Source organism: Butyrivibrio sp. LB2008 (genome assembly GCF_000621565.1).
GTDB lineage: Bacteria > Bacillota > Clostridia > Lachnospirales > Lachnospiraceae > Butyrivibrio.
Genome location: NZ_JHXZ01000014.1, coordinates 1 through 57,671 on the forward strand (window position 1 = coordinate 1; position 57,671 = coordinate 57,671).

Genomic DNA, 57,671 nt, shown 5'->3' on the forward strand with positions numbered 1-57,671 from the left:
GGCAAAAATATGAAATTGTTAAGGTGCAAAAACGGAATTTAAATCCGCATTTTGAGGCATTTATTAGCAACTGGAATTTACTTTTTCATTTAAGTCATTTGCTTTCTTATTTGCGCTCTTCTTTCCTCTGATATCCTTCTAGGCTTACGATAACTAACATACTTTTTGGGCATGGAGTAGGTCTTATCGATATCTGTTTCACTTATGCACTTATACACCTCTGGGAACTCAGTAACTAACGCATCAAGTTTTCTAATAACGGCTTTATCTCTGGTGAATACCACTGCATCAGATTCAGCAACGTTGAAATTGATTATTGTTTCTTGCTCATACTTGGATAACTTCATAGGCTTATCTCACCTCGCTTTCTATGCTTGTTCGGCTCGTTAATTATCGTGTGTTTTGCTTCTGCAATCTTTTTATTGAGTTGATGTTTGAATGAGAGCCTTCCATCTTTTTCAACACGTTCCTTATCGTTTAAAATAAGCTCATTTCCCTTCACACTGTAAAAATGCCAATCTGTTATTTTCCCTTTCTCGTCTGTAAACGTAGCCATGAACCGTCCCTCGCCTTTGTTGGTAATAGTCAGCCAATGCCAATCATCGCCTTCTCTGGTGTAAACACGCTTATAGTTAAACTCATTACCTGTAAAGCGTTCATTGAGCTTATAAGGCTTCGACTTCTCATTTTGGGATTGTCCGTTATAATGCTCTAAAATCAGCTCGAATGCTTGGTCTATATCCATAAATGCTCCTTTCTGTCCGACTGCTCAGATTTGAGCAGTCGAAACCCTTGATTTTCCTTTGAAGTATGTTTTTCATACTGCTTATCACCACTCCATGAACATATCTCAACAACCTTGAAACCCGCTTATCTTCTGCTCTTTTCACGGTCTGCCCTCTTGGTCTCCGATAGTGATTCTGGCACGGAACAGAACGGAAGGGAAAGGAAGGGATAAGATAAGATGAGATAAGATAGAAAAGTTAATAGGGTATATCTTTATTCTCTTTTTCTTTGCTTCTTTCTTTTTCTCTTCTTTCTAGGGGAAGAAGGAAAGGAAGGAAAGAGAAGGAAGGAGAAGGGGAGGAAGGGGAAACAATCCTCGTTAATTAACGCAACAATGAAAAATAAAAAAGCCTCAATGATAATTTCCTCATTAAGACTTTTTGAAATCTCGTTCTCACGATAATTACTGTATGAACTTTTCTTAAAATAGCTATATTCTACGTCACTTCTCTGCTATCTGGATTATGCTTTTCCTTTCTCAATTATTGTTCCAACAAATCGGGTATAACATGATTTATACCTTGGCTATTGCTAACGATTTGCTACAATATGCTATATAAATAAGTAAGCGCTTCATGTCCCCTCGTAGTTATGAGGAAATATAAAGCGCTTACGTTGCAGTTAATTTGTAGCCTATGCAGTAGTGGTTGAAGCAAGAAGCCACGTCTCTTTAGGTTCGTAGCACTTCACTGCTTCAAAATTTTATTTGATTTTATCACAATATCATCGCCGGATTTTTCAAAGGTAATAACTCTGTCAGGTTGTTTAGTTTCTTCATCCCAGCTTTCATTGTTCGGCTGGAATGTAAGTTCATAAAGATTGCCATTTTTTGTTCCGGAAACAAATTTTCCATCGTACATAGGTGAATCCTGCCCGCATGGATTATCAGAAATTAAGAAAACATCATATTTTTCGTTATACTCCCACCTGGGTACATCTTTGGCGTCAACTTTGATATCAAGCCCTGTTTTCTTTTTGATGAACTTTGTGAGATTTTCATTTTTTACTACCCAAGGCTCCATTGGGTCTTCCTCAGTAGTACCAAATAATTCCTTTCTCTCTTCATCGCTCAGTTTACGTTCTTGCAATTCGTCTACACAGCCTATAACCTCATCCCACTTGATTTCTTCAGGGCTGCTGTATTCTGGGTTAAGAAAGCCAAAATATCCGCTACCTCCGATGATAAACATATTTGTAAACTCTTTAAGTTCAGCATCTGAAACTGCTTCCCCTTCTCCTGTAGCTTCAGTATTTGTTTCTTCAGAAGCAGTATCATCCTGAGTTTCTACATCCTCAGAATCATTTTCGGTAGTTGCTGAAAATGTTGCAACATCATCCTGTGTCTCTGAATTATCAGAACCCAAATTAATAGAAACCGATGAACAGCCTGTAATAGTCATAGCTGTTGCAAGTAATAACAATGTATTTTTTATTTTCATCTCATTTCCTCCATCATCCTTGTGTCATCCAACTTGGAAATCGCCAAGGTTTTCAAATAGTTCGTTTGAATCTCCATCATATATGATATATCCAAGATATTCGCCATCTTCAGACGTAAAACTCATGGAGCTTCCCTGCATTCCATATGGAATAATCGTCTGTCCGGCTTTTCCGACCTTAGGATCGTTACCGGACTCATCATCAAACTCTACGTCTTTTTTCAAAATTAGGCCTTTACTTAAGCCTTCTACCATAGGATGTATCTTATGCTCTTTTTCAAGTTTCTGCTCCAAACCATCAGGCCCGTATTGCAAGTCTGCTGTAGCAATCCAGTTGCAATCATAAATATCAACAAGATATCCTATAACTATCTTATCCGGATAGATCTCGTACTTTTCACTGTTTGTTTTTTCATCAATACTTGAATCTACTATAACGGGCTCATCATATTTGCCCACTTCTTTAAGAGAATCTTTATCCCACATATATGCAGTTATCGGCCCATAGCCATCAGCGCCTTGTTCATTGATCAGAACATAATCCCCGTCTGATCTGTGTACAAAAAACGCATCAGCTTCTCCATACAAAAAACCGTTTTCTACAACCAGCTCTATATCAACAGTCTGGTCATTTACTTTTATGGAACAGGAATTATCGTTCCCTGAGCCATCCGGATGCTTAAAAAATATAGTATCCATCTGTCCGTCAGATCCAAGATCTATTCTAAGCTCTTCATTATTCTTCAGTTTTGAAAAATAAAACTCGGAATCATCAGAAGATTCACCCTCCGCTTCCTCTGCCTCTTCCGATATAGCTTCACCGGCATCCTCCGTTGATACTTCTTCTGCCAAAGTCTCCGCCTGCTTATTATCGATACCAAACTTTTCAAGATCTATACCACTACATGCAACAGTCGTAGCTGCAATAAGTAGGATTCCAACACAAATTAAAACCCTTTTTTTCATAACGCTCTTCCCTTTCGTTAACTTTTTGTTATATATTACACCAAACAATTGAGAATTTCATTAATATTTTTTATTTTTAATGGCTCAATCACATAAAATTTGTGATTGAGCCATTATTTTTATCAATATCAATTATTTCCTCGATGTTAAATTACATTGCTTTTGGGAATTTCACCTTGGTTCCTGCGGGTAAACTCTTATCTCCCGATTCTGTAATAGTTAATGTGGCGCCATCCCATCCATAAGTGATAATACCCACTATCGGTGCATCCCCGTCGTTTGTATTTATTACTTCTCCATCATCAAACTCACATGTGGTTTTAAAAGAAATTGTAGTATCATTTATCATTGGCTCATAGCACAACATATCAACTTTTTCTTTGCCTTTTGGTGCATATGTAATACTGATTGAACCACCTTCCATTCCTTCCTTTATGTCAAGAACGGCATCATCGCTTATATAAGAATTTTCTCTAAAAAATCTCTTTGGAAGTTCGATGTTTTCACCTCTTTCATCAGCAAGTTCTCTTGCAAGTATATAGCTTCGACTCTTCATAAATCTGGAATCCAGTTCACTGTTCATCATAGAAGCCCATGATCCTTCCACGTATTTTACCGCTTCGTAGCACCTGTCAAAATCAGCTTTCCATGCGTCCTGTTCAGCTTTAATGCTATCTTTTCTAGAATCATCTGCTTCTTCAAGAATTCTGTTATAAAGACTCTGTACTTCATAATCCCAAATATATGATTCCGCGCAGCTTACATTGTTCATGTCCTGCTGACTCAAATCGGCATTGTGATAATTCGTATAATAATACGCGATCTCCTCTACATTTTTTAGCTCATCTGCGATAGATTTACTATTTTTTATTGCTTCATCGAGCCTTGATTTAACTACTTTTTCTTCATATTGCTCTGCATCAAATTTCTCTGTTGAATAACACTCCTTAGTATCATTTTCAGCAGACCATTTCTTCTCCCATTCAGCTATTGGAAAAAGAGCTGAATCCACAGATAATGCAGTATCCGTCGTTTCTTCGGTATCCTCAGATGCTTCAGTATTACTTTCAACTGACTCGCTTATATTTGCATCTTCAATCTTCACTTGCTCTTTGGCATTTCTTCCGCAAGAAACAAGTAATACTGAAGAAAGTAAAAATGCCAAGTATTTAATCTTTTTACGCATTATAAATAAATCCTTCCAATTCTATACTACTATTCCTTAAAAAGATGAAGCTGGAACTTTGGCTTATTATATCTATGCAATAGTTCTTCATAAAACTCACTATACTCATCATCACTTATTTCACGCTCCTGCAAAGAACTATCGTAATAATAGCACTGACACCTACCCTCGCTGAAAACAGGCGTCGCATTCACACCTTCAATAAATTCCATACCTCCTGCTGAATACTTATAACAATTAAGGCTATAAAAACTATTTGGAATGCCCCAATCATCGAGTATTATACCATCTTCATATAATTCAAAGCTCCTTCTGTAATCAGATTCAAATACAACATCAACCTTGCCATCTCTAATGGTAAACATACTTAAAACATTCACATTATGTGAATCATCTTCCGAATCATTAATTCCTAAAAGCAATTCATCTATTCCATCCCCATCAATATCCACTTGCAAATACCCAAAACTATCGTTTTGAAAAGCCCAATCTATCGGCGAGGTAAACCATTCATGATACTGTGCATGGTGATAAAATGTATCCGAATTCGATTCTTTCATTTCAATCATCACTTTTATATCTTCAATAAGTTCATCGTATGAATTGAAGGTGGTTACTTCACTTTCTAATACTTTGGCTGGTTCAGAAGACTCTTCCAAAGCAGCATCCTCAATGTTTGTAACTCTATCCAATATATTCTTTAATATAACCATAGAAAAATCATCATCTATAGATTCTCTTATATCATTACCCACATCGCTCCATCCGGAAAATACATCATAATGATAGTCAGGCATAGATTCATATAGCAAGACCTTGGTTTCAGAACCCGAAGCGCCAATAACTGCAATATCTTTTATTCCGTCATCATTAAAATCAAAACAATCAAGATCGGTAACCTTGTCCAGATAACGATATGTATTTATAGTTTCTTTGACTTCATTGTCTCTGATGATATCAATGTAGGTATAATTACTTTTCTTGCCGTAAGCTTCAAAAACATCGTTATAAATGCGAATCTGAGAAGCACCCTGATCTTGAACAAGCTCAGACTCCGTTTCAATCAAATTTTTATTTTTGGCTCCACAACCTGTAAGCAATATAAGTAAAGTTAGCGGTATTATTATGTGTAGTCTCATTATTTTTCCTTAAAAAGATGAAGCTGTGGTCTATACTTGGGATTATATTTATGAGTAAGCTCTTCGCTCAACTCATCATACTCTTTTTCAGTTAGTTCACGTTTCTTTGAAGTACTATCAGAATAGTAGTATTTATGTTGATGTTCCTCGTCAAAAGGAGTAAATCCATCATAAATACCTTCAATAAGTTCCATATTTCCGGCATTGTACTTATAATATTCAACACTAGCATTTGGAGGAAAGCAATATTCTTCAATTATGCCATCTTTAAATAATTGATACACTACTCTCAGATTATCCTCAAATACAGCATCAACCTTGCCCTCTCTAATGGTAAACATACAACAAAGGCTTTATAAAAAACTCTCACCCATTCACAAAATAATCTCCTACGCTAAAGCTCTCATCAGTGCGCTCCTCTTCTTCAGTTATCCCAGGTGCAAATTCTGTTACATAAGTAGCGCCTGTTGCTCTATCAATATAATACCTGACAAGAGCTGCCGTATATGACCTATAAACTACCACAATCTCTTTTTCATCGCTTGATTCAATATACCAATATATAGTGTATTTATCCGAATCAACCATGTCTTTTAAGTCAGGAAAATTTTCATAGCAGTAATTCTTGATAGCTAAAAGAGCTTGATCATCAGTAATTTCTCCATTTGCCTCTGTTTTTTCTTTAGATAATGCTTTCTCAATATTTTCCGGAGTAAGTTCTATTGCATTTTTAATACCATACTTCTTTTTGAGCTCATCATATTCTGCATCCAATTCTTGTCCTTCTTCAAGCGAAATAGGATCGCAATCGTCAAAATCTTGTCCTTTTCTGTATTGTTCTTTTTCATTCCCAAGCACCATATATTCTAAGGTCAGTTTGCCGTTTTCATTCTTATATACTGAGAAATCCTCATCAAGCACACATTCTGCCCCATATAATTCTTGTTTATCAGAATCATAGAAACTTGCAAAAAAGGGGAAGTCTTTAATATTATTATCTTCTCCAACAGTACATAAAGAAAACCATCCATAATATTGCGTATCAGAAGTTAACCCAAAAGGAGTCACCCATAATTCAGGGACATCATCTCCTGTAACATCTTGAAGTATAAAGAAGGCTTTCTTTTCCGGACCCTCACTATAATAAAAAGCGGTATAGCCATCGCTTAGGGACTCCTTATCTGCTAAAATATCATAAAGATACTTTTTATATACATCTTTCCAACCATCCTTATTGACATCATCTTTTTCTTCACTAATCTCGTCACTATTATTTTCAATACTGTCAGCTACAGTGGCTTCATTTTCAGTAATCTCCTTGCCCGCCTCTACAGGCTCGTTTTTATCAATAATAACCACCTGCTTATTACATGCTGTTAAACACAGTAGTAATCCAATTGCTAACAAAATATTTTTATGTCTCTTCATTTCTGTTCTTTAAATGCCTTTCTTTCATTATCATATCCATGTTGCTTGTGCTAATAACCAAGGCAGGGACGATGGTTAATGTAACAACTCTCCCAGTTCCTTTTATATATGGCTTGTTCCCTACACGTCTTCTCTTATAATCCAAAAGCTCTACAATACATCCAGCTTTATCCATTCAATTGAAGTATTCTCATGTGTGTATTGCTCTACAAGATTATCATATTCCTCTTCATCAATTGTATCGAGTGCATCAATATTTTCTAAATAATCCTGCGGCGGATTATTCTTTTTATAAAACCTCTCTGTACCTGTCTCTGTCCAATCATTCCAGAATTTAAGAAAAACAATATCAATATCTGCATTTCCCTGATCATCAATCTCGGATACAGCATAGATGGCACGACCTTCATGAGCCGTATCACCGCTTACATACTGATTCTTGTCATTTATCATTGAAACCCCGAGAGTTCCAAAATATTCCATATTTGCATACTGTATTTTTTCATCCTTAAACTCCATTATATCGTAAATATGGTTGCCATCATCACGAACCAGTAATTCATTTATGCCATCTCCGTTTATATCATAAATAGCGTATTCCAGTTCCGATTTATCAACAAAACCCGCTGTATCTCCCAAAGCCCAAAATTTTTCTCCGTTTGAATCCGTTTCATTTCCTTTTAAATACTCAAGAAAGTGTTTGTCAGCATCTTGTGCTTCACTGTTATTTTGCTCATAATTATTGGCTTCTTTTCCAGCAATCTCTTCGTTTTGGGTTACCGGCTCGTTTTTATCACTAATAACCTTCTGCTTGTCACATGCTGTCAAACATAGTAGCAATACAATTGCCAATAAAAAATTTTTACATTTTTTCATATCTGTTCTTTAAATGCCTCTCTTCTTAATCATATTTATGCTGCTTAATACATAAGAAGTGTTCAAGGAATAGCCTGCTCAAAAGTATAAGCCAATTCTTCCCATATAAGTGTTTTTCCGTTTTTAATTTCCTCTGTAAGTCCCTCTTTTTTTTCTTTTTGGGCTATCATCTGCTCCAAGTCATTTATAGTTACTAATTTGTCCTCCGGCAAACGGTTATTTTGCCTTAAATATTCGTAGATTTCACCTGATTCTTCGTATAAGGAATCATCATGTAAAAGCTGTGTATAGAAATATCCCTTAAAGCCATTTTCAAACTCATCTTCATCATTATCATCATACTCATGCGTTTCATCTATCAGAGCCCATACGGTTACAGATGGAGTATTCTTATCATCATTGAAATAAAAATTTAGCCACCCATATGGACTATTCGGAAATTCCGTTGAGTCATAATAAATATAATGATACTTTCCATCGGCATCTAGAAATGCCTTATCAAACCCATGACTGGATGCACCCCCTGATCCGTCGCCATAAATGTATCCATATTCATTTATGCAGATTCTGCTTCTTGACCATCCCACATCTGAATAGATTGTTTCAAGCTTGCCATCCTTTTCCTTTATAATAATGCTTTCAGTCCAGTCATCATTGCTCGGTGTTTTTATACGTATGGCCAATTCTCTGCTTCCATCGTTGCCACAATCAAGAAAAGAGTACTCTATTTTTTCAAGGGTAATCTGTACTCCAGAGTAATCGGTGTACCATTTAATGATGGTATTTACAAGTTCTTCAAGCGTAAACTCCTGTCCTTGACTCGCTCTGAAGTTAAAATCCTCTTCATAACCAAGATTTTTTTCTGTTCCTATTTTTACCTTGACTTCATTCCTAAGAAATCGCTCATATAAGCCGTCTCCTACAATCTCCGTAGGCTTCTTCGCGCTTGGTGAATCAACCAAAGAAACACTTGCCAAATAATTTTCGAATATGTTTTTTAAATCAGTTATTGAAAAATCATCGTCTAATGACTCATTAATAGCAGTTCCTACGTCACTCCATCCGGAAAAAACATCATACTGGTAATCGGACGTGGCTTCATACAATAAGACCTTGGTTTCAGAACCTGAAGTGCCAATAACTGCGATATCTTTTATTCCGTCATCATTAAAGTCAAAACAATCGATATCCGAAACTTTATCCAGATATCGATATGTATTTATAGTTTCTTTGATTTCATCGTCTTTAATGATATCAATATAGGTATAATCCTTTTTCTTGCCGCGATCTGTAAAAGCGTCATTATAAACGCAAATCTGAGCATTGCCCTGATCTTTAACAAGCTCAGATTCCAGCTCGATTAATTTTTTGTCTTTTGCACCACAACCGGTAGCAAACATAAGTAAAATAAGCGTAAGTATTATGCGTAATCTCAACTATCTATCCTTCAATATTCATCAGTTTTCTATTATTTAACTCTGGTCAGTGTAGAGTGTCCGTTTAGTTCTTCATAGGTGACATCTACTCTATATTCTCTGGATTCCTTTCCATGACATGCTGTTAAGCATAAAGATAATAAGATGAGCGTAATGGGTATATATAGTTTTTTCATGTATATCTCCAATTTTTTTGTATAAATCATTTACTATTCTTCCCTAAAAAGATGAAGCTGATACTTTGGTTTATTATATTTATGTTCAAGCTCATCACGCATCTCATCATACTCCTTTTCAGTTAATTCACGTTTCTGCAAAGCACTGTCATAATAGTAGTACTGTGGCCACCACTCATCATCATGATATCCAACTTAACCGGAAACCCCTTCAATAAGTTCCAAGTTTCCGGCATTGTACTTATAATACTCAATTCCCCAAGGGTCAGGAGGACAATAAAAATTAAATTCAACTACACCATCTTCATATAAGTTATAGAACTCTCTTTCTGAATAATCTAAAAATACAGAATCAACCTTGCCATCTCTAATGGTAAACATACCATCAATATCTACATCATACGAATTTTCTTCCGATCCATTAGTTCCCAAAAGTAACTCATCCACTCCGTCTCCGTCAATATCCACTTGTATATACCCCAATTTGTCGGTTGCATCAAATGACCCGCATATAGAACTCGTAAACCATCCATACTGCTCTGCTTTATCAAAAAAAGTATCAAAATCAACAGCCTCATATATATCCAATATTTTTTTTATATCTCCAATAAGCTCATCGTACGAATTGTAATCTGCAATACATTTTTCTGATGTATCCGATGTCTCTGAAGATTCTTCCGAAGCAGTTTCTTCAGTGGTAGCAGTACTCACTTTTTCTACACTAACATCATCAGCTACCGTTTTGATTTCTTTAGCACACGCACATAGCATGATGGAAGCAATAATTGTTGTAAATAATATCCGTTTTTCCATTATCAGATTGTTCTCCATATCAATATAACTGAATTAGTCATGGTTATAGATTAATAAGGTGCGGAATAGTAAAAACATTTTTCTTTATCATACTGTACACGATATTGGCAATGCGAATAATCATCAGAATCCTCTATAAAAAAACCATCTTTTGTAATCCCTGTTCCGCTGGGATATCCGTAATATGCAAAAATGTCATCTCCCTGCTTACTCATAATTATACAAGCAGGTCTGTAATTATCATTTTCCGAAACATAAAAAACACATTCATACACATTATCCGAATTAAGATCTGCATATGTCATATCATGTATTTCCGATGGAGAATATTCTATGGCTCTTATAAAATCGCTAAAATGAATATCTTTATAAATCGACTCAGTTCCGTCCACAGATACAGCATTTACAATACCATCTTTTTCCATAATTTCTGAATAGAAATCGGGATCATTATCCGGAAAGGTATACTTCTTATTGTCTTGAGATGACACATTAGCTGAAATTTCTTCATACTTTTCTATGGGATATATATAATCAGGCGCAAATGATGTAAGAAAATATGCATCTGGAACTACATCTCTTGAAGGCATAAATTTAGTATCATAGTCTCCTGTTTCCGGATTTTCATAACCCGTACATCCTGAATACAATTCTTTCGATGTGAACTTATTATCATTTAAAGATAATAAGAAATATTCTTCCCCACCACTACATGCCCTATGTTGCATTATTCCATTGCCGCTTGGATATGCAAAGAACTCACTGTAATCCGTATCTATTTCAACAATGTTCTTAACTTTGTTATCAGTATACGTGTATACAAATACATGAGAATTTGCTTCGCAGTCTCGATATAATACTAATAATTCAGGCGTCAAATCTTTGTCGATGTCATATATCCAATATCGCTCTAACGGAACACAATGTTCATCAACTCCGCACTCATCAATAACTTTAAGGAAATCAATATATGCTGATTTATAATCTCTATACGTAGCTTTTTCAGCACTACTTATTGCATTTTTTGCCAACATTCCCGCATAAGAATCAAGTCCCTCTGATGATATAGTCTTTAATTCATTCAGTGAAAATTCATCGCCTAATGACTCTAAAATAAAATCTCCGACATCCCACCATGGGCTATATGCTTGGCACAGATAGTGGGAATTAACTTCATACAGAAAGACTGTAGTGTCAGAAGCTGATTTACCAATAATTGCAATGTCTTTTATCTCATCATCATTAAAGTCAAAGCAATCCATATCCGTAACGCTGTCCAAATAACAGTAGGTGTTTATGGTTTCTATGACTTCATTATCTTTGATGATATCAATAAAGGTAAATGGTGTCTTGATACCATAATCTATATCATAGTCATTATAAACTTGAATCTGTACAGATCCCTGCTGCGGAATAGGCTCAGATTCGATTTCTATCAACTTATTCTTGGAATCAGAATATAATTCGACTACTTTATCATCTGGTTCTGGATTTATTGGAGCTTTTTCTGCGCTTACTCCACATCCTGTAGTAAATATAAGCAAAATCATCGGAAGTATTATGCGTAATCTCATTGTTTTTCCTTAAAAAGATGAAATTGCAGCGTTGGTTTATTATATTTATGTTCAAGCTCATCACGCATCTCATCATACTCCTTTTCAGTTAATTCGCGTGCAATGCAATCTTTATTTTCGTAGTAGTAACAGTGTCTATTCACATCAGGGTAATCGGGTTCATCAAAAATATGCTCTATAAATTTCAATTCTCCGTTATTGTATCTGTAAAATGATTGATCCATTGACGAGCCGCTAGCAGCCTCATTTTCTATAATTCCATTTTCACAAAGATAGTACCTGTATCTGCAGCCGCCCTTAAAAACATGTAAAAGCTTTCTGTTTCGAATAGTAAATAAATCACATATATAATCATCGCTTCGCCATATATCAGGCTTAAGATCAGGATTACCTGTTCCTAAAAGAAGCTCATCCACTCCGTCGCCATCAATATCATATTGCAGATACCACATGTCTTCTTCCTCAAAATAATAAGATAATGATCCTTCTGAAAGTAGTCCTAAATCCCATTTATCTGCAACGCCACAGAGCAATTCCAACGATTTTCTTTTCATACTTATCTTTAAGCTTTCTATAAGTTCATTATACAAGCCATAATCAAGTTCAGTCCCTTCCTGTTTTTCTTCTATTTCTTTATTTTCAAGCATTTCTATGAGCTCATCAAAACTGAGTGAATCGCTATAATCACAGGATAAGTTATTTCTTAACAACACAGACTTTAGCTTATCCATGGAAAAATCATTGCCTCGTTCCTTCTCAATAGTATTCAGAATACTCCAATCATCAAAGATATGGTAATGATAATCAGAAGTAGCGTTACACAATAGAAATTTTGGCGCATCACCGGTGATTACGATATCTGTCTTGCCATCGCAATCAAAATCAAAAAAGCTCATATCCGTAACACTCTTCAAAAAGATACCGGTATTTAAAGTATCTATAACCGTATCGTTTTTAATGATATCAATATAAGTATAAAGTCCTGTATAATGACCATTATCATCTTTTTCAAGTTCATTATGAACTCGAATCTGGCCATCACCTTTAACAAGTTCAGCCTCGAATGTCTGATCATATAATTTATGTTCTTTTTCTGAATCCTCATAAGGCTGTCTTGCTTCGATGTTATCTGCAGTCTTTACGGTTCCACAACTTGTGGTAAATATAAGTAAAATAAGGGAAAGTATTATGCGTAATCTCATTGTTTATCCTTGGAAATCAATATATTTTTGAAGCCTGCATTTTCAGTTTAAGGAAAAAGTTTTTACTATTCTTCCTTAAAAAGATGAAGTTGGAACTTTGGTTTATTATATTTATGTTCAAGCTCCTCACTTAGCTTATCATACTCTTTTTCAGTTATTTCGCGATTATTCTGTGAAACAGTATAGGGAACGTAGGGTGCATTATCAGAATAGCAGTAATGGTCATGAAACTCATCATCAGCGAATTCGAATTCATAATGTATACCTTCCATAAATTCCAGGTTCCCGGCATTGTACTTATAATATTCAACTCCAAAGGGCATAGGAGGAAAATTAAAATAATATGCAACTACACCATCTTCACATAATTGATAGTACTCTCTGTACTCACTTTCAAATACCGGAACAATTTTACCTTCTTTAATGGTATACATATGCGTAATATCCGAATCCTCTGATTTTTCTTCTGCGCCGGTTGTTCCCAAAAGCAACTCATCTCCCCCGTCTCCGTCAATATCCTCTTGTATATATCCAAATTCGTCAGCTGCATATTCAATTGAAGTAATCATTGAATACGTAAACCAGTCCTTTAGCTCTACCCGATCAGAAAACAAATCATAATCAGGACTTTTTTCATATATATCCATTATTCTCTTTATATCTTCAATAAACTCATCGTATGAAGTGTATTCTGATAGATTCTTTGTTGATGTGATTGATGTTTCTAATCCCTCTTCCGAAGCAACGTCTTCAATATTTGCGGTACTTCCTTCCTCTACGCTCACATCTTCGGCTACCGTATTGTTTTCTTTAGCGCATGCACAGAGCATGAATGTAGCAATAATTATAAATAATACTTGTTTTCTCATTATCGGATTGTTCCATATCAATACATAAATCGATAAACTATGGTTATAGGTTAATAAGGTGCGGAATAGTAAAAACATTTTTCTTTATCATATATCACTCGTTCTCTGTCACGGTAACTATACATATTATTAGGCTCATATATAAAAAAGCCATCTTTCGAAATACTATCTTCTTCTGAGCAGGCAAAGTACGCATAAACTTCATCTCCCTGCTTACTCAAGATTACTCTATAATGCTCAACTGCTTCGTAAGCTTCATCCCTTTTAACCAAATAAAGAACGCATTCGTATACACCATCCGAGTTAAAATCAGCATATGTTATATCCGTTACTTCCCTATCGCATATTATGTTCTTCCTAAAATGAATATTACTGTGAACCTCTCCAGTCTCATATCCCCATCCAAGAATAACTGCATTTACAATACCATCCTCATCCATTATTTCTGAATAGAAATTGGGATTATTATCTGGAAATGTATAACTCTTATTATCTTTTGATGGCATATGAGATGAGATTTCTTCATACTTTTCTATTGGATATACATAATCCGGCTCAAATGATGTAAGAAAATATGTAGTCGGCACTACATCTCTTGCAGGTGTAAATTCAGTATAATATTCTCCCGTTTCAGGATCATCATAAATCGTACATCCGGAATACATTACTTTAGATGTGAGATTATTGTTATTTAAAGAAAAAAGACAATATTCTTCTCCTCCACCATGCGACCAATATTTCATTATTCCATTACCACCTGGATATGCATAAAAATCCGAGTTAACTGTATCAAACATATCAATACGTCGAACCTTATTTTCGGCATATGTATATACCCATACATGTTTTTCATTTCCATAAATTCCGTACTCCACTAATAATTCCGGCGTTTTATCCTTGTCAATGTCGTATATATAATAGGAATCTATTTCAGTGCCACAATTATCAAATCCATACTCATCAAGAACCTTAAGAAAATCAATATATGCCGACTTGTAATCACTATATGTAACTTCTTCAGCCGCGAGTATTGCTTTTTTCGCTGTATCCCCAGCTATTCTTCGTAAATAAGCGCCTCCTCCGATCTCCAATATACTCTTTAATGTATCCATAGAAAAATCATCGTTTGACGCTTTTCTTATAGCTTCACCGACATCGCCCCATCCGGAAAATACATTGTAATGATAGTCCGAAGTTGATTCATACAAAAGAACTTTGAGTTCGGCTCCCGAATAGCCGATTAGAGCAATATCTTTTATTCCGTCATCATTAAAGTCAAAGCAATCAATATCCGTAACGCGGTCCAAATAGCGATATGTATTTATAGTTTCTTTGATTTCATTGTCTCTGATGATATCAATGTAGGTATACTTACTTTTCTTGCCATAAGCCTCAAAAACATCGTTATAAACGCAAATCTGAGAAGATCCCTGATCTTTAACAAGCTCAGAATCCAGTTCGATTAATTTTTTATTTTTTGCTCCACAACCTGTGGTAAATATAAGTAAAATAAGCGAAAGTATTATGCGTAATCTCATTGTTTTTCCTTAAAAAGATGAAGCTGGAACTTTGGTTTATTATATCTATGCAATAATTCCTCATAAAACTCGCGCCCCTCTTCTTCACTTATTTCACGCTCCTGCAAAGAACTATCAATGTAATAATACTGACATCTATGCTCTTCAAAAACAGGCTCCCATTCCACACCTTCAATAAATTCCGTACCACCTGCTGAATACTTATAACACTTAAGGCTGTATGTAGAGTTTGGCATGCCAAACTCATCGAGTATTATACCATCTTCATATAATTCAAAGTTTTCTCTGTACCCACATTCAAACACTGATTCAACCTTGCCATCTCTAATGGTAAACATACTGATAATCCCCGCCTCATACGAATTATCTTTCGGAGCATTAACTCCTAAAAGCAATTCATCTATTCCATCTCCATCAATATCCACTTGTTGATATCCAAAATTATCGCTATTATCAGTAATAGCTGGAGCTATCGCCAAGAACCATTCATATTGAAATGCTTTATCATAAAAAAGGGATTTTTCTGTGTTATTATCAGCATTTTCATATATGTCCAATAGGTTTTTTATATCTTCAAGAAGTTCATCGTATGAATCATACTCTGAAATACATTTTTCGTGTTGCAGAGATTCTTCCGTATCATCAGTGTTTGCGACGCTCTCCTCTTCTGATTCGTCAGTTACTTCTATTGAAATTTCAGAATATGCGCTTTTATCAATTGCGGTGTTTTCTATATCAGTTTTTACTGATCCGCAACCGGTGGTAAATATAAGCAAAACTAGCGGTATTATGCGTGGTCTCATCTTTCTATCCTCAATTGTTTGCATCTATAAGTTCTTTTAGAGAAACGCCTGCATTCCTGTAGCGAACTTCGCTCTGCTCATTTTTTAGATGTATTGCATTTTCAGGACATCCATGCAGGCATCCAAGGCAGCCTTCACAGTGGTGCAGGTATTCTACATGATTGGTTACTTTAATGTTATCTGCAGGGCAGATTTTTGCACAGATTCCACATTTGATGCATGCCTCATTAACAATAAAGCTCTTATCTGTGTCATTTGCAATATACGTCGCTCCTACTGCGTGGTAGAGCCAGTCCATGATTTTATCAGAAACGGATATACAAGGGATGTTTTTTCTCCTTGTTTCAATGTCAGTGCAAATCTCCTTTATCTGTCCCTCAACATCTTTCTGTGGCAATGTGTCAATTTGGTTCTGGATTTCAAAACGTGTAACGTCAGTATCCACCATGATTATTTGAGTTACATAATCTGTATGTCCTGCTGCTTGAAGTCCCTTTTTTCTCATAGTAATGAATTCTTTTTCTTATATCTTCTGTTACTAGTTGAACCAATTATTTCTATTTCGTCAGCCATCTTTGATAGAATCGCTCTTGTTCTTGATTGGCTAAGTCCGATAACTTTGGCAATATCAGCTGATGTGGCATCATTAACTGTTTCCAGGAATGCATTTATCTTATCTTGGGTTTCGCTTGTCTGACTGCGAGTTTGCATGTTCGCTTGTTCGACTGTCCGCTCGTTCGACTGTTCGCTTGCTATTGATGTATGCAATCTATAGACAGTGACCTTAATTCCATCACCGAATTCCTCAAAAACGGGCTCTTGCAGACCATACTGTTTACATGATTTGATAATTCTGGGAATGCCGGTTCCCCATGCTTCAACTATGTGCATATATTGGAATATATCTGCAATTGCCTGATTCCTGCATTTGGATCGTCCGGTTTTCATGGTCGCAATATCCATTCCGCCATAGAGCATTCCTGGTGATACAACCTCGATTCTGTCGTCGAAAATGGAAATCTGTATCTTAGATTCGACTAAATAGCTTCGGTGAATAACTGCATTGGCAACCAGTTCTCTTATTGACTTTATAGGAAGCTCATATACGTCTTTACTATATAGCCCATTAACCTCAGCACCAATGTTAATATGCTTTAAGATAAATTGAAATGCGTCAGATAATTGCTCGTAAATAGGACCTTCAAATTCTTTTTTATCAATAAAAACATCTCTGTCATTTCCTTTAAACAGGGCACACTGTATCTTGGCAAAACGAGAATGATTATCTGTCATCAAAGAAAATGCATGTGTGGGTGCTAAATCTCTTCCACTTCTACAAAGAATACCCATATCTTCGAGTTTACCTATGGTCATATCTTTGACAGCTAATTTCTCATCTTCTGTTTCGCAATTTGATAAAGCAATTTCTTTACCACACGGCATAACTCGAGAGCTTTACTCTCATCATAATCAGTGCCAATTTCCTGCAGGGAATCATATGCATGGTTTGAACCTTCGAGCTCAAGTTCTTTTAGTGTAACAGAATCTGCCGGTCTGCTGGTTCCGTTAACTCTTACATATGAAGTATCTTCTTTTGTTTTATTAGCCAGATAGTATGGCCTATGTTTTCCCGGAAAAACCTCAACAACAAGAACTGTCTTGCCTTCCACTGATTGAGGGTATATGTCAGTCTCAATAAGTGGTGTACACGAATCTGAAATCATCGAAGAAATCGAATCAGAGAGCTTAAATGGGCTCTGGTCTCCAATGCCCACAACCTCTTTTGTCTCGTCAATAATTCCAATTATGCTTTTTCCACCACTCGTGTTAGCAAACGCAATAATATCCTTTAAAAACTTTTCGTGTTTAGCTGGGATTTTCTGCTTAAACTCTATTTTTTATCTTCTCCAAAGTAATCTTTAGATACCATAGATAAATCTCCCCTATTCTATGTCGCTATCATTCTGATCTAGTTGATCATATCGTTCTTGTAATTCCGCTATCTTTCTTTTGAGGCGGGCTTTTTCAAGGCTCTTCTCCGTCTTATCAACAATTCCTTGTGGATAAGTCCATTCCCAATTATGGTAGGCATTTATGATTTCCGCCTTTTCTTCTTCGGAATTAGCAACCTCGAGATCGGACTTCATCTGGGCGTATACATCATACCAGTCTTTCATGTACTCATAGAGACTATCCTTAAAATCTACCGTAAGACATAATCCGGGTACATGATTTTCATCTGTGGGCTCGATTTTCATATTAAAGTTATGCTCAAGTTCAAACATAGCATACATGGCGCCAATATAACTGGTTGTAACCGGATCTGCCAATGCAAGCGTACTTACACCAAGTGCTTCCGCAATCTTTTTGAGCATATCTGTTTTTGGCTTTCTTGCCCCGTTTTCATACTTCTGCATTCTATCGGCATTTAACCCAACTTTTTCACCAAGTTCAGCAAGCGACAATCCTCTCGAGTTTCTTATGGTGCGTATTCTTGCCCCAACTCTGTCTGCAGCAGTTTCGTCATTGAACTCTACCGGATCCTGTCCAAATGCTTTGTTTATAGTAATCATGCGGATTCCTCCATTACTGATAATTACGATTCATTACTGATATGGTAACACAGATTATATTAGATATGAAGCACAAAAATGGACATGCAGAGAACAAAAACAAAAAGCACAATACAGTGCTTGCAAAGAACTAAATGATATGGTATAGTACAATTAAAGAACAGAAATGTTCTTAATAAGAACCAAGAAAACAAAATAAAACATAATGGTTCATCAACAAGTAACGTTTCCCGGAAATCCGGATGTCGCGAAAGAACCCGGCGTTTCCTGATACAGATGTCGCCGAAGCCCCAAGAGAACGGGAGAAGTGTGTTTCTTAGAGAGGAGGAAAATGAAAAACAGGGACAGACAAAAAGCAAATCGAAAACTAAAGGAAGAACTTCTTGATTTCAGAGATGTGTGTGGAGTTAAAGACCCCACACCATATGAAGCAGTCAAGGAAATCATAGCAGAAATGAAGAAGAATAAAGAAAGGAGCAGACATGGAATACACGAATATGTTAGTTGGGTATAATGACATACTCACACCTACAGATGTTAAGGAAATCCTCAAGATAGGAAGGAACGCAGTCTATGACTATCTGAAGGATGGCACAATCAGATCTATGATGATTGCAGGAAAGTACAGAATTCCAAAGTTATATCTTTTAGAATTCATGTACCCCGATGTAGATTTTGTTAAGGAGGCAAGCTAAATAATGGCAAGACCAAAGAAGAGCGGTAGGAGAGCTACGGGTATCCAGGGAAGGAGCGGTTATCTTTATATTATCAAGAACAACTATATTATTAAGGATGGCAACAAGATCTTAGAAAAGCAGTGGATATCCACCGGGCTAAAAGATACGTCCGAGAATATTAAAAAGGCTTCAGAGATGAGAAGCAGGCTTTTAAAAAAAAAAGAAGCAAAGAGTACTGACAGAAATATATCTTTAAGTGAATACGCAGATGGTTTTCTTGAAAAGAAGAAGAGAGAGGTTTCAGATACAACCCTTTCTTCTTATTTTTATAGAGCAAACAGAATTAAAAATTACTTTGGTGATACAAAAGTAAAAGATTTAAACGAAACCATGGTCGAGAACTTTCTTGATGACATGTTCAAAACCTATAAGGTTCAGCGCAGAACAGTCAAAGATACAAAAGTGCTTCTGAGCAGTATCCTGGAGCAGGCAGTCAAGGAGGGATTGATAGCTACAAATCCCGCTAAGGAAGTTGTGATCAATAAGAACCTGGCAAATAAGTATGCTAAAGAGAAAGACACAGACGAGGAATTTTTTTCTTATGAAGAAGCTCAGCGTTTCTTGGATGCAATAAAGGACCACGAGCTTTACGAATTGTTCTATGTCACTTTGTTCTTTGGACTTAGGCGAGAGGAGCTGCTTGGTCTAAGATGGTCTGCATTGGACTTTAAGAACAAAACTATGAGCATAAACCATACTGTTACAAGAGGAACAGTCATCAATCGAGTCAATTCAACAAAAACTGACTCCAGTACACGCGAGTACCCTCTGACAGATGAACAGATTGAAATGTTCAAGAGGTTAAAGGATAAGGAAAATGAATACAGAAAGCTATGCGGTAATGGCTATTTTGAAAGCGACTACATCTTCAAACATCGAGATGGGTCGCTTTTTTATCCTGATTATCCATCAAAACTTTTTGCCAAACTTATTAAAAAGCTCCCCGAGTTACCTCAAGAAATTACATTCCATGGTCTTAGGAGTTCGTGCGTATCAATTCTTGTCCATCGCGGTATGGATGTTAAAAGCATTCAGAAATGGGTTGGACACGCTGACATTGATACAACTTTAAAAATATATGCAAAAGTCAAGGATAAAGAGGCCAAAAAAGAGATTTCGGATGCAATGACTGGAATCATATCATTGAAAGATTATCCTGACAAGTAAAAATAACAATACTATAGAGAGCTTTTTGTGTTATCAGATGATTATTCAATAAATAAATTGAATCTGGTAGAAAAATGGTAGAACTGAGATAAAAAAATAAGGGTTTGCAAATCTGCAAACCCTTGAAAATACTGAATCGGAATGACAGGATTCGAACCTGCGGCCTCTGCGTCCCGAACGCAGCGCTCTACCAAACTGAGCCACATTCCGTAGTGCTGACGGAAAACAATCCGACAGCAAATTTGATTATATCAGCCATGTTATTATTTTTCAATACCCTGTTGATCTGCGTCCTGTTTATTCTCTAACTGAGTGAGATCTTTGAGGTCATCAAGGCATATCGTCATCATATCATCATTTGTGGGCGATTCCAACGTCGATACTCGCTTAGCCTGATTTGTGATAATCTCTTCAAAAAGATTTCTTATTTCCCTGGCATTTGCGAAATTCTCGATGCTTCCCATCTTCCTTGATGTAATAAGTGCCCTTATCTGATGTTTTACATCATCTTCAACTTTGTAATCATATTTTTTGCAGTTCATGTAGAAAATTTCTTCAAGTTCATCCACCGAATAATCAGGGAATTCAATATACTTGTTGAACCTGGATTTTAAGCCCGGATTACTCTCTACAAATTTCTTCATGGGCTCTGTATAGCCCGCAACGATAACAACCAGATCCTTTCTGTTGTCCTCCATTGCCTTAAGTATGGTATCTATGGCTTCCTGTCCGAAAGCATCATCCTTCTGTGAAAGAGAATATGCCTCATCAATGAAAAGAACTCCGCCCATGGCTTTTTTTATCTGCTCGGTGGTCTTGATGGCAGTCTGTCCGACATATCCCGCAACAAGTCCCGATCTGTCCACTTCAACGAGCTGTCCTTTTGAAAGAACACCTATCTGCTTGTAGATCTTGGCAATTATTCTGGCAACGGTTGTCTTACCCGTTCCGGGATTTCCTGTAAATACCAGATGGAGAGATACAGGTACCGATTTAAGTCCCTGTTCCTGTCTTGCTTTTTGCACCTTAACAAAGGCAGTGAGTTCTTTGACGTCATCCTTTATCGATCCAAGGCCGATGAGCTTATCAAGCGTCTCCATAGGATCTTCTTCCGGTTCCTCATCCTTTTTTTCTTCAGCAGAATTAAGGTTACTGTCGGCAGCAAAAAGAGCTTTCGCTTCGTCCAAAGCATTCTGCGCATTTTTTACCGCATCACCTTTCGTCTCCGAAGGCGTTTCACTTACGCTCTTTGTTGTACTTTCTTTTTTCTCCTGTAAATCTGCTCCCGAGGAAGGTTTGGAAACAGGTGAAGAAAAGAAATCTCCGTAGAGGCTTCCCAAAAGATCCTTTTGCATACTTGTTATCTTGTTTAATGTTTCAAGTTCTTTTTCCCTGGAATTGCTCATATTTTACCCCATACTTATAGTAAACGACACATCCTTACGGATGTGTCGAATCTATTTAAGCCCAATAATTATTTTAGTCGTTCAAAAACCAACCGTGTCTGCTCATGAATGTTCTGTTTGCAACCATTGCATCAACATCCTGTCCGATTATCTGAGAAGCTTTTGCCTTGTAAGTTCCTGCTTCCTTTGTATCCATATATTTATAAGCATCATAGGACTGTTTCTTGCTTCCGTCAAGGTTCTTAAGTCCCTGTGCAATATGGCTCTCCATCTCATGTGCATCATCTGTCTCTCTGAACAGGATAAAGCTTGTGATATAAGGATTATTCTGGGCCATTGTATATGCATATACGATTGATGCAAGTTGTGCATCTTCTCCGAAGCTTGAAGTATAACCAATCTCTGAAAGAGAAATCTGTCTTACTTTTCCTGCAGGATTGAGTAACTCCTCGCGGTTCATATAATCTGTAAGAAGATAAATATTCTCAATCGTGATATAAGGCGTAGAAAGAGATGTGTTTACATACTCAGCCTGCTGCTTCCATGCATAAGGGTCAAACAAAGGTGCGTTGTAAGGGTGTACCGAAAGTGACCAGTCAACGTTTCCTTCACGTCTGATATAGTAATTAAATCTGTCGAGATATTCCTTTGACATAAAGCATCCGGGATTGGACTTTCTGTTCCACTCCTGATCGATAGAGTTATAAACTCTTGCATTTGCGTTTACACTCTTGATACCGTTGTAGAAGATTCTGAATGCCTTTACATACTCGCTTACATTGAGCTCAAGATTTGTTGAGTTCATGTAGTACCATTCTGTTCTGGCATTTACTTCGTTTCCGATTACCCAGTTATCAACAGTTCCAAACTGTCCGCCTGAATATCTCTGTGCAAGGAATGCTGCGATAGCCTTAAGATGCTGTGTTCCTTCATCCTCTTTGGTGTTCATTGCATATCCCGGACATACATGTGCATCTCTTGAAAGAGGATGTATAAGATCAGCACCGGCTGATGTCTTATTGTTCAAGATAGTAAGTGTAAGCTGGAAATTATTGATAGAGCACCATCTTACAAAACCATCATACTGCTGAAGTGCTGCGGTATTGAACTGATATGTCTTTCCATCATACGAAAACTCTGTTGTAGGATAAGCTCCGTTTGATGAAGGTCCGACAATATCTCCCATGTAAAGGTTATAAACCATCTGAGCAATACCAAGATCTTTAAATGTTGCAGCGTCTGCATCATTTGGAAGAATTCCCTTCATTCCGTGGTCGTTTCTTCCTACCGTTTTGCTTGCTACTGCTTCGGGATTTGTGATGTAGTGTTCATCACTTACCTGAACCATTGATCCGCCGCTCTTAACAGCAACAAGAAATTTCTTTGAAAGATTTGACTCTTTTGTTCCAAGTCCAAGATCAAACTTAAATGTTCCGCTCTTAGCTCTGTCTGTTGTTGCTACAACTTTACCCGTTACACCGTCCTGATAAACTTCATCTGCGTACAGATAATATTTTCCGTCATCCGAACCCGGTAAACTGTTTGCAGAAACATTAACCACTACGCTGCTTCCTGAAATGGTACATGAATCAATGCTAACAACTCTCTCGGCAGCCTCTGCGACACTACCCTTTCCAAAGTTAACAGAATCATACGTTCCAGCTGCACAAAGAACCGCTCCCGCTGTCATTATGATACCGATGATCATCTTAAAAGTATTACTTCTTTTCACAACTTTCCTCCACGTCTTATCACGTTTTTCTATATTAAATTTCTTTTTTGAGTTTATACTTAAAAGCTTGAATTTGCAACAGCATCGGCAAATGCCTCAACTGCTTCTGTATCACCTTTAGAAAGCGCACTCTTGATAGTCAGATTCTGCTCAAGGATCTTGACGTTCTTAAGAGTCTGAAGTTTGTCTGTCATAAGTTTAACCGTAACAGGTGCCCATGTTCCGTTCTGTCCGAGTGCAAAAATCCTGTTCTGAACTCCAAGCGCAAGCATATCATTTATGAATGCCTCCATCGGAGGATAAATTCCGCCGTTATATGTAGGACAGATCAAAGCTATCTTGCTGCATCTCCAAACTTCACCTATAAGGTATGATACATCTGTTCCTGAAACATCATAAACTTTTACATTCTTTCCGGTCTTCTCTCTTAACGAAGTTGCAACTGCTTCGGCAGCACTTGCAGTGTGTCCGTAAAGACTTCCGTATACGATCGCGATATCATCGGTCTCTGCGGTATATGTGCTCCACTTCTGGTATTTATCAAGAATCCAGCCTATATTCTCTCTCCATACGGGACCGTGAAGGGAAAGTATTATCTGAATATCAAGTCCTGCCGCCTTTTTTAGAACGGTCTGAACAGGCATTCCATATTTACCTACAATGTTTGCATAATATCTTCTTGCTGAATCGAGGAAATCTTTCTCAAAATCATAATCGTCTGCAAACAGCCCTCCGTCGAGCGCTCCGAATGTACCGAATGCGTCTGCGGCAAAAAGAGCCTTTGAAGTCACATCATATGCCATAAGTACCTCAGGCCAATGTACCATCGGTGCTGCAATAAATTTAAATGTGTGCTTTCCTGTAGAGAGTTCATCCCCCTCTTTTACTTCCAATTTTTTATAGTTCTCAGACTCGGGAAAAAACTGCTTCATAAACTCAAAAGATTTAGCCCCGCTAACCACTGTAACCTCAGGAAACATCGTGACTACAGTGTTTATAAGTGAGCAGTGATCGGGCTCCATATGAAGTACCACAAGATAGTCCAATTTTTTACCCGAAATAACTGTCTTTAAATTCTCAAGATACTGGTCTGAAATTGTGATGTCTGCAGTATCAAAAACTGCAGTCTTTTCATCATCTATAAAATAGCTATTGTATGAAACGCCTTCAGGAATCGGAAAAATGTTCTCGAATCTTGCGAGTCTTCTGTCGCTTCCTCCGATCCAAAAAATATCATCAATTACTTTTTTTATGCCATTCATATACGTCTCTCCTCTCATAAAGATAATATTTTTGATACAAAAACAGAGAATGCACAATATCCCTGCACTCCCTATTTTCTCATAGTTTTATGCTTTTTTGAACTCCATTATTGTCTTTTCGACGACCTTTATATCTATTGGCTTTGATATATGCGCATTCATTCCCGAATCATAGCTCTTTTGAATGTCATCCGCATAGGCATTTGCAGTCATGGCGATTATCGGTATTTTCTGTGCCCATTCCGTCTTAAGACCGCGTATCAGAATTGTCGCCTCATATCCGTTCATGACAGGCATCTGGATATCCATCAGGATCATGTCAAAATCGCCTTCTTTTGAAGCCTTGAATTTCTCAACCGCTTCCTGTCCGTTTACGCACCTGATAACAGAAGCTCCCTCCATAGCCATAAGCTCTGCCAGAATATCCGCGTTAATATCGTTATCTTCCACCGCAAGGAATTTCATTCCGTTAAGCGGATTCTCTGTCTCATCATCATTTGCTTCCGTTATCCTCTTGGCAATATCATTTATAGACTGCTTAAGACTGGATATAAACAGCGGCTTCTGCAAAAGATCGTTTGCCCCTGCCTCTTTTGCTTCGTCTTCTATAGACTCAAAATCATCCGCCATAACAATAATTAAAGATGTAGCTGATTTCGCCTTATCTTTTGCCCTGATATTCTTCACGATTTCAGGTGCCGTCATGTTCTGTACTTTTTGGTCCACAAGTATTAGGTCTACAGGTGTATCTTCAGCCTGACAGACATCTATCAGATGAAGCGCTCCGAATCCGGTAGGAGATTCCATTACATCGACACCGTCATTATTAAGCTTCTCAGCAAGCTGCTCACACTCGCTGTGTTTGCTGTCGATAAAAAGAATCCTTCTTATGCCGTGACTTTTCCAGAAATCAACGTCCGCTTCATCCACTGCCTGGAGCCTCAAAATAACGGTAAATGTACTGCCTTTTCCTTCCTCACTTTCTACACGTATCGTACCGCCCATAAGCTCTACAAGACTTCTCGTTATTGCCATTCCAAGACCTGTTCCCTGTATCTCTTTATTTACATGGCTTTCTTCCCTGGAAAATGCCTCAAATATTCTCTCTTTATATTCAGGCTTCATGCCTATACCATTATCTTTTATGACAAAGATCAGATCATTAAAGCCTTCAGTTGCAGATTCGTTCTCCTTTATCGTAAACTCGATCTTTCCGCCTTCTCCGGTATATTTTATTGCATTGCTGAGTATATTCATGAGAATCTCATTTATTCTCTGTTTATCACCCATGAATACATCGTGCCTGAGCCCCTCTGCATTAACAATATATTCCTGCCTTTTTACCTTTGCCTGATATGCTATTACAGAGTTGATCTCTTCAAGAAGGATACCTATCGCCATTTCCTTGATATCAAGTGTGGTTCTTCCGCTCTCAATCTTACTCATATCAAGAACCTCATTTAGAAGTGCCAATAAGTTCCTTGAAGCAAGACCTATCTTACGGGTATATTCTCTTACTTTTTCCGGCTCATCATAGTGCTTTTCTATAAGGAGATTGAATCCGGTTATTGCATTCATAGGAGTTCTGAAATCATGCGACATATTTGCAAGGAAATTTGTCTTTGCTCTGTTCGCTGTTTCAGCTGCATTAAATGCCTCCTGCAACTGATGATTTTTCATGATCTCCTGTGTTCTGTCATAAAGAGCTATAGCAAGCCTTCTTCCGCTGTCATCTATTGTGCAGGCCACTGCTCCTCTGTAATACAGGTCTGTATTGGACACATAATTGTGAAGTCTTATCTCGTCCACAACTTCAACTTTACCTGTCTGTGCACACCTTTCAAATATAGTACTCAGCCTGTCTTCTTTACCCGTTTTCTGTGCTATATTTATGTTCCTTATATCTTTAAAAAGTTCTTTCGACGGTATGCCCAAGATATCCGCTGCATTGGCTGTAAGGAATTCAACCTCGAAACTCTTTGCATTTACTATCGCAAGAATATCATTATTTTTTTCAACGACAAAGTCAAAAAGCCAGTCTCTGTAATGAATATCATTTTCTTTAAGAAACAGCTCCCTCTCATTTCTTCTCTTGATCTCATCAACCATTGTATTAAGCTGTGACGCCATATCTATCATGGACTTATACAGCTGTCCGATCTCATCTTTTCCGTCATCGACAATAGCTACCTCAAAGTCTCCTCTTTTTATGTCTTCTGCAATGATGTTAAGTCCCTCTATTCTTGTACATAATTGATTAGCCATCTGCGACGCGATAAGGAATCCCAGTGCAAGGATAGTTATGGCTATGATAAGATCGCCCAAAAGAATGGTTATTTCATCGGCAAGCATTTCCCTGCTGTCAACGTAGTAATACATCTGCCAGCCGTTATTCATTTCTTTGGACTTTATTATCAGATAATCATCCGTCGATTTGAATCCGTCCAGATTGACGTATTTTCCGGCCATGATATCTTCTGTGACTTTTCTGTCGAGTACACTGCTTCTTAAATCTTTTTTGGCAACGATCTTATTGGACGAATCAACAATTGCAATTCCGTTATCCTGATACCTCGTGTTTGTAGTCGTGGAAAAAAAGCTCTTTTTATTTACTTTAAGAGTGATCATTCCGATCATCTTGGATGTAGTCGCGGCATCAAGGAGAGATTTGATGATATATACATCTCCTTTTTCATTTATGACCCATATACTTCCGTTATCACCTCTGCACATCTCATACCAGGCTTTTATTCCCTCGTCATGAGGATAGCTCAAAAACTCACCGATTCTGTCCTCTTTGATTCTCTCAGAATAGATATGTATTTCCTCTATATCGCTGTCACTTCCGATGTAGTACCATATCAAAGGTTCGATGGTCTCTGTCATCTCGGCTGAAAGTGTGTACGGATCTGCATCCGCATGATCGAGCGCTCTTCTGAATGCTTCTTCATAGGAAAAAAATTTGATTACATCAGTCTCTCTTTTTACCCCCATTTCAATGCCGTTTGCTATAACCTCGGCGCTTCCCTTCATAGATGCTCTGGTAAGCTCCGTTACATTACTCTTTGACACCACATAAGCATATACACCGATAATAACAATAGGCAGCACAACAAGCATGGCAAAAATAGCTTTCAGCTGATGCTTTATACTTCGCAATTTTAGTATATTAAGTAAGCTATCCATACTTTCCCCTCTAGATCAATTACCTTCAACTATTGCTTTTGTCTTTTCATCTATCCTCTTAAATGCATCTTCCAAGTCCTCTCTTCCAAGCAGAACTTGTTGCAGTTCATTTTCCAATTCTACAGATATCTCTCTGCTGTAATATCCCCATCCCGTATAAGGCAGATAAAGATTGTTCTCCAATGCATCTTTTAGATTATCGAATTCATGCGGCATTTCAAATTCCACATTTTTAAGATATGTCTTACTTCCCGGAGAATCTTTCCAGATTGCCCTCTGCCCCATAAGCGTAGTAAGGGACCTTACAACCTTGAGCGCGTCGTTTACATTTTGGTTATCTTTTACTACGGCAAAACCGTACTCGCAACCTCCGGTCAGGAGCTCAGTTCCGTCATCGTGTCCGCCAAACGCAATCGTATCCAATTTTATTGTCGGATTCTCTTTGTAGATCTGATTGTAATCCTCAGGTCCTCCTGACAAAATAACCGTCTTTCCCGACGCAAATTCTTCTATCGCAGCCTTTTTATCCATAAGGCACATATCGCGCGTAAAAATTCCTTCTTCGATCATTTTGTACCATATGTCCATATGCGGATAAACTTCTTCGTAAAAAGAAGCTTTCCCTTCTCCGAGTCTTGTTCCAAAACTTTCTCCTTCAGGCGTCCTGAAATATGTTGCCTGCATTATCGCCATCGCACTGCTTGCAAGGCCTTCTTTATCTTTGAGGCCGGACGATAACGGTTTCATGCCATTTTCACGTATCTTTGCACACATGTCATAAAAATCAGTATATACAGACGGAGGCTTAAATCCGAATTTTTCGAAGTATTCTTTGTTTACATAAAAACACTCGTATGAACTTACGCTCGGAACAGCATAATATTCATTCAAATACTTGAATTTATCCAGTGCATCCTCCGAAAAACCTTTTACCATCTTGGAAAGCGGCACAAGATATCCGCCTCTTGCATATCTTTTGGCCATATTCTCGGTGACGCATATTATATCAGCCGCACCGTCATAAGATATCTGCGAATCAATTACAGACTCGTAATTAGTTCGCTGGGTGTAAATATATTCAAAATCATATTCAGGAAATCTATTTGCCAGAAAGGCCTTGATATTTGTGATATAGGACTCCTCGTACCACGCTGCAATGCGTATCAGTTTACGAGGTTCCTTCTCTTCTTTTGGCACAGAAGCCATCTGTTGTGCCTCATCAGATATAGCAGATGCACAACCACATAAAAAAGACATTGTAACAGCAACAGAAATTAAGATACCGAAAAAGAGCCTTAGCATTTTGACGTTCTTCATATATTCCTCGCAAGACAGCCTGACCTGTTATTTCAACAATATCGTCTGTACCTCGCCTACATACATGATATACTGATCCTTATCCAGATGTAGGTCTTGGATTATACTCTTATCAATAAAACAGCTCTCATCAAACAGATGCTTATATAAAACTTTGCATGGTATTACTTCATTCGCCTCATCAATAAACGGGATTCCTTCATAATTGTTGACCGTAAGCCTGGAACCGGCGATCTTATCCTCATCTCTCCCCGATACCATTCCAAGGTACTTAAGAGCTCCGCGATAAGTTTCCTGATTCACAAAACTTATTGAATATTCTCCCGATCTGTCGATGCACTCTCTTGTATATCTGTTCGCGCGAACAAATATGAAAGTGACTCGTTTATTCCACACGTATCCGACTCCGCCCCAGGGCGCAGATGCCGCGTTTACTTTATCTCCATCTTTACAGGTAATTATTATTTTCTGTCCAACAAAACTATATGCTCCCTCTTCAATATCTTCGGGATTCACAGGTTGAAATACGTGCATAATACCTCCATTTCGGAAATACTACTCAGAAATCTCTTATTTTGTCGTTATCAGTTAATCCTGTATTTTCTATTTTGGTTATCGTTACACCGTAACTATATTCATCGCTCACTTTAATATTAACATGGTCTCCCACTTTATGTCCAAGTAATTGTTTTCCAAGTGGAGACTCAATACTGATAAGTCCCTTCAATGAATTCTGTCGCATTGTTGTAACAATCTTGTACGTTTCTTCAGATTTATCTTCGTCCAATACGACCGTAACGGACTTATTCATTCCAACCTGATCTTCACCGCTCTCATCATCGATAACTTTTGCGGTCTTGATCATTCTCTCCAAAAATCTGATCCTGCTCTCATTCTGATTCTTTGCCTTTTTTGCGGCATAGTACTCAAAATTCTCAGAGAGATCTCCCTGAGCACGCGCTTCTTTTACATGTTCAAGAAGCTCTTTTCTCACCACTACTTTGCGATGCTCAATCTCTGCTTCCATGTCTTCTATATCTTTTTTTGTAAGTTCGTTATGCATCTTTTTCCCCTTATATAATGTAAAAGGCGAAGCCATACGGCTCCGCCTCGTTGTTCTTAATAAATTGGAATAAACGATCAAGCCTTTCCAACTGATCCGAAGAGTTCCATCTTCTCCTTAACTGTAGCCTTGATAGCATCAGCACCGGGAGCAAGAAGCTTACGGGGATCGAATCCCTTACCTTCAAGATCCTTACCTGCTTCCACATACTTACGTGTTGCGTCTGCGAATGAAAGCTGGCACTCTGTATTAACATTGATCTTTGATACACCAAGTGAAATAGCTTTCTTGATCATCTCTGCAGGAATTCCTGTACCACCGTGAAGAACGAGAGGCATAGCTCCTGTCTTCTGCTGGATAGCATCGAGAACGTCGAATCTAAGTCCCGGCCATCCTTCAGGATATTTACCGTGGATATTTCCGATACCTGCAGCAAGCATATCTACACCAAGATCTGCAATTCTCTTACACTCGTTGGGATCTGCGCATTCACCCATTCCAACTACGCCGTCTTCTTCTCCACCGATTGAACCAACTTCAGCCTCGATAGAAAGTCCGAGATGATGAGCAACGTTTACAAGCTCAGTTGTCTTAGCAACGTTCTCCTCGATATCGTAGTGAGATCCATCAAACATGATAGATGTGAATCCAGCCTCAACGCATTTATAACATCCGTCATATGTACCATGGTCTAAGTGAAGAGCAACGGGAACAGTGATTCCGAGGCACTTGTCCATTGCCTTAACCATAGCAGAAACAGTCTCAAATCCTGTCATGTACTTACCTGCACCCTCAGATACACCGAGGATAACCGGGGAATTAAGCTCCTGAGCTGTTAACAGAATAGACTTTGTCCATTCAAGGTTATTGATGTTGAACTGTCCTACTGCGTAGTGACCTTCTTTTGCTTTTACAAGCATGTCTTTTGCGGATACTAACATAGTTTTTCTCCCTTACATTATATTTTTTAGGCGCTTTTATCCCCACGCCCATATTGAACGACTAAATCTATTATATACTTACCATTCCAAAAAATAAAGTTAATCTTTTCACAATCATTCAAAGCTAATGAAGTTGTCAGCCCAGAATCCATCTGATGTTGTAGGTGCCATGCTGTCATATCTCAGTATCAGACCTGATTTTCTCGACACCGATACCGTAAGAATCCCGTCTTTTACCCTCATTTCGTTCTTTGCATCTATAAAGCCCATTCCATCTGTAAGCATGAGCCGGGTAAGGATTGCATCTTTGGGGATTCCCACAGGCATCACCTGTATCTCTTTTGTCACCTCATATTCATTGTTGTTTATTATCACGATGGAAGCTGCAGTCCTGTTAAAGCGCCCGTACGCAATGAAATTAAAGTCAGCGTACAGCTCGCGTATCGAGCCTTCGGTAAATTCCTTGTATTTCTTGTGAATTTTTATCAACTTCTTGTGATACTCGAGCATTTCAAGGTCTTCTTTGCCCCAAGGATATGTTCTCCTGTTATCGGGATCCGTAAAACCGCACAGTCCGACCTCATCTCCGTAATAAATTGTAGGCGCACCGGGCCAGGTCATCTGTATCATGACCGCTTCCCTCATCACAGGCTTACTTATTCCGGTATTGGCCGATGATGCCATGAGTGTACTGCTACGTCCGACCTTCTGACTCGTCCTGGTAAGAAATCTCGAATGGTCGTGATTGGACAGCTCATTCATCGCCGTATAAAGGGACGGCATGGTAAAATTCTCACCGCCTATATATAGCATTGTGTCAAAAAACTCTCTGGCATTTCCTATTCTTGTAGGCTTGAACTCGTCGCTGTGCTTATCCATTCCGGTAAGAAACCATGTGACCGGCTCCATAAAAGCGTCGTAGTTCATAACGGTATCCCACTCATCGCCCCTAAGCCAGTCGGCTGCAGGTCCGTACTGTTCGGCAAGGATTATCGCATCGGGATTCGCTTTTTTCACTTCTTCCCTGAATCTCTTCCAGAAATAGTGATTGTACTCCTGCGAATGGCCAAGATCGGCGGCCACGTCAAGTCTCCACCCATCCGCGTTGAAAGGCGGTGAAACCCACTTTCTGCCAATGCTTAATATATATTCCTCAAGCTTTTTTGAGCCCTCGTAATTAAGCTTCGGAAGTGTATCATATCCCCACCACCCGTCATACTGTGTATTATAAGGCCAGCTGTCACCGTGAAACGCAAAGAAATCATGATACGTGCTATCTTTCGAAATAAATGCTCCGGGCTCATAATCCTTGTTATTCTCGTAGATCCGCTCTCTGTCCATCCATTTATTGAAGGAGCCGCAATGATTGAACACTCCGTCCAATATGATCTTTATTCCTCGCTTATGTGCTTCACTGACAAGCTTCGCAAAAAGGTCATCACTGGCTTTAAGGTTTCTTAAATCTGTGACGCGCTTAATATATTTGGTTGCTTTGGTATTGTCGTGCTCGTCTTTATCAAGCGCTCTTCCACCGTCCTCAACAATCTTTCCAAAGTGAGGATCTATATGATCATAATCCTGGGTATCATATTTGTGACAAGATGGCGATACAAACAGCGGGTTAAAATAGATCGCATCTATCCCAAGGTCCTTGAGATAGTCGAGTTTATCCATTACACCCTGAAGATCGCCTCCATAGAATTCTCCGAAATCGTACTGAGGATCGGGATATCTGTCCCACTCATCGACCTTCACTACGTTTCTTCCGTAATAAGAATATTCACCGGTGACAACGTCATTATCCTTGTCACCGTTACAGAATCTCTCCACGAATATCTGATATATCACCGCACCTTTGGCCCACTTGGGAGTTGAAAGGCCGGGATATATCCTGAAATTCATGCTCTCCATTATATTTGTAACGGCGCCTCTCTTATCATAGTAAAAAAAGCTGCCGTCCATACCTTCTATTTCAAAGAAATAGCTCGCAGGCTCCTCACCTACATTTACTGACGCATCGTAGTAATCAAACTCCCCTGACGTCTCCAAGCAAGTCATGGGATGTCTTTCGCCTTTCCACACGAGAATAATTTCAGATGCCTCTGCTCTCCTGCATCTGAATCTTATATCTACCTTTCTGTTTTTGTCAGGTTCCGCCGGCCTTAGATAATCTAAGGTCATGTCATGGAAAAATGCGCTTTCATTCATAAGTCATTCCCATACCATTGGTCATATTCGCGTAAACTAAACATTTTTGCACAAAGCAAAAAAGACAGCATAGCTGTCTTTTCTAAGAGAAGGTATTTCTTTCTTATGGGGTATAGCAAAAAACTATATAATGTATTGGGGGGTTACGCATATTATACTAACACCCACTCAAAACTGCGTAAATACTAATACTCCACAAATTTGTCAAAAACAGCTATTGGTTTTTGTGCAATTTTCACAACAAATCAGATTTCTACTGCAAAGTCGACATCTACATTATGTCCGTCGAATAATGCTTCAAACTCCTCTCTTCCGATCTTCTCCTTTTCTATGAGAAGCGCAGAACTGCTGTGCAGAATATCCTCATACTTAAGAATAATCTCTTTAGCCTTCGCGTAACACTTGTCTATTATTGTTTTTACTTCTTTATCTATTTCGCCCGACATAAGCTCACTGTGCTTCTTGGAATGAGATATATCATAACCGATAAACACATCTTCCTCATTGTCGTCATAGTTTACAACACCGATAATATCTGACATTCCGTACTTGGTAACCATACTTCTGGCTTCCTGAGTGGCTTTTCTGATATCGCTTGAAGCCCCTGTCGTAATGTCTCCAAAGATGATCTCTTCTGCGATTCTTCCACCGAGTGATACCATGATCTCCTGAAGCATTTTGCTCTTTGTAAGGAACATGTCATCATTTTCGGGAAGAGGCATTGTATAACCTGCAGCCCCAAGTCCTGTAGGGATGATCGAGATTGTATGGACAGGTCCGACATCGGGAAGAAGATGGAACAAGATTGCATGGCCGGTCTCATGATAAGCCGTGATCTTCTTCTCTTTCTCGGAAATGATCTTACTGTGCTTCTCAGTTCCGATTCCCACCTGAGTAAATGCCTTATTTACATCTTCGGGAGTAATGTACTTTCTGTTGTCTACCGCTGCATTTATCGCTGCTTCATTGAGAAGGTTCTCAAGATCTGCGCCTGTAAATCCGGCAGTTGTCTGTGCAAGCTGCTTAAGATCGACATCGCTTCCAAGAGGCTTATTATGCGCATGAACATTCAGAATGGCCTCTCTTTCACCGATATCAGGTCTTGTCACGGTGATCTTTCTGTCAAATCTTCCCGGTCTTAAGATGGCGGGATCGAGGATGTCTACTCGGTTTGTAGCAGCCATCACGATTATTCCCTCGTTAACACCAAAGCCGTCCATTTCAACAAGCATCTGGTTAAGAGTCTGCTCTCTCTCGTCATGTCCGCCGCCCATACCTGTTCCACGTCGTCTTGCAACCGCATCGATCTCGTCGATAAATATAATACAAGGCGCATTCTTTTTGGCCTCTGTGAAAAGGTCTCTTACTCTTGATGCACCGACACCGACAAACATCTCTACAAAGTCGGAACCTGAAATACTAAAGAAAGGTACTCCCGCTTCACCTGCTACAGCTCTTGCAAGAAGTGTCTTACCTGTTCCGGGTGCACCCTCAAGAAGAACACCCTTGGGAATTCTGGCTCCTACAGCAGTGAATTTACTGGGATCTTTGAGGAAAGCGATAATCTCTGCAAGCTGTTCTTTTTCTTCCTTAAGTCCGGCAACATCGTCGAGCTTTACCTTGTTTTCATCACTTGTAGAAAGCTTGGCTCTGCTCTTTCCAAAATTCATCATCCGGCTGTTTCCCGAATTGCTTGCCTGCATATTGCTGAACAGTGAAAAAACAAATACCATCACAATAAGTCCGACAATCACGGGAATTATTCCGTTGATAAGCACATTCTCAGACGGAATGTCTTTTACCTCGGTCTTTACGTCCTTCTCTGTAACAAGGCTTTCTACCTTGGTCACGTCTGTCGTAAAGAAAGTTACATCATCATTATTGTTGGTAAATCCGACTCTTACAGATCCCGTCGGAGTTTCGGAATTAGGCATTATAGTTACGTACGCAATGGCTCCTCCTTCAAGATCACGCTCAAATTCATTCATGGAATACGTGCCTGACTGGCTCGAGAAGAATCCCTTTCCGTACTCGAGAAATACTACACAAAAAAGTAATACTACTACAAATAAAAAAATTGAATTAAAACTTTTATTACGGTTCAAGTCTTTATGTTCCCCTTTCGGAAGCTTTTTCTTTGATACCTATTAATTAAATTCTACCACACCTATATACGGAAGATTACGATATCTCTGATCATAATCCAGACCATATCCGACAACAAACTCATCAGGGATCTCAAATCCGGTGTAATCCACCTTTACATCTGTTACTCTGCGCTCAGGTTTATCAAGTAATGTACAAAGCTTAATACTTGCAGGCTCTCTGTCTCCGAGCATCTTGATAAGATATGACAATGTTCTTCCGGAATCCACAATATCTTCTACAATAATAACGTGTCTGTCCTTAAGCGGCTCATCGAGATCTTTTACAATCTTAACTACTCCACTTGATTTTGTAGAACTTCCGTAACTTGATGCAGACATGAAATCCATAGTAACAGGAACTGTGATACGCTTTGCAAGCTCACACATAAAGAACACTCCACCCTTTAAAACGCATACAAGGTGCACTGTTTCTCCCTGATAATCTCTGCTTATCGCATCTCCAAGCTCTTTTATCCTCTTGTCTACTTCCTCTTCTGTTAATAAAACGCGAACTGATTCAGCCACCGTTCTGTCCTCCGTCAAAAAAATTTATAGCCAAAATACGTTTTGTATCTTCACTCACCTTAGTACCGGCGCTTATTCTGTATCCGGGAACCCACAAAACATGGTCTCCGTCAGCCAATACATATATGTTATCTCTTTTATCAATTGGAATCTTTACATCTGTCATGAACTTTGACAACTTTTTCTTGTGAATACCGCTCTCAGTATCGATATAGATATAATCATCCGCTCTTCTGCATCTGAAAACGGCTGCTTGTATTCTATCACAATCAAACCATTTAGTATACGTGCTACTAGGAATGCTTTCTCCGGGCAAAAACTGTTTTATTACAGCACTCATTCTTCCAAGTCCCGGAACATATTCGCTTGCCTCACCTTCTTTTTGGGCTTTGGCAAAAAAATCTATAACAAGCGTATTATCAAAGCCTTCCTGCGTACCTTTCGAAAACGTCAGTATTCCGTACTCCCTTTTTGCAGCAAGTCCGTACGGAAGATCGACCGAAGCCGTTCCGTTACTCGATCCCATAATATCCATCACTGCATCCACATGGCTTGATGTGATGTCTTTCCTGTTTGGAGTCAGCAGCTCGAAACACTTAAGAATCACATTATTTTGGATATAAATATCTTCTTCCCTAAAACCTTCTAATTCTATTTTGACACTTTTTCCGTCAAAGGTACAAGTTTTATCAAAAAGCTGCCTTGTCACCTTTCCGATAAAATCATCGGCAAGCGCAAAATCAGCCGCCGCCCTGCACAGATGCTTTACCGCTTCTGCGTTGATATTCTCTGACATATAAGGAATAATCTCGTTTCTTATCTTGTTTCTTGTATGAACATTCTCATCGTTGGTCGCGTCGTGACAAAATCCCTCTCCTTCGCCCTCAAGGTATTCCTCAATTTCCTGTCTTGTCACGCATAAAAGAGGTCTTATCACATTATCTCTTACAGGCCTGATCGCACCTGCGCCGTGAAGTCCGGTTCCTCGAAGTAAATTTAAAAGAAGTGTTTCCGCCACGTCATTTCTGTGATGAGCCACCGCGATATGTGAAGCGCCTTCTTTTTCTGCGATTCTGCCAAAAGCCTCATATCTTACATTTCTTCCGGCTTCTTCTTCAGTCAGCTTTTTCTCTTTGGCTATCTTGGGGACATCTTCTTTTACAAGGAAATAATCTATATTCCTCTTTTCACAGAATTTCTGCGTAAATTTGGCGTCATCCCCGGCCTCATCTCTTATTCCGTGATTAACGTGAACCGCTGCAAGCTCTATCCCAAGTAATTCTTTTAACTTAAAAAGAACCAGTAAAAGTGCGACGGAATCTGCGCCGCCTGAAAAACCCACAAGGATCTTTTCTCCCGAAAACACCATGTTATTGGCTCTTATATAATTTAATACAGTATTCTCAAATCTGTTCATACGTCCGTTTTTATTTTCCTACTGAAAAACAATATCATAGGAAAGCAATTTCCTATGATATAAAAAGCGCAGACCCATACGTACCCGTATCATTGTCTGCGCCCTGCTCCGCAAAATAAAAGCAACAAAAACTATCTGTCCTCGTTTTTAAAAATAATCTCACCGGGATAAACCAGTCCAAGTTTATCCTTAGCAGTATCTTCTATATATTTACGTGTATGCGTATATCGCTCAAATTCAGCAATATCTTCACTCCTTGCCGTCTCAATCTTGATCTGAGAATTGAGAGCCTCTTCTCTGGCCTCATACTCATTAACCTTCTTAATAAGACTGACACTCTTTACAGATACGACTACAGCAAGGATTATAACTACAAACGTCGCTAAAAGCATACCCGTTTTATTTTGGAAACTACGCCTTTTGTAGCGTGCCTTTGTTGCCATAATATACCTCATCAACTACATTCTATAGTTATATTCTAATACATGCCGCGAAACCATGTCAAATGTAGCGATAGAGCTCTGTTACGTCTTCTTTGTGTATTGTTTCGCGCACATCAAGCACTTCTACATTTACATCCTTGTTGCCAAAGCCAATGGTTATCTTGTCTCCTACTTTTACATCCGTTGAGGCCTTGGCAGGCTTGCCGTTTATCTGTACTCTTCCGGCGTCACAGGCTTCATTTGCCACAGTGCGCCTCTTTATAAGTCTTGTTACCTTTAAATATTTGTCTAATCTCATTTATTCCTCTCCTGATGCGGTATTTGCCGCATCGTTGTCATTTGTAGTATTGGTTTTATCCTTTTTTCCTGTGGGATTTTCTTTATCTTTGCCTTCTTTATCCTTTGGGTCTTTGTCCTTATTATACGTATCCGCTTTGCCTGTATTAACGCCGTTCTTGCCGGGATTTTCCTCCTCTTCCTTGGTTAGTTCCTTGTCTTTTCCATCTGAAACAGGCTTCTTTTTATCCTCTTCTTCGGTAGAAGCTGTGGTAGATGAAGTATCCTTTGCAGAAGACGTATCTGATGTTGCTGCAGACACAGAAGGCTCAGTAGTACTTGCACTTGTCGAAGGAGCCGTTGTATTGGCAGGCGCAGGGCTCGCAGTAGAAGCATTTGAAGGATTCTCTTCAGCCTTTGGCCTGTACTCTGTCTCCTTTTCCTCTTTTACCAGGTCATTAAATCCATAATTTACATCCGTCTCGTCAGAATCTATATTCACACGAAAACTCTTTGTCTTATAACCGTCTTTTTTGAGTATGATCTCATGGCTTCCCGAAACTTTCGGCAAACTTACAGGCGTTACTCCTATATAATTTCCGTCAAAGAATAATTCCACTCCCGAAGGATCATCAACATAGATCTTGTGTCCTTCGATAACCTTGTTTGTGCGTGTTTTCGCCTTATTCTTATCCTCTGAACTCGAAGCGGATGTTGCGGATGCACTCTTTCCGGGAAGAGTCGCAACAGACACTGAAGCGGACGATTTGTTTGCCTTGTCATCTGATAATGAAAAAGCGGAGCTGTCTGACATTGAGCTCTTTGAAGAATCCTGATCGTCAGATTCGGGCTCAAGCTCAATCTTCACAACAGACTTTGCCGTGCCAACCTTAAGATACTTATGCTGCGTGATATAGCCTTCAGCCATGATCTTAAGATTATGATATCCGTAACCGACAAACTGCGATGTTCCTGTGAGCATCTTTTCGCCATCAACATACACCTCTGCATCTTCCGGCGTTACCTCAAAAGTGACAAGCCCCTCTTTTGGCTTTGTTATCGTGACTTTGCCCGTATCAACAACAGTTTCTGTGTTTCTGCTTATGTTGACTGTTGCCTGGTACTCTGCACCGTTTCCGAGGATCTGCAAGTTGTAGTCACCCTCGGGTGCACTAAGAAGCATATTGGGAGAAATCTTGTAAATAACATCATTATCAAGTTCAAGCCATGCTCCGACCAGACTGTGATCCTCAACTGTATCAGATGAAAGGCTCACGTATCCGTGTCCGCTCGTAACTACGATGCTGTATATTTCCTTGCCGATTCCATATGCTTTTATATTGTCTGTTGTAAGAATATCTTCTGCGATTGCGGGCGCACCGTCTGCCAGGATCAGTGTTCTGGTATCGATTCTGTACATCTCGCCCAGTATCCTTGCCGTTCCGTCGCCTCTTACAAGTTCATGATTCCTTGTATCGTCTATAGTCCACGCTTCATCAGACACCTTGAGCGACGTAATGTGCTTGCTGCTCTTTAAGAAATTAACATCTACAATCTGTCCTTCTTCCAAAAGTCTTGCGGACATCGGTGTTCCTCTCAGGTCGTACATCATACTTGTATTGTCATATTTAAGAGTATATGTCTTTCCCGTGGAATGGTTTCTGAACCTGATTTCCTTATTCTCAGTGTCTATCGAGCGTATAGCTGCAGTATCCGAAGAGTCATATTTCCCCAAAAGAGATATTGTGATCTTCTCTTCTTTTATGGCTGCATTTGCGTTAATACCGTAAGTTCCGGCAATCACAAAAGCCAGAAACGTCGCTGCAACTGCCTTGGCCGATTTCATGAATTTACACATGTTCATCCCCTCATTGATGATCTTTTTGTAAAAAGTCTTTAAAATGCTCCGGATCGAGCAGATATTCTTTATTATTGTGCGCCGGCTCGTCAATTACATCTTCAAGCATGGCTCCCAGAATCTCTCCCATTTGCTTTCCGGGCGTAACGCCATGTTCGATCAGATCTTTGCCGTTAACCGCAAGATTTTTCAGACTTACACACTCGCCGTCTTCTTTTATCTTTTGATAAAGCGCTCTCGAGTCTTCTATATTTTTGAGCTTCTCATCGCGACAATAATCGCTCTGAGCCATTGTATCCGCATATTTGACATCCAGAAGGAAAGGAAATTCTTCCTCACCCACTCTGTTCATCACTCTTCGCACGTTCTTAGCCGTAGCAGGAAATCTGTCATCATGGTATTTAACAAGTTTGCATACTCTGTCCATGGTATTTCTGTCAAACTTAAGCCTTCTGAAGAAATCATGTGCCATCCTCTCACCAAGCTGGGCATGACCCTGAAAGTGATTTATGCCTTCATCATCCGTTGTGATCGTAGCAGGTTTGGCTATATCGTGTAAAAACATGGTAAGTCGAAGCACTTTATCATTTCTCACATACTTAAGCGAATTGATGATATGCTCTCCTACGCTGTACATATGATGCGGATTATCCTGATTCGTTTTCATACATAGATCAAACTCAGGGATTATGACCTTTGTAATTCCAAGCTCATACATAACTTTAACCTTCTCAGGATGATTGGAAACAAGCAGTTTTACTAGCTCCGTCTGGATTCTCTCCGCACTTATCCTGGACAAAGAAGGTGCAAGTTCTGTTATCGCCTCTTTTGTCTTTTCTTCTATATCGTAGTCAAGCTGCGCCGAGAATCTTACAGCTCTCATGATTCTGAGTGCATCTTCGGTAAATCTTTCCTTAGGTTCTCTGACACATCTTATAAGTTTATTCTCAAGGTCTTCTATCCCTCCGAACCTGTCTATAAGCCCCTCTTCTTCGTTGTAAGCCATGGCGTTTATGGTGAAGTCACGTCGCTTCATATCCTCGGTAAGACTCTTTGTAAAAGTCACTTCGCTGGGATGCCTGCTGTCTTCATACTTTCCGTCTATCCTGTAAGTTGTTACTTCATAGCCCTCTTTATCCATCAAAACGGTGACCGTTCCGTGCTGGATTCCCGTATCAATCGTTCTCTTAAATAGCTTTTTTATATCCTGAGGCAATGCATTGGTCGTTATGTCCCAATCTCCGGGTTCTCTCGATAAAAGTGCATCTCTTACACAACCCCCGACCACATATGCTTCATAACCAGCTTTATGCATGGTATCCAATATCTTTTTCGCATTTTCCGGTAATTTAATAATCATACCTTCATAATAGCCCAAAGAATATCAAATGTGAATAATGGTCTAGGAATTTTCTTCATCTCGATATATACTAAATATATGAAATTATGAGGAAATCGGAATGAAATTTAGAGTCAACAACAATTTGATAGCAGTAGGCTTTCTACTGCTGATTTTGGTAGGCATTTTTTCTTTTATAAAAGTTATTGATTCTTCCTACCATTTTAGATCACCTTTACTAACAATGGATGACGGATGGACTGTTTCATATAACGGCAGAGTTCTTGCTGAGGATCAGAATTTGAATGATATCGAGATTCCCGTTATCAACAAAAATGATTCTCTTGTATTAACAAGAATGCTTCCTTCAATCCCTTACAGCCGTTCTTGCCTTTACTTTTTTTCCATGCACAGTATTGTTGATGTAAATGTATTCCACTACAACGATCGTTCTTCAAAGGTGGAGAATTGGCAGGTTTATACATACGGTCGTGAGCTTTACAGCCAGACTTCAGAGGTTCCAAACAGATATAATCACGTTCCTCTTGATTCAACATATTCAGAAGAAAAGATCATTATTACATTCATAGGAACACGGGAAGCTTCTTTTTCTTCGTTATCACCTCTTGTTATAGGAACGAGTGTTGATATATTATCCTATCATCTTTTAAATAACACGATTAACCTTTTTGCCGGAGTATTCCTTTTAGTGCTCGGGTTTATTCTTATAATCATTTCTCCTTACATGTTCTTGTATCATAATAAGGAGTCACGACTCTTTTTCAGTGGACTTACTTCGCTTCTTTTTGGAACATACATTGTTTCAAGATTTAGCTTTATTGATATGCTTATAAATAATCCTCAGGCAAACGCATTTTGTGAATATTCTTCATTTATTTGCATGCCCATTGCCATTCTGGGATATTTCATCTCGATATTCAGGGGAAAACTCAAGAGATTTTTGAAGCTCCTTGTAATCTTTGACATTCTTCTCTTTGCGGGAATGATGATCTTGCATCTTTCTACAATTAAGCGATTCTCACTAATGACACCGTTTATTCAGGGCTATATCGTTTCAGAGATTATCATGGTTCTGATCATTCTCGTAATAAACAGAAAGCATTTCAGAAATTCGCATAACCGAAATCTCAGCTCCGACATGTTCTTCCTTATCGGTGTTGTGACATTCATTGTTTTCTCATCGGTAGATATTGTCTTATACAATATACACAAGTATTCCAGCAATCGTGGCTATAGCGCACCTTACGGTAACGGATTTACTTTTGGTGCCGTTATCTTTGTATCATGCCTGCTTATCAGTTATATGTTCTACAGCATCTACAGTAGCAGGATTTCTTCAATGCAGGAAAGGCTCTCGGATTTTGCCTATACCGATCCTTTGACCGGTCTTTCCAACAGAGCCCGCTGTGAACAGGTGATGAATGTTATTTCACAGGATCGCAGTATTTACGTTATTATCAGTATCGACCTTAACAAACTTAAGATGGTCAACGATACTTACGGACACCATGAAGGCGACCGCCTGCTTACCGGATTTGCAACAATCCTTACTGATTGTTTCTGGGATGCCAATCTCATAGGTCGTATGGGTGGTGATGAATTTGTTGTTATTATGCTTGGTGAGCATGCTTCCAGCTGCACTAAGAGAATACACGAATTCCATGCCCTTATGTCCGACTGGAACCGCAAAGAGCAGATATTCCAGTATAGTGCTTCTTATGGATATGCCTACAGTTACGAAGTTCCCAACGGCTCCTCTAACGAAGTATATATGCTCGCTGACTCACGTATGTATGAAATGAAAAAAGAACATCACGGCAGAAAAGAAATGGAGATGGGGATGGAGGTGAACGCCAATGCGTAAATTCATAACCTTCATACTCTCGTCCATACTTTTTATTGCATTAACATCTTTTATATTCACATCATTCCTCAATTTCAAGCAGAGGAAGCCGATGTATGACCTTTCAAAAGGATGGGTTGTAACCTACAAGAATCAGCAGTACCAAAATACAGATATCTCTCATTTGAGCGATCAGTTGGGACTTACCTTTTCAAGAGGTGACAAGATAACCTTAAATCGTCCCAATCCTATTCAGAAAAACAATGCGGATTTCCCGTATCTTGTATTCAAGTCACAGCATTGTGCTTATGAAGTATATCTTGACGGTGACAGGGTAGCTTATGAGAATCTGTCCGCTACAACAAACGGTTCTTTTATCGGAACAGGTTATAATATTATTCCTCTGAAAAAATTTGAAGGAAAAAAACTTACCATTATCCTATATGTGGCGGAAAATGACACAAGGATCAATGTTACAACTCCTTTATTGGCAGACTTTAACGACATATACAGAAAACTTCTGTATACCGCTGCATATCCGCTACTTACAGGAATGTTCCTCATAGTATTCGGACATATATTTCTCCTCATCTCACTTGTTCTTTACATGAGATCCTCCGGAGTATTTACGCAGATAATATGCTCACTTATTGTAATTCTTTTAGGATTATGGCTTCTGACAACATTTGACTGTACAGCGTTCCTTGTAAGTAAAGATGTGACCACGTTTATGAGCTACCTGTCTCTATACCTGATCGTACCGTGCGTATATCTTCTTATATACAACCTGCACAAGCAAAGTAATTTCTCAGTTGTTGCTGTATTGGGAATTTCATCGTTTGCATTCAGCGTATTTTTTACTGTGCTACATTTGCTTAACAAAGTGCATATACATCACTTTTTGATGCCACACTTCATACTCTCTGTCATATCCTTCCTTGCTCTTATTATATATAACATCAAGGATTTTAAGAGCAAAACAAGAAATGCCTCGACTCAGATCATCATGTTAGGTGTATCATCTGTCAGCCTGAGCCTTTTATTATCGGCGTTTATGGAAGTCACAAAGAGAGATCTTGATTGCCGAGACAGTGTTATAATGAATTTCATGATTCCATCCGCTGCGTTATTCTTTGTAATTACTCAGCTGTTGAACCATTTCGTATTCATGACAAAGTTCTATGCTCAGAGAAAAGAATATGCTTCTCTTGCACAACTTGCTTATGAGGACGCGCTTACACGTCTTCCTAACAGAGCAAGCTGCGATATGAAGTTAAATGAACTTGATCATTCAGATGACGATTTCTGTATTGTCAGCCTCGACCTTAACGGTCTGAAACAGGTTAACGACAATGACGGACATCCCGCCGGAGATAAACTTATTAAAAGCTTTGCAGATGCGCTCTCCAAAGTATTCTGCCGAAAAGGCGACTGCTTCAGAACCGGTGGTGACGAGTTCCTTGCAATATTTGACAGCATAGGCCGTGATGAACTGGATGACCTTTTGAGAAAGCTTGATAATCTCCTTCTGGAACTTGATGAGAAGGATCCGGATGTAAACCACAGTGTTTCATACGGATATGCATTCCGTTCGGAAACAGAGGAACAAGATGTCCATTCAGTATTCATGCTGGCCGACAAGAAGATGTACGATGCAAAACGTAAGCATTATGCAGAAATTGGAAAAGAAAGGTAATAAAAACTCCTAACCATGAATCGCGGTTAGGAGTTTTCTTTATTTCAGCTCAACAATTATCTCATTGCCTTTACTAAGTATTCTATGATACGAGCTTTCATGACAAAGCTCAAATCCATCCTCGTCACTTACATCAGATACTCTTTTTACATCCTTTAGACCATAGTAGTTATAAAATCTGTAGGAACTCCACTCATTGGTGCCTTCTTCCAGATAGTTCGGAACAAGCTTATGTATAAGCACATAGTCATAAGGAAGATTCTCAATACTCGGAGCAAATCCGGTACTTCCTTTTATAAGAATATCTTTTTCCCCATCCTGCAAATAGCATTCCAAGTCTGTCAGATCGTCAATTACTTCTTCTGTTCTGAAATCAACATAGTCCATCTGAATCGAAAGTGCATTCCCGTAAATAAAAGAAAATGTGAAAAAGCACCAGGCCATAATTGCCACAAATCCTTTAGAAATATATCCGACAGTTCCTTGTCCGTAGCACACTACTATTGCACTTATCAAAAAGAGTAATATAGAAAAACCATACATTGATCTTGGCTCAATAAGAGTACTGTCAAGAAGCGGATATACTCCAAACGCTGTGAGTAACAACAGTATACCTGTAACGATCGCACCGATAAAGGCATATATCTTTTTTACCTGAGAAGATAATACCGAAACCGTCACAAATGCAATGGCTACCAAAATCGCCAACAGATTCCACCACTTCATGAAATCGGCAATAATCGTCATATATATATTGATGTAATTATGCATAACAGCCGCAAAAATATTATTTCCAAAAGATACTCCGTTGTTAATGTATCCTTCTTCAATAGGTTTGACCAAAAATACTGCAAAGAAAGCAAGTGTCAAAATATATGTAATTGCTGATTTTGCAACGAAGATCAAAGATTCCTTAAGAGTGTTTTTTCCATAATTCCAATTCCAAAAGGCAATCAGAATAACCAACATCGGATATACTCCCGATGATGCCTGATAGGTCATGCACATTACAAGTAAACCGATGACTGATGCGGCAATATACTTGTACTTGCTATCCATCCACAAAAAGGGAATTATTACAGCAAGAATGGACAATGCCATAAAAACAGAATCCACTTTATATGTAATATTCTCCAAGAAGTACGGAGATAGAATTATTGTCCCGCACACGTAAGGCAGAATACCTATCTTTTCAGATTTTCCCAGGATCTTAAACACTATAATTACGGATAATGCCAAAAACAAACACGCTAAGATCTGCGTTAACGGGGATACATCTGAAACATGCTTGTTACAGTTTACCAATATTGAAATCCAGTCGGATATATACCTGCTGTCATAGGCATTTCCCATATACCCTTCAAGATTTCTTCCAAGATCATCATTATAAAGAACATTGGCACGAATGATTGCCGAAATTTCAGTAAGAAACAAAATCCCCATGATAAATATGGATTTTGCATTTTTCTTTAAAGATTCCATATATTCTCTCCGCAAAAGTGTATTTTGCCCTCCCCAACATTCAATATAATAGCATCTACTCGAATGCTTTTCTATAAGAAATATGATTGTTCTGCTCGGGGACTGTGTGGGCTATATATTTTTAATAATATTTCATATATTTTTTATCAGTTTTGAGACATGTATATTGGATAATATATTTATCACTACTTTTAGTAAGTCAATCTATAACGAAAAGAGGTATGTATGAAAAACATTAAAATTTTTTCGCTTATTGAAGTACTTATTCTAAGCTGTATTTTTAGTGCTTGCGGCAAACAATCCGATGCAGAATCTGAAACAGAAGAAGCCGCAGCTGTCGAGAAACTCACTCTCGTCAATACAAAGAGTGAAGTTAAAACTCAAATAGAATCTCTTGCAAGTAAATATGCGCAGGAAACAGGTATCACTGTTGAAGTCATCGGTATAGAAGCCGGTGCAAATGTTCAAGCTACTATCAAAGGATTCTATCTATCCGATCAGATGCCTGATATTATCTGCTGCGAAGCTGCTGACTTCTCTAATTGGGACGGTCTTTTGGTTGATCTGAGCGACCAGGATTGGGTAAACCGCACAGATGCAGAATTTGTTGACCCGACATTCGGAACACTGGGATTCCCCTATACAACCGAAGCTATCGGGCTTGCTTACAATGCAGATATTCTCTCTAAGTGCGGCGTCGATCCCGCTTCTATTACAGGACCGGACTCGATGAGAGCTGCATTTGAAGCAATAGATGCCAAAAAAGACGAGCTTGGTCTTAGAGCTGTTATCGGTTACTTTACGGAAGCCGAAAACTTAGGATGGTCAGCCGGAAACCATATATTTGGCGCATATCTTGACTCAGGACTGGACCGTTCCGACACAACATATATTGATCTGTTTAATGATGGTGGAAAGCTCGACGATTCAAGATTCAAGGACTATGCCAATATGATAGGTCTTTTTAATCAGTATTCTGATCCCGAACTCCTCACTACAGGCGCTTATTCAGACCAGGTTGCAAACTTCGCATCAGGCAAATATGCATTTATCACCCAAGGTTCCTGGATTGGTGCAGCTATGACCGGTGACAATTCAAGCGAATACGCATCTGCAGGAAACTTTAAAGTAGGAATGGTTCCTTACGCTTTTCAGGAAGGAATGGACACAATCCTGACAAGTTCGCCGTCATGGTGGGCGGTCACAAAAGAAGGCCAGGTTGATGCAGCCAAAGAATTCCTCCAGTGGTGCTCCGGCTCAAACGCTCAGCAAATTCTGGTACAAGAAGCAGGATTTGTCAGTCCTTTTACAGATTGTACATTCGTTGCTTCCGATCCTTTTGCACCGGTTATCGCTGAATATATAGCTGCAGGCAAGACATCAAGCTGGCATTGGATGAATATGCCGGGAGGACTGGGGCAACAAGGACTGTCTTTTGCCTTCCAGAAATATGCTGCCGGAGAAGTCGATGCAGACGGTTTCACAAACGAGATCAAATCCATTGCAACTAAATGGTTCGAAACGCTTTAAGGAGGTGGAAACGTGAAAGACAATAAAAAAGTAATCGTAAACAAAAAAGATTCCATCGTATTCCAGTTATCTTCCTTGAACTTACTGATGCTTATATCATTTTTGGTTGTAATGTACATGGTTATGTCTGCCATGAAAACATCGACTACGAGCAGTATCAACATGTTTGACTCAATGGTCGAACTTACAACACATGAAGCAAAGCTTAAATCAGATATTATGAACCTGTACGATCAGACAACAGGTTATATATCCGCTACCGCTGTTGAAACACAGACTGCTCTTCTTCCACAGATTGATGTTGCAAAACAGGATGTTGCTTCTGACATAGAGACATTAAAAAGCAACTTTGCACAATATAACGATGAAGAAGTAAATACTCAGCTTGAAGAGATTTCTTCACAATATGAACGACTCCTGGCTTTTATAGATTCGGCCATTGCCAAAAGCGATGCCGGTGACAGAGATTCGGCTTATAATACCCTCTTTGACAAGGCTGAAATACAGAAAATAGCTATTTTCCACTCATCAAAAGCTCTTGATAAAGCCATTGCCAATTCTTCAGCTGAAACTACCGCCACAATGAGTGCACTGTTCAGTCATGGTAGTTTTGTAGGTATTATCGGCGTGCTTATAATGTTACTTCTTATAACATTTAACTTCCTTATATGCTATAAGAACATCGTTAAGAAAATTGAACGCATCAGCGGTGAAGTAAATACAATAATCACCAATATCGAAGGTGGTAACGGTGATCTGACAGCAAGAATACAGACCAGGACACGTTCCGAACTTTTATATATCACCACAGGTATAAATCATTTCATTGAAACGCTTCAGGGAATAATGAAGGATGTAAAAAACGGTTCTGTTGTCCTTACAAGTTCATCAGAAAAAGTATCTTCACAGCTTCAGATTGCTGAGGACAGCGTAACAAACACTTCTGCGGCACTTGAAGAACTTTCGGCAAATATGGAGACTGTTGCAGGAACTGTATCATCCATCAATGACCGTGTTGAAGACGTAAAGGCAGCTGCCCAGGAAATCACGGAACAGGCTCTTTCCGGTACCGAGACCGCTGTAACTGTTAAGAAAGAGGCAAATGAAGTTAAAGACCGCGTCAATCAAAAAAAGATTGCCGCAAGCGGCCACGTATCACAGCTCTCAGAGGTACTCTCAAAATCTGTGCAGGATTCCGAAAAGGTCAGCCAGATCAACGAACTTACCAATGTCATCTTGGATATAGCAAAACATACTAATCTCCTCGCACTCAATGCTTCGATTGAGGCCGCACGTGCAGGTGAAGCTGGTAAAGGCTTCTCAGTTGTAGCTACCGAGATCAGTAGTCTTGCCGAAAACAGCCGGGTAACTGCTGCAAATATCCAGGATATAAGTGCAGAAGTTACGGAAGCGGTTCGACGACTTGCAGATAACGCCCAGTCAACGCTTGATTACATTAACGGAACCGTGCTCAGCGATTACGATGATTTCGTTGAAACAGGTGAAAAATATGAGCACACTGCGGATATCATGAGTGATTCCTTCGCAGCATTTGATGATAAAGCTTCTCACCTAAACCAAATCATGCAGGAAATGGTTGAATCCGTAAGAATGATAACAGACTCCATAAAAGAAAGCTCTCTCGCCATCTCATCTTCTGCCGAGAGTTCATCTGAAATTGTCGGCGGTATAAAGAAAATTTCAGATGCTATCAATGAAAATAATGAGATTACCGAGCAACTAAACGATACAACGCAGAAATTCAAATCGTTATAATCTATCCACAAATCGTTTTCCGTAGGAAGTGACTTTTCCACAAAGTCCCTTCCTTTCTTTATCTCTGATACTTTTATCAAATTACCCCTCCAAAATCAAACATTATAATATTCCGATTGACAACGAACACCTCACATGTTATAAGTGTATTAATTCAGATAATACAGATGGTGTTATGACATAATTTATTGCAATAAAAAGGAGTGACCTATGAAAAAGAAAACAACGACAGCAATTTTATTAGCAACTACAATGATGCTCGCTCTTATGGGATGTGGCGCAGCTTCAACAGATACAGACTCTTCATCGGATGCAGCTTCTGTTTCAGAAGTTAATGCAGCGTCAGATACAAACACATCCGGCGATACCACCAAGGAAACAGATGCTGACACAAGCTCAGACAGTGCTTCTACAGAATCTTCAATATCTTTAACTGATGGCTCATTTGAATATAAAGGAAAGACCATTTCTATCCTGGATGATCTTGAGACTACTCTTGATACATTTAATACTCTTTTCCCAAATGATTCCCAGGAACTTGCTTCAAATGCCGGCTCAAACCTGCACGTATACGGTTATGATAATGATTCCAACGGGCAATGTAATATTGATATAATTTCACATCTTAGCGGTGATAAGCAGCTTCCCGGTCAGATTGATATACTGGAGCCTGATTATAAAACACCTGAAGGGATAAGTGTAGGAAGCTCACGTGCCAATGTCATCGCAACTTATGGCGAGCCATCTGAACACAATGGCTGTGAGGATGACTGCACCCTATATTATAAATTTGATAAGTGCAACCTCCGCTTCGATCTTATGAATGGCAAAGTTCTTTGTATTGTTTTGCTACACCCCGATTTTCCTAATCAATGATGTTAACTAACACCATAATGCATGGAGGACAATGATTATGAAGAAAAATGCGACAACTGCTCTTATACTGACAACTTCAATGATGCTCGCACTTATGGGATGTGGCACAGCTTCGACAGATACGGACTCTTCATCTGCTGCTTCAGTAGCAGAAGATACAAAAGATAAAGACAACTCTGACACTGAATCAAAAGCATCCGTTGATCCCGCTACTATAGCTGAATCTTCGCTTGAATATAAAGGCGAGAAATTCTCTCCCCTTGAAGATCTACAGTCTACACTTGATAAGGCAGGCTCTGTCGCCGAGCTTGCTTCCGGTTGTCCCAAAGAGGTAGGGATAGATTCCGGTAACTTCGAATACATGTATGATGTGGTCAACGAGGAAAAGGACGACGCGGGGCTATTTATCGAAACACGTCAGGAAAATGACGATCAAGGCATTTGGCAAATATCAAGTTCAAACCCTGATGTAAAGACATCTACGGGCATACATCCCGGAAGTACCGAGGCAGAAGTTACTGACGCCTACGGAAAGCCTGACAGAAAAGACGATGAATATAATTTTTCTGTATATGACTTCGGGAATTACTGTCTTACATTCTCAATAGAAAATGGTAAAGTAACACGCATAACCTCAGAAAACGCTATGCCCATTACAGAAGATACCTTGGACAATTCTAACAATGAACCAAAAGCCCCTGTTGATCCCGCTACTATAGCTGAATCTTCGATTGAATATAAAGGCAAGACGTTCTCTCCCTTTGAAGATCTCCAGGCTTCACTTGATAAGGCAGACTCTGTTGGTAAGCGTTCCTCTGATTCCCCTGCACAGCTTGCTGAAGGTAACCCCAACTACACATATTATTACGATGTAATAGATGCGCAGAACAGCGAAAGTGGCCTTTCTTTCTCTACAACCGATGATGATAATGGCAAACAGATCATTATGCAGGTTACAAGTTTTGACCCCAGCGCAAAAACTACTAAAGGCATACATCCCGGAAGCACAAAGGATGAGCTTTTCACAGCATACGGCGAGCAAAAGCCTGATGAACTCGGCTTTTGTTCCTATGATTTCGAAACTTACGGTCTCTTATTCAAAGTAGCGAATGACAAAGTAATAATGATTGCTTCAGAAACAATGAATTACCTTGACTAAAAAATCAGAAAATGAATTTGATTTAAACCTCTTTGAAGAATATGAGAAAGAAAAAGCAGATGGCACGTTAGTTACGAGGCCAATTGAAAAACTTTGGAAAGAACTCGAGGTATGAGACAGCAAATCACTGCTCATACCTCGAGTTTCTTAGTTATATCAATATGCTCTTCCCCAGTAAACCATCTTCTTAGCAGGCTTGCCGCAGATAGGGCAAACATCTGAGATGTTCTCCTGCTCGAAAGGCATACAACGGCTTGTTACGTTGAATTCTTCCTTAATCTTGTCTTCGCACTCGCGGTCTCCGCACCACATAGCCTTTACGAAGCCCTTTGTCTCCTTGAAGTTCTCCGCGAACTCTTCTTTATTGTGAGCAACAAATGTGTGCTCTTCAAGGTGCTTCTTTGCTCTTGCGAACATATCTTTCTGGATCTGATCGAGGAGCTCACCGACTTTTGCAGATACTTCTGAGATAGCGCACTCAATCTTTTCTCTTGTATCTCTTCTTACAAGTACACACTTACCTGCCTCGAGGTCCTTAGGTCCGATCTCGACACGTACAGGGATTCCTCTCATCTCCTGCTCTGCGAACTTGAATCCGGGTGTTCTGTCTGTATCGTCTGTCTTTACTCTGTAATCTGAAAGGCTCTTTGCGATATCGTAAGCTGCGTCAAGAACGCCCTCTTTCTTCTGCTGGATAGGAATAACAACAACCTGGATAGGAGCGATCTTAGGAGGAACAACGAGTCCTGAGTTGTCACCGTGTACCATGATCATAGCTCCGATAGTACGTGTTGTAAGTCCCCATGAAGTCTGATTTACATAGTGGAGTTTGTTATCTTTGCCCGCATACTGGATCTCGAATGCCTTGGCAAATCCATCACCAAAGTTGTGGCTGGTTGCGCTCTGAAGAGCTCTTCCGTCATGCATAAGTGCCTCAACTGTGTATGTAGCCTCAGCTCCTGCAAACTTTTCTTTATCTGTCTTCTGTCCCTTGATTACAGGGATAGCCATATCATTCTCAAGGAAGTCAGCGTATACGTTAAGCATCTGCTGTGTACGCTCTTCTGCTTCTTCGAATGTAGCATGTGCTGTATGGCCTTCCTGCCAGAGGAATTCTCTGCTTCTAAGGAAAGGTCTTGTCTCTTTTTCCCAACGAACAACGCTGCACCACTGGTTGAGTACCTGAGGAAGGTCTTTGTATGAGTGGATTTCTCCTCTGTAATAGTCACAGAAAAGTGTCTCTGATGTAGGACGTACGCAATATCTCTCTGTAAGAGGCTCAAGTCCGCCGTGTGTTACCCACGCAACTTCAGGCGCGAAACCTTCTACGTGATCCTTCTCCTTCTGAAGAAGTGATTCAGGGATAAACATGGGAAGGTATGCGTTCTGAACTCCTGTTGCCTTGAATCTTGCGTCAAGATGCTTCTGGATAAGCTCCCAGATTGCATATCCCGCAGGTTTGATTACCATACATCCCTTAATATTGGAATAACTTACGAGATCGGCTTTGATGCACACATCGGTATACCATTGTGTGAAATCTTCATCCATAGATGTGATCTCTGATACGAGTTTCTTGTTGTCAGCCATGTCTTTTCTCCTTTTTTGCAATTAAGTGTTTCCGGGAACTTTGAGAGACGCTTTTTTATCAGAAAGGATTTTTCTATGATATAAAAAAGAACCCTCAAATCCCTAACAGGGACCGAAGATTCTCGGCGGTACCACCCTATTTAAACCATGCTGATTCTGCAATGGTCTCACTCAATTTAACCCTTAACGCGGGAAACGCTGTATTTTCATACAGGACTCCAAGGTAGGTTCGCTGTTTATACGTAAAAACCTCACACCAACGGCTCTCTCTCTGAAACGCTTACGCAGTTACTATTCCTCTTCAACGTCGTATTATTTAAAGATGATTTTATTAACATTTCGCGGGATTGTCAAGGGCGTAGAGCTTTTCTGCACTATTATAATTTCATTTGCTATTGCATTAAATACTTTAACAGTTGCAGAATCTTCATTCTTGCTTAGAAGCGCTGAGATAAAAACATTCGTATCAATTACTGCATATATCATATTACTTTCGGCCTACCTCGCGTTCTGCTCTAGCCTCTGCAATTTCTGCATTAATCTCTTCTAATGACATTTCGGGAAGCGTTTCTGCCTCCTTACGAAGAGCGTAAAATGCATCTTTAAAATCTTCCCTCTTCGTTTCCTGTAATCTTACATCAAAAGGAAGTCCTTTTACTTGCTTACTCTTTTTTAGAAATATTCTGAATGCAGTTGGTAAATCCAAGCCCAGATCTTCATAAATTCTTGCGACTTCTTGTTTCAACTCTTTATCTGCTCTAAATTGAATTAATACTTGCTCCGACATATTTACTCCTTAATAGCACATAGAAACGCATACATTATTCATGCAATCTTAATACTTTTGTACTTTAATTATATATGTTTTAGTAAACTTTTTGTAGTATTTTCCTCAAAAAGTTCCCTAAAATTTAAATAAAAAAGAGTCGACTCTTTTTTCACTCCTACTATTTCTTTCCAATCAGCTGTTTAGCATAGTCTAATGCCTCTTGTGACTTACACTCGTAGTCAGGCTTAATCGGTTCACCGCTTTTACTCTGATCGATTCTATGCCATTTTTTAAAGGAGACACTAAAAGCCAATTTCGAATTTGGCACCGTAAACGAAAGAACGTCTCCGTATGATTCCGGCATATTACCCGAGGCCTCTCCTACTATCGTTCCCAGATTGTTATCTTTAAAAAGCATAGCAAAATCCATAGCTGAACTGTATGTAAATACATCCGTCAGGATAAATACCTTTCCATTGTAGGCATTCTCTTTTTTCTCAACATCATAGTAATATGGTTCACTATGCATCAGAAAATTTCCATAACGAACATCTGCTGACCAACCTGAATATCCGTCAATATCAAGATGACCTAAAAATTCATTTGCAACGTAGGAATTTCCGCCCCCGTTTCCACGAAGATCGACAATTATGTTTTCTATATTCTCGCTATAGACTTTATCAAAAAACTCATTGACAGTGTTCACATACAGATCGTTATAGTCACATTCTTTTAAAGTAAATATCGCGAGATTCTCATTTTTTTCTATCTCGTAGTTAATCCACTCGCTATCTTCAACATCGTTATTCTTCACATTCTCATACGGAACAAACGTATAATGATACTCTTTTTCACCTGAATCAGTCGCAAATTTAAATGTAACTCCATTAGAAGTATTTACTCCCAGCCAATTGAGGTACAGTTCATTTTTTATATATTCTTTAAATTCTGCCTGCGCGAACTCTGCGCGCTCATACTGAAAGAGATTTAAAAATGACTCAATTATTTTTTCTGTTGGTTCGTCATTTATTGCGATTGGATTACCATATTCATTTATCTGACTGAAATCATCTATATATTTTTTGCTGTCTGAATAGCAATTTACTCTTGAATGTCCGTCATAGAGCTGATTCATGATCCTTGAAATAATCTGCCATTCCTCCAAGACGGTATAGCAGTCCTTTTCATCATCATTTATCTTTTTTCTCTCATCTGAATATTTCGCTTCGACTGCATCTACGCGCTTGTTTTCCTCCTCTAGCCAAGCCGGATGACGCCCTCTGAGCTTTCCAATCACATAATCAATATCCTTTAATACCTGTTTTTTGGTAAGCTCTGTTTCCAGTGGCAAAGTAACAATATATTTATTTGTAGTTCCACGATAGGGATTTATTAGGAATTGGTAGATTGAATATAATGAAATTATAACAAAAACTATTACTACTACTGCAAGTCTAAACCATCTAGGAAGTCGCTTCATCTTTATAATAGCCCCTTATTATTTCGAATTTATCATATTATATCCTATATTGTCTTTTTCTGAAAAAAATTTTTAAAAAACTTTATCTGAATGTCTTAAGGTATTTCTTGTGCTCGTCTGTTACTCTAAAGCTCTCAACAGCCTTCTGTATGGCCTTTTTGTGAACCCATTCATCGAGTCTTCGATTTTCTATGTATTTAACGCTCACGTCGTACTGTTTGGCAAGTGCTGTCGCAAAGTACCAGGCTTCCATCATCTTAAGGTAATAATCTTCACCTTTTTTAGCTGCAACAAGCTCAAGATATTCATCTTTAAAATCTTCTCCAAGGAATTCGTTCATAAGCATGCGTATACCAAAACGTGCGGTATAAACGTGATCTGATTCGATCCACTTTTTGATATATTCAAGTAATTTCTCATGATCCTTTTTAAAGCATTTAGGCGAAGCCTGATCTGAAACCGGCCAGCAATCCACATATGGAAGGAACTTATCCACAGCTTCAATGCACTCATCAAAGTCCTTGATAAGTGCGATCACAAAGAAATGAACGAGATTCTCCTCGTAGTATTTATGCGGAAGATCATTTAGGAATTCGTCCCTTAAGTCACTTTTAAAAACTTGCTTGGCAATCTCGCGCATCTTGGGTGTTCTGACTCCGATAATGGTTTCAGGTTGTATATTTGGAACGAGTTTTGTCTGGAATTCCTTGTAATTTTCATCTTTTGCTTTTAAAAGCATCTCGTATACTGTCATATGCACTCTCTTTTCGCGTATTGGATTATTACCTATTATAGCATCCATAGCGGAGCGTTTTTTACTTGATATGAATTTCCTCAAACAAAAAAAGACCGGTGGGTCCGGTCTTTTCCGCAGGATTTCTCCTGCATTAGAGGTTTTATAAAGGAAATACGTTATGGCGAACGTAAATCGGCATATTTATTTGTCCTCAGCGATCAAGCTCGCTTGTCGGACCTCCGGCATTGTGATTTCTGATGATGCCGTCAATCTCTTTAAGATCACTTGCGGGAAGATCTCCCGGAATTGTGTTCTTAACACTTGATGTGGCATTACCGTACTCAAGTGCTTTCTGAACATCATCATACTTAAGCATTCCGTACAGTACGCCGGATACATAAGCATCGCCGGAACCTATCCTGTCTATAACATCTATATCCGCATATGGCGCCTCGGTATAAAACCGGTCGTTCTTGGCGTCATATATGGTAGAAGTAAAGTTGTGCTTTCTGGGGCTAATAACCTGTCGTTGCGTTGTGCAGACAACTTCGACAGGATATTCCTCAGTATAACTCTTCATAATATCGAAGAGCTCGCCGTTTTTCTGCATCATGCGTCGGGATGTTTCCTCAGACACAAAAAGAATATTTACATAAGGGAGGATCTTCTTTATTGCAGTTCTGGCGTCTTCTTCACTCCATAGGTTGGCACGGTAGTTACAATCAAAAGATACCTTCGCACCGCCCTCCTTAAATCTCTTTATCATCTCTGTTGCGACTTCACAGGTATTCTTGTTAAGTGCAAGTGAAATTCCGCTTGTATGGAACATCCTGGTTGATGTATACACACTCTCAGGAATCTCTGACAAAGAAATTCTGGTTATGG

54 protein-coding genes, 1 tRNA gene and 1 other annotated feature (1 of these 56 running past the window's edge) are annotated in these 57,671 nt (G+C 39.0%); of the genes, 10 read left to right on the forward strand and 45 right to left on the reverse strand.

Annotated elements, in window-relative coordinates; translation table 11 throughout:
- Window positions 1–89: 89 nt before the first annotated feature.
- The 21 genes from T356_RS0103840 to T356_RS20135 all read right to left on the reverse strand — a co-directional run bounded on the left by T356_RS0103840 (window position 90) and on the right by T356_RS20135 (window position 18,804).
- A complete protein-coding gene (locus tag T356_RS0103840; RefSeq protein WP_026513359.1) occupies window positions 90–347 on the reverse strand; it encodes a hypothetical protein in 258 nt (85 codons plus the stop codon).
- Complete coding sequence (locus tag T356_RS0103845; RefSeq protein ID WP_026513360.1) at window positions 344–745, reverse strand: hypothetical protein; 402 nt, start codon at window positions 743–745, stop codon at window positions 344–346. Before T356_RS0103845 ends, T356_RS0103840 begins: the two co-directional genes overlap by 4 nt.
- Before the next feature lie 727 nt (window positions 746–1,472).
- Window positions 1,473–2,225 (reverse strand): hypothetical protein, encoded by a 753-nt coding sequence (locus tag T356_RS0103850; protein ID WP_026513361.1) that lies wholly within the window; start codon window positions 2,223–2,225, stop codon window positions 1,473–1,475.
- 24 nt (window positions 2,226–2,249) lie between these two features.
- Window positions 2,250–3,191 carry a hypothetical protein gene (locus tag T356_RS0103855; RefSeq protein WP_026513362.1) on the reverse strand — a complete coding sequence of 314 codons (942 nt, stop codon included), beginning with the start codon at window positions 3,189–3,191 and terminating at the stop codon, window positions 2,250–2,252.
- A gap of 151 nt (window positions 3,192–3,342) precedes the next feature.
- A complete protein-coding gene (locus T356_RS0103860; RefSeq protein WP_026513363.1) occupies window positions 3,343–4,377 on the reverse strand; it encodes a lysozyme inhibitor LprI family protein in 1,035 nt (344 codons plus the stop codon).
- 29 nt (window positions 4,378–4,406) lie between these two features.
- Window positions 4,407–5,516 (reverse strand): hypothetical protein, encoded by a 1,110-nt coding sequence (locus tag T356_RS0103865; protein WP_026513364.1) that lies wholly within the window; start codon window positions 5,514–5,516, stop codon window positions 4,407–4,409.
- On the reverse strand, window positions 5,516–5,857 hold the full coding sequence (locus T356_RS0103870; protein WP_026513365.1) for a hypothetical protein: 342 nt from the start codon (window positions 5,855–5,857) through the stop codon (window positions 5,516–5,518). Before T356_RS0103870 ends, T356_RS0103865 begins: the two co-directional genes overlap by 1 nt.
- A gap of 25 nt (window positions 5,858–5,882) precedes the next feature.
- On the reverse strand, window positions 5,883–6,944 hold the full coding sequence (locus tag T356_RS0103875) for a hypothetical protein (RefSeq protein WP_026513366.1): 1,062 nt from the start codon (window positions 6,942–6,944) through the stop codon (window positions 5,883–5,885).
- On the reverse strand, window positions 6,931–7,119 hold the full coding sequence (locus T356_RS0103880) for a hypothetical protein (protein WP_026513367.1): 189 nt from the start codon (window positions 7,117–7,119) through the stop codon (window positions 6,931–6,933). The genes T356_RS0103875 and T356_RS0103880 overlap by 14 nt, the downstream gene beginning before the upstream one ends.
- Window positions 7,095–7,820: a hypothetical protein gene (locus T356_RS0103885; protein ID WP_026513368.1), complete on the reverse strand. Its 726-nt coding sequence runs from the start codon at window positions 7,818–7,820 to the stop codon at window positions 7,095–7,097. Before T356_RS0103885 ends, T356_RS0103880 begins: the two co-directional genes overlap by 25 nt.
- Window positions 7,821–7,882: 62 nt before the next feature.
- Complete coding sequence (locus T356_RS0103890) at window positions 7,883–9,256, reverse strand: hypothetical protein (protein ID WP_155838970.1); 1,374 nt, start codon at window positions 9,254–9,256, stop codon at window positions 7,883–7,885.
- 371 nt (window positions 9,257–9,627) lie between these two features.
- On the reverse strand, window positions 9,628–10,245 hold the full coding sequence (locus T356_RS0103895) for a hypothetical protein (RefSeq protein ID WP_026513370.1): 618 nt from the start codon (window positions 10,243–10,245) through the stop codon (window positions 9,628–9,630).
- Between the two features lie 50 nt (window positions 10,246–10,295).
- Window positions 10,296–11,819 (reverse strand): hypothetical protein, encoded by a 1,524-nt coding sequence (locus tag T356_RS0103900; protein WP_026513371.1) that lies wholly within the window; start codon window positions 11,817–11,819, stop codon window positions 10,296–10,298.
- A complete protein-coding gene (locus T356_RS0103905) occupies window positions 11,816–13,021 on the reverse strand; it encodes a hypothetical protein (RefSeq protein WP_026513372.1) in 1,206 nt (401 codons plus the stop codon). Before T356_RS0103905 ends, T356_RS0103900 begins: the two co-directional genes overlap by 4 nt.
- Before the next feature lie 65 nt (window positions 13,022–13,086).
- Window positions 13,087–13,890 carry a hypothetical protein gene (locus tag T356_RS0103910; protein WP_026513373.1) on the reverse strand — a complete coding sequence of 268 codons (804 nt, stop codon included), beginning with the start codon at window positions 13,888–13,890 and terminating at the stop codon, window positions 13,087–13,089.
- A 50-nt stretch (window positions 13,891–13,940) separates the two neighbouring features.
- Window positions 13,941–15,428: a hypothetical protein gene (locus T356_RS0103915; RefSeq protein ID WP_026513374.1), complete on the reverse strand. Its 1,488-nt coding sequence runs from the start codon at window positions 15,426–15,428 to the stop codon at window positions 13,941–13,943.
- Window positions 15,425–16,255, reverse strand: coding sequence for an FG-GAP repeat protein (locus T356_RS0103920; protein ID WP_026513375.1), 831 nt, complete (start codon window positions 16,253–16,255; stop codon window positions 15,425–15,427). The genes T356_RS0103915 and T356_RS0103920 overlap by 4 nt, the downstream gene beginning before the upstream one ends.
- Complete coding sequence (locus T356_RS18265) at window positions 16,242–16,736, reverse strand: EFR1 family ferrodoxin (protein ID WP_051563130.1); 495 nt, start codon at window positions 16,734–16,736, stop codon at window positions 16,242–16,244. The genes T356_RS0103920 and T356_RS18265 overlap by 14 nt, the downstream gene beginning before the upstream one ends.
- Window positions 16,733–17,674 (reverse strand): ATP-binding protein, encoded by a 942-nt coding sequence (locus tag T356_RS20750; protein ID WP_242846549.1) that lies wholly within the window; start codon window positions 17,672–17,674, stop codon window positions 16,733–16,735. Before T356_RS20750 ends, T356_RS18265 begins: the two co-directional genes overlap by 4 nt.
- Entirely contained in the window at window positions 17,617–18,126 is a 510-nt protein-coding gene (locus T356_RS21450) for an AlbA family DNA-binding domain-containing protein (protein WP_330370888.1), read from the reverse strand. The genes T356_RS20750 and T356_RS21450 overlap by 58 nt, the downstream gene beginning before the upstream one ends.
- A 48-nt stretch (window positions 18,127–18,174) precedes the next feature.
- Window positions 18,175–18,804: a helix-turn-helix domain-containing protein gene (locus tag T356_RS20135; protein ID WP_051563132.1), complete on the reverse strand. Its 630-nt coding sequence runs from the start codon at window positions 18,802–18,804 to the stop codon at window positions 18,175–18,177.
- 331 nt (window positions 18,805–19,135) lie between these two features.
- Between T356_RS20135 and T356_RS0103940 the strand changes: the two genes are divergently transcribed.
- Genes T356_RS0103940 through T356_RS0103950 form a run of 3 tightly spaced genes read left to right on the forward strand, consistent with a single transcriptional unit; the run spans window position 19,136 to window position 20,708 of the window.
- On the forward strand, window positions 19,136–19,318 hold the full coding sequence (locus tag T356_RS0103940) for a hypothetical protein (protein WP_026513376.1): 183 nt from the start codon (window positions 19,136–19,138) through the stop codon (window positions 19,316–19,318).
- Window positions 19,302–19,499 carry a helix-turn-helix domain-containing protein gene (locus tag T356_RS18285; RefSeq protein WP_022763496.1) on the forward strand — a complete coding sequence of 66 codons (198 nt, stop codon included), beginning with the start codon at window positions 19,302–19,304 and terminating at the stop codon, window positions 19,497–19,499. Before T356_RS0103940 ends, T356_RS18285 begins: the two co-directional genes overlap by 17 nt.
- Before the next feature lie 3 nt (window positions 19,500–19,502).
- Entirely contained in the window at window positions 19,503–20,708 is a 1,206-nt protein-coding gene (locus T356_RS0103950) for a tyrosine-type recombinase/integrase (RefSeq protein WP_026513377.1), read from the forward strand.
- 136 nt (window positions 20,709–20,844) lie between these two features.
- Here T356_RS0103950 and T356_RS0103955 read toward each other — a convergent pair.
- The 17 genes from T356_RS0103955 to T356_RS0104035 form a co-directional block, all read right to left on the reverse strand.
- A tRNA-Pro gene (locus T356_RS0103955) sits at window positions 20,845–20,918 on the reverse strand.
- A gap of 53 nt (window positions 20,919–20,971) precedes the next feature.
- Complete coding sequence (locus tag T356_RS0103960; RefSeq protein ID WP_026513378.1) at window positions 20,972–22,114, reverse strand: AAA family ATPase; 1,143 nt, start codon at window positions 22,112–22,114, stop codon at window positions 20,972–20,974.
- 73 nt (window positions 22,115–22,187) lie between these two features.
- Complete coding sequence (locus tag T356_RS0103965; RefSeq protein WP_026513379.1) at window positions 22,188–23,846, reverse strand: DUF5722 domain-containing protein; 1,659 nt, start codon at window positions 23,844–23,846, stop codon at window positions 22,188–22,190.
- 59 nt (window positions 23,847–23,905) lie between these two features.
- Window positions 23,906–25,108, reverse strand: a complete 1,203-nt coding sequence (locus T356_RS0103970; RefSeq protein WP_026513380.1) for an FprA family A-type flavoprotein — start codon at window positions 25,106–25,108, stop codon at window positions 23,906–23,908.
- A gap of 87 nt (window positions 25,109–25,195) precedes the next feature.
- Window positions 25,196–28,294, reverse strand: coding sequence for a response regulator (locus tag T356_RS20140; RefSeq protein ID WP_051563133.1), 3,099 nt, complete (start codon window positions 28,292–28,294; stop codon window positions 25,196–25,198).
- 15 nt (window positions 28,295–28,309) lie between these two features.
- Window positions 28,310–29,611 (reverse strand): ABC transporter substrate-binding protein, encoded by a 1,302-nt coding sequence (locus T356_RS0103980; RefSeq protein ID WP_026513381.1) that lies wholly within the window; start codon window positions 29,609–29,611, stop codon window positions 28,310–28,312.
- Between the two features lie 27 nt (window positions 29,612–29,638).
- A complete protein-coding gene (locus tag T356_RS0103985) occupies window positions 29,639–30,145 on the reverse strand; it encodes a flavin reductase (RefSeq protein ID WP_026513382.1) in 507 nt (168 codons plus the stop codon).
- A gap of 25 nt (window positions 30,146–30,170) precedes the next feature.
- Window positions 30,171–30,674: a GreA/GreB family elongation factor gene (locus T356_RS0103990; RefSeq protein ID WP_026513383.1), complete on the reverse strand. Its 504-nt coding sequence runs from the start codon at window positions 30,672–30,674 to the stop codon at window positions 30,171–30,173.
- A gap of 77 nt (window positions 30,675–30,751) precedes the next feature.
- Window positions 30,752–31,615 carry a class II fructose-1,6-bisphosphate aldolase gene (gene fba / locus T356_RS0103995; RefSeq protein WP_026513384.1) on the reverse strand — a complete coding sequence of 288 codons (864 nt, stop codon included), beginning with the start codon at window positions 31,613–31,615 and terminating at the stop codon, window positions 30,752–30,754.
- A 114-nt stretch (window positions 31,616–31,729) separates the two neighbouring features.
- A complete protein-coding gene (locus T356_RS0104000; protein ID WP_026513385.1) occupies window positions 31,730–33,823 on the reverse strand; it encodes a glycoside hydrolase family 13 protein in 2,094 nt (697 codons plus the stop codon).
- Window positions 33,824–34,068: 245 nt separating this feature from the next.
- Window positions 34,069–35,928 carry an ATP-dependent zinc metalloprotease FtsH gene (gene ftsH, locus T356_RS0104005; protein ID WP_026513386.1) on the reverse strand — a complete coding sequence of 620 codons (1,860 nt, stop codon included), beginning with the start codon at window positions 35,926–35,928 and terminating at the stop codon, window positions 34,069–34,071.
- 42 nt (window positions 35,929–35,970) lie between these two features.
- Window positions 35,971–36,495 (reverse strand): hypoxanthine phosphoribosyltransferase, encoded by a 525-nt coding sequence (hpt, locus tag T356_RS0104010; RefSeq protein WP_026513387.1) that lies wholly within the window; start codon window positions 36,493–36,495, stop codon window positions 35,971–35,973.
- Window positions 36,488–37,912 carry a tRNA lysidine(34) synthetase TilS gene (gene tilS / locus T356_RS18295; RefSeq protein WP_051563134.1) on the reverse strand — a complete coding sequence of 475 codons (1,425 nt, stop codon included), beginning with the start codon at window positions 37,910–37,912 and terminating at the stop codon, window positions 36,488–36,490. Before tilS ends, hpt begins: the two co-directional genes overlap by 8 nt.
- Before the next feature lie 131 nt (window positions 37,913–38,043).
- Window positions 38,044–38,355, reverse strand: coding sequence for a septum formation initiator family protein (locus tag T356_RS0104020; RefSeq protein ID WP_026513388.1), 312 nt, complete (start codon window positions 38,353–38,355; stop codon window positions 38,044–38,046).
- Between the two features lie 58 nt (window positions 38,356–38,413).
- Window positions 38,414–38,653 (reverse strand): RNA-binding S4 domain-containing protein, encoded by a 240-nt coding sequence (locus T356_RS0104025; RefSeq protein WP_026513389.1) that lies wholly within the window; start codon window positions 38,651–38,653, stop codon window positions 38,414–38,416.
- Window positions 38,654–40,489 (reverse strand): PEGA domain-containing protein, encoded by a 1,836-nt coding sequence (locus T356_RS0104030; protein WP_026513390.1) that lies wholly within the window; start codon window positions 40,487–40,489, stop codon window positions 38,654–38,656.
- Window positions 40,490–40,499: 10 nt separating this feature from the next.
- Window positions 40,500–41,849, reverse strand: coding sequence for a CCA tRNA nucleotidyltransferase (locus tag T356_RS0104035; protein ID WP_026513391.1), 1,350 nt, complete (start codon window positions 41,847–41,849; stop codon window positions 40,500–40,502).
- A 100-nt stretch (window positions 41,850–41,949) separates the two neighbouring features.
- Here T356_RS0104035 and T356_RS0104040 point away from each other — a divergent pair, with 100 nt between their 5' ends.
- Window positions 41,950–43,713 carry a GGDEF domain-containing protein gene (locus tag T356_RS0104040; protein WP_026513392.1) on the forward strand — a complete coding sequence of 588 codons (1,764 nt, stop codon included), beginning with the start codon at window positions 41,950–41,952 and terminating at the stop codon, window positions 43,711–43,713.
- Window positions 43,706–45,388: a GGDEF domain-containing protein gene (locus tag T356_RS0104045; protein WP_026513393.1), complete on the forward strand. Its 1,683-nt coding sequence runs from the start codon at window positions 43,706–43,708 to the stop codon at window positions 45,386–45,388. Before T356_RS0104040 ends, T356_RS0104045 begins: the two co-directional genes overlap by 8 nt.
- Window positions 45,389–45,427: 39 nt before the next feature.
- Here the strand turns inward: T356_RS0104045 and T356_RS0104050 are convergent, their stop codons facing one another.
- On the reverse strand, window positions 45,428–46,870 hold the full coding sequence (locus tag T356_RS0104050) for a glucosyltransferase domain-containing protein (RefSeq protein ID WP_026513394.1): 1,443 nt from the start codon (window positions 46,868–46,870) through the stop codon (window positions 45,428–45,430).
- 225 nt (window positions 46,871–47,095) lie between these two features.
- Between T356_RS0104050 and T356_RS0104055 the strand changes: the two genes are divergently transcribed.
- The 5 genes from T356_RS0104055 (at window position 47,096) to T356_RS21805 (ending at window position 52,326) form a co-directional block, all read left to right on the forward strand.
- On the forward strand, window positions 47,096–48,400 hold the full coding sequence (locus tag T356_RS0104055) for an ABC transporter substrate-binding protein (protein ID WP_026513395.1): 1,305 nt from the start codon (window positions 47,096–47,098) through the stop codon (window positions 48,398–48,400).
- A gap of 12 nt (window positions 48,401–48,412) precedes the next feature.
- Window positions 48,413–50,176, forward strand: coding sequence for a methyl-accepting chemotaxis protein (locus T356_RS0104060; RefSeq protein ID WP_026513396.1), 1,764 nt, complete (start codon window positions 48,413–48,415; stop codon window positions 50,174–50,176).
- Between the two features lie 210 nt (window positions 50,177–50,386).
- Window positions 50,387–51,052, forward strand: coding sequence for a hypothetical protein (locus T356_RS0104065; RefSeq protein ID WP_026513397.1), 666 nt, complete (start codon window positions 50,387–50,389; stop codon window positions 51,050–51,052).
- A 37-nt stretch (window positions 51,053–51,089) separates the two neighbouring features.
- Window positions 51,090–52,211, forward strand: a complete 1,122-nt coding sequence (locus tag T356_RS0104070) for a hypothetical protein (RefSeq protein ID WP_026513398.1) — start codon at window positions 51,090–51,092, stop codon at window positions 52,209–52,211.
- Window positions 52,204–52,326 (forward strand): DUF6290 family protein, encoded by a 123-nt coding sequence (locus tag T356_RS21805; RefSeq protein ID WP_442856027.1) that lies wholly within the window; start codon window positions 52,204–52,206, stop codon window positions 52,324–52,326. Before T356_RS0104070 ends, T356_RS21805 begins: the two co-directional genes overlap by 8 nt.
- Window positions 52,327–52,367: 41 nt before the next feature.
- On the opposite strand, the gene proS is transcribed toward T356_RS21805, so the two are convergent.
- The 6 genes from proS to T356_RS0104100 all read right to left on the reverse strand — a co-directional run.
- On the reverse strand, window positions 52,368–53,801 hold the full coding sequence (gene proS, locus T356_RS0104075; RefSeq protein ID WP_026513399.1) for a proline--tRNA ligase: 1,434 nt from the start codon (window positions 53,799–53,801) through the stop codon (window positions 52,368–52,370).
- Between the two features lie 104 nt (window positions 53,802–53,905).
- Window positions 53,906–54,115, reverse strand: a binding site (T-box leader).
- Window positions 54,114–54,287 carry a PIN domain-containing protein gene (locus T356_RS21810; protein WP_442856028.1) on the reverse strand — a complete coding sequence of 58 codons (174 nt, stop codon included), beginning with the start codon at window positions 54,285–54,287 and terminating at the stop codon, window positions 54,114–54,116. It overlaps the preceding feature by 2 nt.
- A 1-nt stretch (window position 54,288) precedes the next feature.
- Window positions 54,289–54,588: a type II toxin-antitoxin system RelB/DinJ family antitoxin gene (locus T356_RS0104085; protein ID WP_026513400.1), complete on the reverse strand. Its 300-nt coding sequence runs from the start codon at window positions 54,586–54,588 to the stop codon at window positions 54,289–54,291.
- Window positions 54,589–54,748: 160 nt separating this feature from the next.
- Window positions 54,749–56,050, reverse strand: a complete 1,302-nt coding sequence (locus T356_RS0104090) for a S41 family peptidase (protein ID WP_026513401.1) — start codon at window positions 56,048–56,050, stop codon at window positions 54,749–54,751.
- 82 nt (window positions 56,051–56,132) lie between these two features.
- Window positions 56,133–56,804 carry a DNA alkylation repair protein gene (locus tag T356_RS0104095; RefSeq protein ID WP_026513402.1) on the reverse strand — a complete coding sequence of 224 codons (672 nt, stop codon included), beginning with the start codon at window positions 56,802–56,804 and terminating at the stop codon, window positions 56,133–56,135.
- A gap of 193 nt (window positions 56,805–56,997) precedes the next feature.
- Window positions 56,998–57,671 carry the 3' portion of a sugar kinase gene (locus tag T356_RS0104100; RefSeq protein ID WP_026513403.1) on the reverse strand. The gene runs 349 nt beyond the window's last position, so the window shows 674 of its 1,023 coding nt (coding positions 350–1,023); the start codon falls outside the window, past its right edge; its stop codon occupies window positions 56,998–57,000.

Coding starts and splice junctions, on each gene's coding strand:
- T356_RS0103840 (WP_026513359.1), bottom strand. CDS start 347: ATGAAGTTATCCAAGTATGAGCAAGAAACAATAATCAATTTCAACGTT.
- T356_RS0103845 (WP_026513360.1), bottom strand. CDS start 745: ATGGATATAGACCAAGCATTCGAGCTGATTTTAGAGCATTATAACGGA.
- T356_RS0103850 (WP_026513361.1), bottom strand. CDS start 2,225: ATGAAAATAAAAAATACATTGTTATTACTTGCAACAGCTATGACTATT.
- T356_RS0103855 (WP_026513362.1), bottom strand. CDS start 3,191: ATGAAAAAAAGGGTTTTAATTTGTGTTGGAATCCTACTTATTGCAGCT.
- T356_RS0103860 (WP_026513363.1), bottom strand. CDS start 4,377: ATGCGTAAAAAGATTAAATACTTGGCATTTTTACTTTCTTCAGTATTA.
- T356_RS0103865 (WP_026513364.1), bottom strand. CDS start 5,516: ATGAGACTACACATAATAATACCGCTAACTTTACTTATATTGCTTACA.
- T356_RS0103870 (WP_026513365.1), bottom strand. CDS start 5,857: ATGTTTACCATTAGAGAGGGCAAGGTTGATGCTGTATTTGAGGATAAT.
- T356_RS0103875 (WP_026513366.1), bottom strand. CDS start 6,944: ATGAAGAGACATAAAAATATTTTGTTAGCAATTGGATTACTACTGTGT.
- T356_RS0103880 (WP_026513367.1), bottom strand. CDS start 7,119: ATGGATAAAGCTGGATGTATTGTAGAGCTTTTGGATTATAAGAGAAGA.
- T356_RS0103885 (WP_026513368.1), bottom strand. CDS start 7,820: ATGAAAAAATGTAAAAATTTTTTATTGGCAATTGTATTGCTACTATGT.
- T356_RS0103895 (WP_026513370.1), bottom strand. CDS start 10,245: ATGGAAAAACGGATATTATTTACAACAATTATTGCTTCCATCATGCTA.
- T356_RS0103900 (WP_026513371.1), bottom strand. CDS start 11,819: ATGAGATTACGCATAATACTTCCGATGATTTTGCTTATATTTACTACA.
- T356_RS0103905 (WP_026513372.1), bottom strand. CDS start 13,021: ATGAGATTACGCATAATACTTTCCCTTATTTTACTTATATTTACCACA.
- T356_RS0103910 (WP_026513373.1), bottom strand. CDS start 13,890: ATGAGAAAACAAGTATTATTTATAATTATTGCTACATTCATGCTCTGT.
- T356_RS0103915 (WP_026513374.1), bottom strand. CDS start 15,428: ATGAGATTACGCATAATACTTTCGCTTATTTTACTTATATTTACCACA.
- T356_RS0103920 (WP_026513375.1), bottom strand. CDS start 16,255: ATGCAAACAATTGAGGATAGAAAGATGAGACCACGCATAATACCGCTA.
- T356_RS18265 (WP_051563130.1), bottom strand. CDS start 16,736: ATGAGAAAAAAGGGACTTCAAGCAGCAGGACATACAGATTATGTAACT.
- T356_RS20750 (WP_242846549.1), bottom strand. CDS start 17,674: ATGCCGTGTGGTAAAGAAATTGCTTTATCAAATTGCGAAACAGAAGAT.
- T356_RS20135 (WP_051563132.1), bottom strand. CDS start 18,804: ATGATTACTATAAACAAAGCATTTGGACAGGATCCGGTAGAGTTCAAT.
- T356_RS0103940 (WP_026513376.1), top strand. CDS start 19,136: ATGAAAAACAGGGACAGACAAAAAGCAAATCGAAAACTAAAGGAAGAA.
- T356_RS18285 (WP_022763496.1), top strand. CDS start 19,302: ATGTTAGTTGGGTATAATGACATACTCACACCTACAGATGTTAAGGAA.
- T356_RS0103950 (WP_026513377.1), top strand. CDS start 19,503: ATGGCAAGACCAAAGAAGAGCGGTAGGAGAGCTACGGGTATCCAGGGA.
- T356_RS0103960 (WP_026513378.1), bottom strand. CDS start 22,114: ATGAGCAATTCCAGGGAAAAAGAACTTGAAACATTAAACAAGATAACA.
- T356_RS0103970 (WP_026513380.1), bottom strand. CDS start 25,108: ATGAATGGCATAAAAAAAGTAATTGATGATATTTTTTGGATCGGAGGA.
- T356_RS20140 (WP_051563133.1), bottom strand. CDS start 28,294: ATGGATAGCTTACTTAATATACTAAAATTGCGAAGTATAAAGCATCAG.
- T356_RS0103980 (WP_026513381.1), bottom strand. CDS start 29,611: ATGAAGAACGTCAAAATGCTAAGGCTCTTTTTCGGTATCTTAATTTCT.
- T356_RS0103985 (WP_026513382.1), bottom strand. CDS start 30,145: ATGCACGTATTTCAACCTGTGAATCCCGAAGATATTGAAGAGGGAGCA.
- T356_RS0103990 (WP_026513383.1), bottom strand. CDS start 30,674: ATGCATAACGAACTTACAAAAAAAGATATAGAAGACATGGAAGCAGAG.
- fba (WP_026513384.1), bottom strand. CDS start 31,615: ATGTTAGTATCCGCAAAAGACATGCTTGTAAAAGCAAAAGAAGGTCAC.
- T356_RS0104000 (WP_026513385.1), bottom strand. CDS start 33,823: ATGAATGAAAGCGCATTTTTCCATGACATGACCTTAGATTATCTAAGG.
- tilS (WP_051563134.1), bottom strand. CDS start 37,912: ATGAACAGATTTGAGAATACTGTATTAAATTATATAAGAGCCAATAAC.
- T356_RS0104020 (WP_026513388.1), bottom strand. CDS start 38,355: ATGGCAACAAAGGCACGCTACAAAAGGCGTAGTTTCCAAAATAAAACG.
- T356_RS0104025 (WP_026513389.1), bottom strand. CDS start 38,653: ATGAGATTAGACAAATATTTAAAGGTAACAAGACTTATAAAGAGGCGC.
- T356_RS0104030 (WP_026513390.1), bottom strand. CDS start 40,489: ATGTGTAAATTCATGAAATCGGCCAAGGCAGTTGCAGCGACGTTTCTG.
- T356_RS0104035 (WP_026513391.1), bottom strand. CDS start 41,849: ATGATTATTAAATTACCGGAAAATGCGAAAAAGATATTGGATACCATG.
- T356_RS0104040 (WP_026513392.1), top strand. CDS start 41,950: ATGAAATTTAGAGTCAACAACAATTTGATAGCAGTAGGCTTTCTACTG.
- T356_RS0104045 (WP_026513393.1), top strand. CDS start 43,706: ATGCGTAAATTCATAACCTTCATACTCTCGTCCATACTTTTTATTGCA.
- T356_RS0104050 (WP_026513394.1), bottom strand. CDS start 46,870: ATGGAATCTTTAAAGAAAAATGCAAAATCCATATTTATCATGGGGATT.
- T356_RS0104055 (WP_026513395.1), top strand. CDS start 47,096: ATGAAAAACATTAAAATTTTTTCGCTTATTGAAGTACTTATTCTAAGC.
- T356_RS0104065 (WP_026513397.1), top strand. CDS start 50,387: ATGAAAAAGAAAACAACGACAGCAATTTTATTAGCAACTACAATGATG.
- T356_RS0104070 (WP_026513398.1), top strand. CDS start 51,090: ATGAAGAAAAATGCGACAACTGCTCTTATACTGACAACTTCAATGATG.
- proS (WP_026513399.1), bottom strand. CDS start 53,801: ATGGCTGACAACAAGAAACTCGTATCAGAGATCACATCTATGGATGAA.
- T356_RS21810 (WP_442856028.1), bottom strand. CDS start 54,287: ATGATATATGCAGTAATTGATACGAATGTTTTTATCTCAGCGCTTCTA.
- T356_RS0104085 (WP_026513400.1), bottom strand. CDS start 54,588: ATGTCGGAGCAAGTATTAATTCAATTTAGAGCAGATAAAGAGTTGAAA.
- T356_RS0104090 (WP_026513401.1), bottom strand. CDS start 56,050: ATGAAGCGACTTCCTAGATGGTTTAGACTTGCAGTAGTAGTAATAGTT.
- T356_RS0104095 (WP_026513402.1), bottom strand. CDS start 56,804: ATGACAGTATACGAGATGCTTTTAAAAGCAAAAGATGAAAATTACAAG.